This window comes from Nocardia sp. CNY236 (assembly GCF_000482385.1).
Taxonomy (GTDB): domain Bacteria; phylum Actinomycetota; class Actinomycetes; order Mycobacteriales; family Mycobacteriaceae; genus Nocardia.
On the sequence record NZ_AXVD01000003.1, the window covers coordinates 1 to 57,671 of the forward strand.

Sequence of the window (57,671 nt, forward strand, 5' to 3'; positions counted from 1 at the left end):
TTCCTCACCTTCTGCAAGCGTCTGATCAGCGGCTACGACACCAAGATCCACCTGGTCGTGGACCGGCACCCGGTCCACCGCGCCAAGACCACCACAGCGTGGATGCACACCCACCGCGACCGGATCGAACTGCACTACCTCCCGGCATACGCCCCACACCTCAACCCCGACGAACTGGTCAACGCAGACCTCAAACGCGTCCTGGCCGACGAGAACATCCTCAACCCAGAACAAATGGAACTGGCGGTTCGCTCGTTCTTCCGGCGCATCCAGAAACTCCCCGGCCATGTCCGCGGCTACTTCCAAGCCCCACACACCATTTACGCTTCAACCATTTAGTTCCTGGTCAATATGAATAGTTCGCGCATATCCCGAACAGGAAGATGGAACCGAAAAACAACATACCCCAGACTGCTTGGAGTAAGGCGGTGCTGGTCACGACCTCCAACAGAAAGAAGGCCGCGATGACACCGAACTCCACAGCGACGAGCACCAGAGCCTTGCGCCACATACCCAACGCTAGGTAATAGAAGGGGCCGAAAAGGGTGGCCAGGAGATTCCACAACTGGAATGTTTTTTTACCGAACGACAGTTGTCGGAGCGCGGCTCGATGCTCGGCCGTCCTTATCGGACCATATTTGTCGAAGAACTCGAAGCGCTCGCGCCAATTCGGTTTGACTTCGACGTAGCCATTCGGAAAGCTGGTACTCAGATTACTCCTGTCCAGAAGGAAGACTCACGCTACGGCGCGAGCAGCGATCAAGGTTCGTCCTAACCCCTGCCCAGCCCGAGGCCCCGCAGATTTCGTCCAGCAGTGTACGGTAGCCCCTGGAAGTCCGCAAACATTCGGCGAACGACTGCTCGATGCTGGTTCATCCACGTCGGGCACCCCACAGCCGATCCTCGACGGCGTCCGCACCGGCTACGACGGCCCAGTGCTGCTCGCCCAGAACTTCACGATCATCGACGTGACGCCCCAGCAGATCGTCTGTCGTATGGCTGCTTTCGAGCCCGCGCCGTTCCTGATGTCTGATCGGGCATATCACGCCAGCAAGAGCGGCGCCAATCAGGACGCGACGCGATGAACGCGAAGGTCATCACCGGGGCCGACGTGACGAACTGGTGCGTCCAGCGCTGGGCAGCTCTTGGCTGGATGGATTGGACGCCGAAATCCCTTCTGTTTCAGTCATGTTGAAGGACCCTGGTGAGTGTGAACGTGGAGCGCCGGAGCTCGAGCGGTGCGATGTCCGCAGGCTACGGGATAGGGTAGATCTCGCTCCGCCCGGTTCCGGACCCTGCGGACTCACCGGTCGACCGCGAGGAGATCGTCATGTCGATCAGCGAAGCACTGGGTGCCGAACACGAGATCGAACTCGGTGTAGGCCGTATTCGATACCGGAAGTGTGGAAGTGGCCCGCCCGTCGTGTTCGTTCACGGTCTGCTCGCCAACGGTGATCTCTGGCGACATGTCGCCCCTGTGCTCGCCTCGCACGGCTACCGCTGCCTCACCCCGGACTGGCCGCTGGGTTCGCATACCCTCGCTGTTCCGGATCAGGAGCTGACCCACCCGCGGTGGCGCGGCTCATCGCGGAGTTCTTCGAACGACTGGACCTGCGAGACGTCACTGTGGTGGCGAACGATACCGGGGGCGCGCTCACCCAGCTGGTGATGGTGGAGCATGATGAACGTCTCGGGCGTGTCGTCCTCGTCGCCTGCGATGCGTTCGACCACTTTCTGCCCCCTCCCTTCCACCTGTTGCCACGGGTGTTCGCGCTGCCCCCTGCCGCGTGGTGCGTCGCGCGAATTCTCGCGGTACGGTCGCTGCATCGCACCCCGCTGGGATTCGGTTGGATTGCGAAACATCGTTTCCCGCCGGAGATCATGGACAGCTATGTGCGTCCCATCCGCGACGACCCCGCCGTCCGGCACGACTACCGGCGTTTCACCGCTCGATCGACCATCGTTACACCCTCGAGGCTGCGACGCGGCTGTCGGCCTTCACCGAACCGACCCTGTTGGTTTGGGGTTCGGAGGGGAAGCTCTTTGATCGATCAGTACGTCGACAACGCCGGAGCCACCTCCCGTTCGAAGAGTTCGATCCCCGTGGTGTCGTAGGCCGCTTCGGGGAAGTAGAGGATCGCATAGCCGAGGCCGAGATCGCGCAGCCGGATCAGGTTTTCGATGATTCGATCAGGAGTACCGACGGCTGTGGTGCCACGGTAGAGCTGGTCGACATGTGCGCGGGCTCGCTCGGCGCCGATGTGCGGAGTGAGCCGAGCAGCCAGCGCCGATAGCCGTTCGCCGACCTGGGCGTCGGTCGAGCCGATCGCGACGTCGAAGTCGGCCGAGCGCACGATGGCGTCGAAATCGGTGCCCACTTCGGTGCAGTGCGCACGCAAGATCTCGGATTTCCGGGTGAATACCGCTGGGTCGCCGGCGAAGTTGGTGTACTGCGCGTATTTCGCAGCTGTGCGTAAGGTTTTCCTCTCTCCACCTCCCGCGATCCAGATCGGAATCCCGTTGTGCTGCATCGGTTTCGGTCGGACGATGGCCCCGTCGACCTGGTAGTGCTTGCCGTCGAGAGTGGCCGCCCCCGTCGTCCACGCCTGCCGCAGGATGCGCACGCCTTCATCGAGCCGGCCCAGCCGGGTGCCCGCCGACGGGAAGCCGTAGCCGTAGGCGCGCCATTCGTGCTCGTACCAGCCGCCGCCGATACCCATCTCCACCCGACCATTCGAGATCAGGTCGACCGTCGCTGCGATCTTCGCCAGATGGACCGGGTTGCGATAGCTCATTGCGGTACACATTTGTCCGAGCCTGATGCGCGAGGTCGCCACGGCGAACGCCGACATCAGTGTCCAGGCTTCGTGCGTGGCCTCTTCGGTCGGCGCCGGAACCGTGTGGAAGTGGTCGTACACCCACAGTGAGTCCCACGTCTCGTTCGCGTCGGCACGGCGAGCCAGGTCACACATCACCCCCCACTGATCCACAGGGTCGATGCCGAGCAGGTCGAGTCGCCAACCTTGCGGAATGAAGATGCCGAAGCGCACGGATGTCTCCTTCATGCATGTTTCGAACCAGTAGTGACGAACCTACTGGCCGTGGGCGCGGTATGCGGCAGCGCCGCGCAAGCGCCGTGTGCCGCGCAGGTCACACCATGCTCAGGACGAGTCCCGATCGCGAAGCGATGTAAGCTACATGGGGGCGCCGAGCGGCGTCCACTGGATGACGAACGACACGTGCGGATGCCCGAAATCCGCAGCGACGGGAAGGAGGTGGGTTGCAATGCGCAGCGAACCTCCCAGTCGAAGGCCGCGCGGCGCCGCCCCTTCACCTGTCCGGTCGTTGTCACCGCGGTAGGGGTCGGTGCCCCGCGGTGTGAACATCGCACTCATCAACCACTCGTGCTCGTGCTGAGGTTCCCCCATGTCGCACACCGACATCATCGAAGTACGTCCGTCGTTGTCCGAATCCCTGCAGGACATCGTCGAAAGCCGTCACGTCGGCGCCGCGCTCGATTGGCTCGGCGCGCACCCGCCGCACGTCATCGCCGACCAACTCGCACGAATGGACGCGGTTCGAGCCGGGATGGCGTTCCGGTTGCTGGACAAAGATCTCGCACTGGCGGTCTTCGAGGAACTCGACCCGGTGGACCAGCAGCAAATCCTGCAAGGTTTGCGTGATCGCAGCTTCCGCGAACTGATCGAGGGCATGGCGCCCGACGATCGAGCGCGCATGCTTCGGGAAGCACCGGCAAAGGTCGCGAAGAAGGCGCTGGCCGGGCTGAGCTCGCGGGAGCGGCGGTTGACCGCCAGCCTGCTCGGATACCCGGAGGGGTCGGCCGGACAGTTCATGACGCCCGAGGTCGTGGCCCTGCCGCGGGAGCTGACCGTGGCGGAGGCATTGGGCACGGTGCGCACCAAGGGCGGTAATGCCGAGACGGTGTACACGCTGCCAGTGGTCGACTCCGGTAGGCGTCTGACCGGCATTGTCGAATTGCGCGAATTGGTGCTCAGCACGCCGGACACCATGGTGTCGGAGCTGGTCGCGACCCAACCCGCGTTCGCGCGCGCCACCGACTCCGCGGAGGAGGCCGCCCGGCTGATGCGCGAGACCAACGACATCAACCTACCGGTGGTGGACAGCGAGGACCGTCTCGTCGGGCTGCTCACCATCGACGACGCAGTCGAGGTGATCGAGGCCGCCGACAGCGAAGACGTCGCGCGACAAGCCGGCTCGGCGCCCTGGGAGGGGCACTACATGGCTGCCGGAGTGTTCCAGTTGGCCCGCTACCGGGCGCTGTGGCTGCTGCTGTTGTTGGTTGCGGCGAGCTTGACGGTTACCGTCACGGACTTCTTCCAAGGCACCTTGCAGCAGGCCGCACACCTGGCGCTGTTCATTCCCCTGCTGATCGGCGCGGGCGGTAATGCAGGCGCGCAAGCCGCTACCGCCTGTGTCCGCGCGCTGGCCGTCGGCGAGGTCAGGGCGTCGGATCTGTTTCGGGTGATCTGGCGGGAATGTCGGGTCGGGATGGTGCTGGGTTCCTTGCTCGCCGGCGCAGGATTGGCGATCGGCGCGGTGTTCGTCGGCCCGCGGATGGCCGTGGTCGTCGGCAGCACGTTGGTGCTCATCTGCGGCTGGGCCGCCACGATCGGCGGCACCATGCCGCTGCTGGCGAAGAAGCTACGGATCGACCCTGCGGTGGTTTCCGCCCCGATGGTCACCACACTGGTGGACGCCACCGGGTTGATCATCTACTTCACCACGGCCAAGCTCGTCCTGGGAATCTGAGGTCCGCGGCTCAGAACTCCCAGTCTTCGTCCTCGGTATTGACCGCCTTGCCGATGACGTAGCTCGAGCCCGATCCCGAGAAGAAGTCGTGGTTCTCGTCGGCGTTGGGCGACAGGGCCGAGAGGATCGCCGGATTGACGTCGGTGTCGTCCTTCGGGAACAACCCTTCGTAGCCGAGGTTCATCAGTGCCTTGTTCGCGTTGTAGCGCAGGAACTTCTTGACGTCCTCGGTGAGGCCGACCTCGTCGTAGAGGTCCTGGGTGTATTCGACCTCGTTGTCATAGAGTTCGAACAGGAGTTCGAATGTGTAGTTCTTCAGCTCCTCGCGCTCGGCCGGGGAGACCAGTTCCAAGCCCTTCTGGTACTTGTAGCCGATGTAGTAGCCATGGACCGCTTCATCTCGAATGATCAGCCGAATCATGTCGGCGGTATTGGTGAGTTTGGCCCGCGACGACCAGTGCATCGGCAGATAGAAACCGGAGTAGAACAGGAAACTCTCCAGCAGCGTGGAGGCGACCTTGCGCTGGAGCGGGTTGTCGCCGTTGTAGTACCCCAGCACGATTTCGGCTTTGCGCTGCAGGTTGCGATTCTCCTCCGACCAGCGGAACGCTTCATCGATTTCGCGGGTCGAGCACAGTGTGGAGAAGATCGAGCTGTAGCTCTTGGCGTGTACCGACTCCATGAACGCGATATTCGTCAGCACCGCCTCTTCGTGCGCGGTCAATGCGTCCGGGATCAAGCTCACCGCGCCGACAGTGCCCTGGATGGTGTCCAGCAAGGTAAGACCGGTGAACACGCGCATGGTCAACTGCTTCTCGGCGGCGGTCAAGGTGTTCCACGAGGGGATGTCGTTGGAGACCGGGACCTTCTCCGGCAGCCAGAAATTGCCGGTCAGCCTGTCCCAGACCTCGGCATCCTTCTCGTCGGGCACCCGGTTCCAGTTGATCGCCGATACCCGATCGATCAGTTTCATCCTGCGTCCACGCCTTTCTCGAGCCTGTCGTCGCTACAGAATTCCTCCCCCTGAACACTACTCCTTGGGGGTGACATGTCCATGAAGCACAACACCTTGTGTCACGGCAGCATATATTGCGCCGGTGCACTCAGCGCCGGCTCGCACGACGGTAGCCGATGGTGGCCGCAACAGCGAACACCATGATCGGGCCGAGTGCCCGGGTCGTGGCGAGCTGCAGGGGGCGGGCCAGGAGATCGTCCACGGCGAGCGCCCGCCTGCCTCGACGGCGACACCTGTGTAGCTCACCCACGTGATGACCGATACCGCTGTGGCCGTGTCGGTTGCGAGTAGCGGCAGATACACTGCGCCCGGCGCAGCGGCTGTCGCTACCTCTATCCAGATGAACCTGTGGCGGAATCGATGGTCGTGTGGATCGGTTGCGCACGACTGCAAACGTGAGTGCCCCGTCGAGGCCTGACAACAGATCGGGTCCGTTGTCGATGAGAACGTGGACAACGGCGGAGACCGGGGCGTCGACGAAAGGAGGCCCGGCGGTGTCGCCACTCAGGGTTGCCGTAGTGGGATACGGATTGGCAGGGGCAGTGTTCCACGCACCCTTGATCGCGGTCGAGCCGCGCATGCGAGTCGCCGCAGTGGTGACCTCGTCTGCCGAGCGCGCAGAGCGAGCGATCCGGGAACACCCCGGTGCACGGGTGTTGTCGACCGTCACCCAGTTGTTCGACGATCCTTCCGAGATCGACTTGGTGGTGATCGCCACGCCCAACCGCAGTCACGCACCGCTGGCCATGTCGGCGATCGAAGCCGGCCTGCCGGTAGTGGTGGACAAGCCCTTCACGGTCACCGTGGCCGAGGCCGAGCAGGTCGTCGCTGCGGCCGAGAAGGCACAAGTCCCGCTGTCGGTGTTCCAGAACCGGCGCTGGGACAGCGACTTTCGTACCGTCGAATCGCTGATCGCCGCCAACCGCTTGGGGCACGTACACCGGTTCGAGTCCCGGATCGAACGATGGCGACCCGAACCAAAAGGAGGTTGGCGTGAACTCGGTGACGAGACCGATGGCGCCGGCTATCTCTATGACCTTGGCAGTCACCTCATCGACCAAGCTCTCACGCTTTTCGGTCCGGTAGCCGAGATCTATTGCGAACTCGACCGCCGCCGCACCGGGGTACGAGCTGACGACGACGCGTTTCTCGCCTTGACGCACGCCAACGGCGTCCGCTCACACCTATGGATGAATGCCGTTGCTGCGCAGCATGGTCCCAGGTTCCGTGTCCTGGGTTCCGACAATGCCTATGTCGTCTACGGTACCGACCCGCAGGAAGCGCAACTACGGGCAGGACGCCGTCCGGACCACGAACATTGGGGCACAGTCCATCCCGAGGATTGGGGCGAACTCGGTATCGAGTCCGATGCCCGCCGCGTTCGTTCTCTGCCGGGTGACTACCGCTGCTACTACCGTGCGATGGCCGATACGCTGCTCGTCGGAACCCCAGTTCCCGTCGACGCTCGCGACGCGCTCGAAACGATGAAGATCCTGGAACACGCGCGTCTCGCTCACGCCCAGACCCATCCCGAACCCGCATTCGGCCGGATGTAGTGTCCAGGCCGACTGGGCGGTGTGCGGTGGTCGCGAATCTCCATGTATGCGAGGCCGGTAGGCCCATGTCCGTGTCGCGGCTAAGAGGTGAGTGTGCGGATCAGCACGTCGAAAGTCGGTGCGTCAGGCCATGATGGGGTGAGCTCGCCTCGTCTCGACCAACCCCACCGAAGGTAGGCGCGGTAAGCGCGGGGATTGTCGGGCTCGACAAGCAACGTTGCGCGTTCTTCGGTTCGGCCCGCGAGGAGTTCGTCGTGGAGTGCATGGGCGATGCCCTGCCCTGCGCGATCCTCATCGATCATGATCTCGCTGAGAGCGAAGGTCCGAGCACCATCTTCGCGGACGAATTCACCATGCTCGGTGCCATCTTCGTCGGGGACGAGTCCACCCCACCATGCAGTGCTCGGTCCCAGCGGCCAGCCCCACGTCTGACCGACCGCGAGGCGGTCGATGGTCGCGACAACGAGTTCGAAGCCGTTGGAACGTCGGGGGTCGGTGTAGGCGTCGAATCGCTTCATGAACTCGGCAGGTTGGTCGAAGGGATCACCGGATGCGATTGCAGCACGGTAGGAGCGGCGGTACACGTCCTCGACGAGTGCTCGTTGCTCGCGGGCGCCGTAGGCGTCGTAACGGTTGAACTGCAGATCGGTCATGCTGTCGATGCCTTCGTGTCGAGCTGGTCGTAGCGCCCGGCGAATCCGTCATCCGCACCAGCGAGTTGGCGGATCGGTGCCATGGTCCGCAGGGTCCGCGTCGACCCGCCCGAGGTCTCCAGGGCGGCGAGAACGGGTTCGGCTTCGACGGTCGCACCGCGGAGGTCTCCGACGCTAGCACGAACTCGGGCACACGCTGATGCCGTCGGACCCCTGGTCGAAGCCGGGTTCACCGGTCAGCGCCGGCTGGCACGACGGTAGCCGATGGTGGCCGGAACAGCGAACACCACGATAGCGCCGAGTGACCAGGCCGTGGCGAGCTGCAGTGGGCGGGCCAGGGGGCCGCCCACTGCAAGCGCCCGCATGGCCTCGACGCCAACCGACATGGGTTGATTGCCGACAATCGGATGCAGCCACCCCGGAAAGGCGGCCAGCGGAACGAAGCCGGTGCTGAAGAACATCATCAACGACGTCACGATCATGGTCGCTTCGACCAACGTCGCTTTTGCGGTGAACACGGCGACTGCTGTGACGACGGTGGCGAAAGCCAGCCCGACCAGCAATGGGATGAGCAGGAACGTAGTCGTCGCCGCCAGGCCCTGCTGGAAGCGGAAACCGAGTAGATAGCCGACCGATACGACCGCGAACGTCCCCACCACGATGCGACAGCCCTCGGCGAGGACACGGGAGATCAGGCCGGAAGCGCGGTGCACCGGTAGTACCCAGAAGCGGGCCAACAGGCCCGCATCCCGCTCGCGACCGAGCAAGACGCCGCTGGCAACTGCGCCGGACAATGCGGCTACCAACGTGACCATGGGCACCGATCCGGACAACGCGCTCTCACCGGTGAACGTCGCGATCTGTCCGCCGATCACTGTGTCGAGCATGATCAACAACAGGCACGGGATGATCAGCGTCTCCAGCAGGGTCAGCGGGCTGCGGACCCAGCGGATCAGCAACCGCTGCGTCTGTAGCAGCGACTGGCGCACCAGCGCCGGCATCGAGCTCTCGGTGCCGGTGTGGGATTCCCGTGACAGGATCGCCGACAGTGTCATCACTGCCTCCTCGACGCCAGCCGGACCGTCATCGGCACGCAGACGGCCAGGATGCCCAGCGTCCAGACCACCGGCGGCGCCACCAGCGACCACTTCACCGACTCCACACCGGAGGTCGTGTCGCCGGCGAATGCGCGCAGCGCGATCGCCCACTGCGAAACCGGTTGATTGCGCACGAAGGGTTGGACCCACGGCGGAAACTGATCTGCCGGCGCGAGTCCGGTCGACAGCAGTCCGAAGATCAGCGGCGGCAGTACCAGCGCCTGTGCGGTCCCCTCCGGACTGCGTGACATCGTCCCGATCACATCTCCGCTCAGAATCAGCGCGATCCCGATCAGCAGCGAGAACAACAGGAAGCCCATCGTGTGCACCAGATCGAGATGGAAGCGGAATCCGATGACGTGCCCGCAGACCAGTGCGGTGAGCAGCGCGATGGTCAGGCGGAAGACGTTGCCCGACACGCGTGCGGCCACCGGGACCAGCGGACCGATCGGCATCGCCCCGAATCGCCGGTCGAGTCCGCTGACCGAATCGGTAGCAGCCCGGAATGCCGCGGACACCGCTGTGAACGCGGCGGCTTGCAGAATCACCAGCGGCATCATGAACTGTGCGTAACTGCTGAATCCCGTGCCGATGAAGGTCATGATGGTTTTCAGCGGCAGGTAGAAACTCACGGTGAACACCGCGGGCGCCAGCACCGAGGTCAGAACCTCGCCGGTGCGCAGTGAGGGCACGATCAGCCGTGTGGTCAGCACCCACCACTGCTGTGGTGGCCTGGGTGTGGCACGGGTCGGGCTGAGCCATAGTGCGGCGGTCACGACACGACCTCCGGTTGCACGGCCTCCGGCGTTGTCGCCAAATGCCCGGTCAGCTGGAGGAAGACGTCATCGAGCGAGGGTCGGCGCAGCGCGATGTCCACCAGTTCCATACCAGCGCTGTCGAGGCGGCGCAGTGCTTCGGCGAGTGTCCTGGCTCCATCGGGTGCCGGAATGGTGATCCGATCGGACTCGGTGGTGAGTGTGGCCCGGTTCTCCGGCGGCAGAAGCGAATCCAGCGCTGCGGCGATGGCCGGCATATCCTTCAGCTCCAAAGGAACCACCTCGCAGTAGCTCCCGCCGGTACGTGCCTTCAGTTCGTCGGCAGTGCCGCGCGCGATCACCACTCCGTGATCGATGACGATGATTCGGTCGCTGAGTGCATCCGCCTCCTCGAGATATTGTGTCGTGAGCAGAGTGGTGATCCCCGCTTTCTTGAATCCGGCCACCACATCCCACACCCCTTGCCTGCTCCGCGGATCCAAACCGGTGGTTGGTTCGTCCAGGAACACCACGTCCGGCCGGACGACGAGTCCACATGCGATGTCGATCCGCCGGCGCATGCCACCGGAGTAGGTGCCCACTCGTCGTCCGGCGGCGCGTTCGAGATCGAATTCCCCGAGCAGTTCATGCGCCCGGATGCGAGCTTCCCGTTTGCGCAGGCCCATCAGCCTGGCGAACATCACCAGATTCTCGTAGCCGCTGAGCATGTCGTCGAGCGCGGCGTGTTGTCCGGTCAGCATGATGCGCCGGCGCACCGCCGCGGGGTCGGCGACCACATCGTGTCCCGCCACCAGAGCTCGGCCGTGATCCGGTCGGATCAGAGTGGCCAGAATATCGACCGTCGTGGTCTTGCCCGCGCCGTTCGGTCCGAGAACGCCGAGCACCTCACCGGGCTCGGCCGAGAAGTCGACCCCACGCAAAGCCTGGACTGCGCCGAACGACTTCTCGAGCCGCTCGACGACAACTCCTCGATCAGAGTTCATCCTCGGCCTTCCGGCTGTGTTTCCGTAGCCCTTCGGCTGTGTGTGTCTGTAGCCCTTCGGCTGTGTGTGTCTGTAGCCCTTCGGCTGTGTGTGTCTGTAGCCCTTCGGCTGGGTGCGCTCGTCAAATGTTCGTCGAGGACGTGCGCGACGAGGGGCAGTGCATGCGGCGCAGTCATCTCGTCGTGCGTGACGTCGATGTCGTGCCGGTGGATTCGGCCGGTCACATAGGGTTGCCAGCCGGCGGGGCCGAAGATGTCGGAGGTGTCGACGGTCGCGCCGACATACACGATGTCGCCGTCGAAGACCGGGCGATGGTAGCCGGTTCTGGTGCGCGCGGCGGCGTTGTAGGACTGGGCCATGCGCGCCAACGTGGCGGCGTCGATCAGCGAGACGCCGCCGAGTCGGTCGCGGATCAGCTCCGCTGCCTGGTGCGCGCTCGCGTCGGCGGGCACGTCGTGGATGCCGAAGACCGAGCCGAACGCATCGACGAACGATCCCGCGGTGAGCGGCTCGATACTGTCACCGTCGATGTCCGCGGTGTCGGCGTCCAAGAGCGCGACCATACCGACATCCGCGCCGTCGGCGTGCAGCTTGGCTGCCATCGCATGGGCGATCAGGCCGCCGAACGACCATCCGACGAGATGGTAGGGGCCTTCGGGCTGTCGGGCGCGAATCTCGCGAACGTAGCGGTCGGCGAACTCTTCGATCGAATGTGGGGGAGGTTCGTGGCCGCCGAGATCGGGGGCCTGCAGGCCATAGATCGGGCGGCCGAGTGCCAGCATGTCGGCCAATCCGAGGTAGCACCACGACAGCCCGGACGATGGGTGGATGCAGAACAGTGCGGGGTCGTCGCCGTCGAGACGGATCGGTAGCACAACGTCCAGTCCGAGCCCGCCGGTGGGTGCGGCCGGGGCGGTGGCTGCCGCCTCGTGTTCGGCAGCGGTTCGTGCCGCCGGTGACTGTGCGAAGCGGGTTGCCGCATCCAGCGCCGCGAGCCACGAATCGGCCAGTTCGCCGACCTCGTCATGGGTGAGCAGGGTCGAGGGGAAGCCGAAACTCGCCGTCAGCCGGTCCTCGATCACCATGGCGTGCACATCGACGACCGATTGCATGGGCACGTCCGGAGCTTCGGCAACATACACCTCGCCCAGCTCCTCGGTGGGCAACCAGCCGAGGTTCTCCAGGCCCGCGGGGATCTCGCCGGCGGAATACCTGCCGAGGTAGTTGAAGCCGACCTGTCCGGGCAGCTGCGTCGGAAGTTGCTGCGCCGTCGTGGAGTCGAGGTAGCGCAGCAGGCCGAAGCCGATCCCTTTGTCCGGCACCGACAGCAGTTGGTGCTTCACCGTTCTGATCGCCGAGCCCAGCGCCGGCCCGCCATCCAGCGCCTCGTCGATGTCGATCCCGGTCAGATCGAGTCGCACCGGGTAGATGCTGGTGAACCAACCGATGGTGCGGGTCAGGTCGGCACCCGGCACGATTTCTGCTTGGCGGCCATGGCCTTCCAGTCGCAGCAGGATCGTCGGGCCATCTGCCCGCCAGTGCATCAGTGCCATGGCGAGTGTGGTCAGCAGCGTGTCGTCGACACTCCCACGGAACAGTCCGGGAAGGGTGGTGAGCACGGCGCGGGTGACCTCTGCGGATGCCGTCCGCTCGACCGTGCGCAGCGTTGCGGCACGGTCGACCTCCGGGTCCAGCGCCCGATATCCGAGGAGTGGGTCCGGTCCGGCGAGAATACTTCGCCAGTAGGCCAACTCGGCGATCCGGTGTTCGGCGCGTGCTTCGTCGGCCAAGGCGTGAGCCCAGCGCCGCATCGAGGTCCCGGTCTCGGCGAGCATCGGGGATTCGCCGGCCGACACCTGGGCCCAGGCGGTTATCAGGTCGGGAATCAGGATGCGCCAGGACACACCGTCGATCACCAGGTGGTGCGCTATCACGATCAGCCATCCGGCGCAGGCGGCGCGTATCCCGGCGTCGTGCGCGGGGTCGATCCAGATGAATTGCAGTACAACGCCTTCGGCCGGATCGAGTCGGTCGGCCGCAACGTCCATCTCGGTCATGGCGAATTCGTGCAGTTCGATCCGATCGACGGCGTCGAACTCGATCCGGTGCACCAGCGCGGCGACGTCGATCGAGCCGGGCGGGGCCACCGATAGTCGCGCGCTGCCATCGGTATCGGCGATCAGCCGGGCGCGCAGCATGTCGTGGTGGTCCACGACCGTGGTGAGCACGGCAATCAGTTGTGATCGCTCGATCCCGACCGGCAGTTCCAGTACCGCGGTTTGGGCGAAGCGGTGGTAGTTTCCGCCGCGCTCGAGCATGTAGTGCCCGATCGGTGGCAGCGGCAGCTCCCCGAGACCACCGCCGGGCAATTCGTCCAGGGTCGGCGCCGTGTCTGCCATCTCGACCGCCGCGGCAAGCGCCGAAATCGTGCGATGCTCGAATACCTGCAGGGGGGTGCAGGCGATCCCCTGCTGCTTGGCCCGAGACACGAGTTGAATCGCCGAGATACTGTCGCCGCCGAGGGCGAAGAACGAGTCATCGGCGCCCACGTGCGGTGCTGCGAGCAGGTCGCCGACGAGCGCAGCCAACCGCTGCTCGGTCGGGGTGGACGGCGCGCGGTACTCGGCGCGGTCGGCCGTGAATTCCGGCACGGGAAGTGCGGCACGGTCGAGCTTGCCCACCGCCGACAGTGGGATCTCGTCCAGCACGACGAATGCCGCGGGTGTCATGTGGCTGGGCAGCATGTCCGCGGCGAACGCGCGCACGGCCGCCACGTCGATCTCGGCCCCCGGTGCGCGGACGAGATAGGCGGCCAGTGCGGTGGTCCCGGTGGGGCCGGGTAGCCCCAGCGTCACCGCGACGTCCACCCCCTCGGCGCGGCCGAGCACCGCGTCGATCTCGCCGAGCTCGATACGTTGCCCGCGCACCTTGACCTGGAAGTCGGTGCGGCCCACGTACTCCAGTTCCACTGCCGAGTCGATGCGAATCCAGCGCACCAGGTCGCCGGTGCGGTACATCCGTTCGCCGTGTGCAGTGAACGGGTCGGCGACGAATCGTGCGGCAGTAGCACCCGCTCGAGCTCGGTATCCGCGCGCCAGCGCGGGCCCGGCCAGGTACAGCTCGCCCACCACGCCCACGGGGACCGGGTGCAGCCGATCATCGAGAACCGCGACTGCCGCACCGTGTACCGGTGTGCCGATCGTGATCGATGCATTCAGCGTCAGCGGCCCCGACCCCGTTGCCCAGATGGTGAATTCGGTCGGACCGTAGAGATTGACCAGGGTCCTTCCCCGAGCCCACCGGTTGACCAGTTCGGCGCCGATCGCTTCGCCGGCGACTGCCAGCACCCGCACGGAGACCGCCGCCGGGTCGAGGGTGGCCAGTGCGGAGGGGGTGATCACCATGTGGGTGACCTGGTGGGCGGCGATCAGGTCGGCGAGCACGCTGCCGCCGAAAACCCCCGGTGGCGCGACTACCGCAGCGCCTCCGGAACCGAACGCCATGAGTGCTTCGAACACCGCGGCATCGAAACTCGGGGAGGCCACCTGCAGCACTCGGGAGTGCTCGTTCAGGCCGAGGGTTTCCCGTTGTGTCGCGACGAGATCGGCGATGCCACGGTGGGACACTGCGACGCCCTTCGGTGTTCCGGTGGAGCCGGAGGTGTAGATCATCCATGCGGTGTTGTCGAGCCGGATGGGACCGGTTAGGTCGGAATCCTGCACGGGGTGATCGCTCGCGGCGCCCGAGCGTTCGATGGTGCCGGGATCGTCGAGCACCAGCCAGTGCATGCTGTCGGGCAGCAACGGCCGGAATGCGGCGAGGGTCAGGCCCACTGTGGCGCCGGAGTCGGTGAGCAGATGGTCGATGCGCTCGATCGGGTGTCGCGGATCGACGGGTACGAATGCCGCGCCGATCTTTGCGGCGGCCCATATGCCGGTGAGCAGCTCCACAGAGCGTGCAAGGCCGAGTGCCACAACGGTTTCCGTGCCTGCGCCGGACTCGAGCAGCAGGTGAGCCAAGCGGTTGGCGCTGGCGTCGAGCTCCCGGTAGGTCGTGACGTGCTCGCCCGCCACGACCGCGGGCCGATCCGGGTATCGTTGCACAGTCTGCGACAGCAGGCCGCGGAGTGTGATCTCGGTGGCGGTCGTGCTGGCGGTACGTGCTGGTGACAGCTGCGCACGCTCGGCGTCGTCGAGGATGTCGATATCGGCGATGCCGATCTCGGGTCGGTCGAGGACCGTCGTGAGTACCTGGCGCCACCGCGCGGCGAACGTGGCCATCGTCGTCTCGTCGAAGAGGTCGGTGGCATAGGTCAGTACCGCATCGATGCCCGTCGGTCCGCGCTCGTCGAAGCGTTCGCGCAGATCCAGGGTCAGATCCATCTGCGAGGCGTTGCGCTCGAAATCCTGCACCTCGATCCGCAAGCCGGGAAGTTCCATTGCTGGTTCCACGAAATTCTGTAGCGACAGCGACACCTGGAACAGCGGATGGTGCGCAGTGGACCGATCGGGGTCCAACACCTGGACCAAGCGTTCGAAAGGAACGTCTGCGTGGGTGAAGGCAGCCAGATCCGCCGACCGCAGGACGTCCAGGAAGGCAGCGAAGTCCGATCCGGGATCGACCCGGGCGCGCAGCGCCAACGTATTGACGAACATACCGACCACCTGGTCGAGTTTCTGCTCGCCGCGGCCCGCGATCGGCGTGCCGATCAGCACGTCGTCGGTGCCGCCCAGCCGAGCGAGCAGAATCGCGAGCGCGGCATGCACGACCATGAACGGGCTGACCCGGCGGGCGGCGGATAGCGTCGTCAAGGCACTGTGGGTCTGGGCTCCGATCGAGAACGCGAACTCGGCGCTGCGCATCGTCTGTACCGCGGGACGCGGACGATCGGCAGGCAACTCCAGCAGATCGGGCGCATCTGCCAGCGTGTCTCGCCAGAACCGGATCTGTCGAGCCGCAGTCGAATCGGGGTCGGAATCGTCACCGAGCACCTCGCGATGCCAGAGTGCGAAGTCGGCATATTGCACCGGCAGTGGAGTCTGCGTCGGGGCCTGCCCACGCACCCGTGCCGAATAGGCGGCAACCAGGTCCGCGGCCAGCGGCGCCATCGATGCCCCATCGGCGCTGATGTGGTGTACCACCAGGACGACGACGTGCACCGGTGGGGATGTAGCCGCCTGCGGCTCGGACCCGACTGCGGCGCAAGGCAATTGCGGCTCGGGAGTAGCAGCGGGCTCTCCAGCTTCACGCAGTCGGAACAGACCGACGCGCAGTGGCGGATGCGTGGCGAGGTCGAATCCGGTGCGGGCCACAGCTGCTATGGCCGCACGCAGCGGCGCTCCGTCGTCGGTGGTGACCAATGGGACAGTGGGCGAGGCGACCTCGGTGTCGACCACGAGCTGTCGGGGGCCCTCGGGATCGGCAGGATACACCGTGCGCAGGCTTTCGTGCCGTTCGACCACGTCGGCGACCGCGGTACGCAGCGCTGCGACATCCAGGTCACCGATGAGCCGCAACGCCACCGCAATGTTGTAGGCGGGTGAGGCCGGATCCATGCGGTCGAGTACCCACATCCGTTGTTGCGCGGGCGACAACGGAATGCGATCCGGTCGAATTCTCGGGGCGAGGACGAACTGCCCGGCTGCTCCGACCGTGGGTACCACTCGGCCCGACAAGTGGGCCACTGTCGGCGCGTCGAACAGATCACGCAACGCGATACGCGAACCGAGCGCCGCATTCACCCGAGCCACCACTGTGGTTGCGCTCAGTGAGTTGCCCCCGAGCTCGAAGAACGACTCGTCCACACCCACCTGTTCGCGACCGAGCACCTCACCGAACACTGCGGCCACCGCCGCTTCCGTCGGCGTGCGTGGTGCGAGGTAGCGGCGGCGCGTGTCGGTGAATTCGGGCATTGGAAGGGCCGCCCGGTCGAGTTTGCCGACCGGGGTGAGCGGAATCTCCTCCAGTACCACCAGATGGTCGGGTACCATGTATCCGGGCAGTTCGGCGGCCACGCGTGCCCGTAACCGGTCGACCTGCAGTGTCGCTGCGTCCATGGGCAGCACATACGACACCAGCACGGTCGTCCCGGTGGGTCCCGTGCGGCCGATGGTCACCGCGTAGTCGACCGCGTCGTCGCCGGTGAGCACTGCGTCGATCTCGGCGAGTTCGATACGCAGGCCGCGGATCTTGACCTGGAAGTCGCTGCGGCCCAAATATTCCAGTTCGTAGCCATCGCCGGGTCCGTGCACCCAGCGCACTACGTCTCCGGTGCGGTACATCCGTTCGCCCGGGGCGCCGAAGGGGTTGGCCACGAATCGGCTCGCGGTCAGCTCGAAGCGGTTGAAGTAGCCGCGCGCCAGTGCAGGACCGGACAGATACAACTCGCCGGGCACACCGACCGGCACTGCGCGCATCCAGGTGTCCAACACCGTGGCGGCCGCGCCTCGGATCGGTCCACCGATCGTGATCGGCGCGCCGGCGACGAGTTCACTGGGGCCGGTTGCCCAGATGCTGAACTCGGTGGGGCCGTACAGATTCACCATGCGGCGGCCCGGCGCCCATCGCTGGATCGACTCCGGCGACGCGGCCTCGCCGGCGACCGCGAGTACTCGCAGATGCTCCAGCCCGGCGGGTTCCATGGTGGCCAATGCCGACGGCGTGATCACCGCATGGGTGACACGCTGGCTGCGCAGCAGGCGTTCGAGTTCTGCGCCACCGTAGACGTCCGGCGGCGACACCACCAGTCTGCCGCCAGTGCCATGAGCGAGTAGCAGTTCGAACACCGAGGCGTCGAAGCTGGGCGAGGCCACTTGTAGGGCACAGGTGGTTCGGTCCGAGCCGAGCGTCTGTTGCTGTGCGTAGACGAGATTCGCGATGCCGCGGTGGCTGAGCAGTACGGCTTTCGGCTTGCCGGTCGAACCGGAGGTGTAGATCAGGTAGGCCGTCTGGTCGACGTCGATGGGTCCGCCGCGCTCGTCGTCGGTGATCGGGGCGTCCGAGACCGTCATCACCCGGCGAATGGTGTTCAGATCGTCGAGCAACAGCCAATCGATCGTGCCGGGCAAGGTTTCGCCGATGGCGGTGACGGTGACCCCGATCGGCGCCTCGGAGTCGGCGAGCATGTGTTCGATGCGGTCGACCGGGTGGTTCGGGTCCATGGGAACGAACGCCGCGCCGGTCTTGGCCAGTGCCCACACCGCGACCACCGATTCCAGCGATCGGGGGAGTGCGAGTACGACGAACACCTCGGGTCCGACGCCCCGGCGCAGAAGCACCCGGGCGAAGCGGTTGGACCACGCGTCGAGGTCGCCATAGGACATGGTGAGTTCCCCGGCGGTGACCGCGATCGCGTCCCGGTCGATCCGGGCCGCCGCGGTGAGCAGGTCGGCGAGCGTCGCCGACGGTACCGATCGCGGACCTCGCACCGGAAGCAATGCGGCGCGTTCGGCTTCGGCGCAATGGTGAAGGCGGCCTACCTGTAGGCGCGGACTATGGGCGAGCCGAGTGAGCAGCCGGACGAAGCGATCCAGCATGGATTGCGCGGCCGGAGCCGCAAGGAGGTCGGCGAGGTATTTCAGCGTGATTCGCAGCACGTCTCGACCGTCGGGGTCGTGTACGGGGATCACCATCACGTTGAACGGGTACGGAGTTGCATCGGTTCCGGTTACGTCGAGTACCCGCATCCCCGCGATATCGGGTGACCGTGACAATGTCTCGCGGTCGACCGGATAGGACTCGAACACCGTGAGCGTGTCGAACAATTCGGGCAGACCGACCGCCTGATGAATGGCGGCCAGGCCGACATGCTGATGATCCATCAGCCGTGTCTGCTCGTCCTGCAGGCGCGAGAGCAGATCGGCCACCGTCTCGGCCGGGTCGAGCCGCACCCGAACCGGCAGGGTGTTGATGAACAGCCCGACCATGTCCTCCACCCCGGCGAGTTCCGGTGGTCTTCCGGAAACGGTTGCGCCGAAGACCACGTCGGTACGGCCGGTGAGTATGCCCAGCAGCAGCGCCCACGCCGCCTGCACCAAGGTGTTCACTGTGGCATTCGAGTCGCGACCGGCCTGCTCCAGCTGGGCTACGGTGGTGTGGGACAGGTCGGTGGAGACCGTGGCGGCGTCGGTGGGGGAGACTCCGGCGAGCGTGGGCGCCATGCGGGTGGGTGAGTCGACTCCGGCCAACGACGCAGTCCACATGGCCAGGGATTCGGTGTCGTCTTTGTCGTGTAGCCAGGCAAGGAACTCGCGGTAGGAATGCGCCGGTGGCAGTACCGAGGGGTCACCGTCGGTCACGTAGAGGGTGAGCAGCTCGCGAACCAGTAACGGCGTCGACCAGCCGTCCAGCACCACATGGTGGTTGGTCAGCAGGAAACGATAGGTGTCGTAACTGGTTCGGACGAGGGTGCACCGCAGGAGCGGGGGACGGGTGAGATCGAATCGAGTGCGTGCGTCCAGGGCGATCAGGCGGTCGATCTCACCGGCGCGCTTGTCGTCGGTGTCGATATCGGTCAGGTCGGCTTCGTGCCACTCGACATCGGCATCGGCCACGACGAGTTGGCGCGGCCCGTCTTCGGTTTCGACGAAGGCGACGCGCACGTTGTCGTGCCGCGCCACGAGTGCTTGCACGGCACGGCGCAGGCGGGCAGGGTCGACGGTTCCCGCCAAGGTGAGCAGCGTTTGCACCGTGTATCCGTCGGCGGTGTCGCAGTCGTACACCGCGTGGAACAGCAGCCCGTTTTGCAGTGGCGACAGCGGCCACACCTCGGTGAGGTTCGGGTAGGTCCGCTCCCAGGAGTCGATGCGTTCCTGGGTGACAGGGACCAGATCGAAATCCGAGGGTGTATGGCCGCCGGCGTTCGCGGACTCGGCGTGCGCGGCCAGGGAGCTCAGCGCGCTCGCCCACAGCGCCGCGAGGTCGCCGATGTCGGCCTCGGTGAGCAGGCGAGAGGCGTAGGCCCACGTCACCTCCAAGCCGGCACTGGTGTGGATAGCGTTGATATCCACGGTTGCCGCCAGTGGCGCGTGCTCGTCGTGGGTCACGGCGAATCGGCGCGGCAGCCACGGCTGTGCCGCGCCGGTGGTCGTGCGGCCGAGATAGTTGAAGCTGATCTGCGGGGCGGGTGCCTGGGCGAGCGTCGCCGCGCAATCCTCGGTCTGGTAGCGCAGCATGCCGAAGCCGATGCCCTTGTCCGGCAATGCCCGGATCTGTTCCTTGGCGACTTTGATCGCCGCGCCGGCCGCCGGCCCTCCGGCGAAGGCGTCCGGCACATCGATATCGCTCAGATCGATCGCGACCGGATAGACACTGGTGAACCAGCCCACTGTGCGTGCGAGGTCCGCGCCGGGAAGCACAGCGTCCGAGCGGCCGTGGCCTTCCACGCTGAACAACGCGGACGTTCGGCCCCGCCAGCGGGCGACCGCGAGCGCGAGCCCGGCGAGCAGCACCTCGTCGGCGCCGCAGTGGAAGCGGTCGGGTGCGGTGGACAGCACCGAATGTGCGATCGATGGTGGAATCACCGTGGCCAGGTGCGCCATGGTGGAAACCAGGTCGACGGCCGGGTCCATCGGCGCCGAACCGAGTACGGGATCGGATGTGGCGAGAATGCGTTGCCACAGCGGTAATTCCCCGGATCGAGTGGCCGCGTGCTCGGGTAGCGCGTGCGCCCACCGCCGAAACGAGGTTCCGACCGGCGCGGGAACGCCGCCCGCCGCAGCGGTGGCCAGATCGGCCAGCAGGGTCCGCCAGGACACGCCATCGGTGGCGAGATGGTGCACCACCAGCCACAGCAGCGGTGCAGCGTCCACGCGTTCGATCCATACGAAACGCACGACCGCGCCGGAATTCGGGTCCAGACGGTCGGCGGCGCGCTGCAATGCGCGTTCACAGCACTGTTCCAGATCCGTTTCGGCAGCGAGGACATCCAGTCTGTCCTGCGCGGCTGTCGAACCGGGTTCGGCGACCACCCAACTCCACCCGCCGGCACTGCGACGCAGTGTCGAACGCAGCAGGTCGTGGGTGTCGAGCAGCGTTTGCAACGCGCCGACCAGCTGGGCGCGCCCGACTCCCATGGGCAGGTCGATCAGCACAGCCTGAGCGAACCGCCGCCAGGTGTCGCCCTGCTGCACCATTGCGTGCACGATCGGCGTGAGCGCCACCTCACCGACCCCGCCGCCGGGAAGTTCGCGCACTTGCTCGGTCGGTATGTCGGCGGCGATCGCCGCGAGCGCGGCGACGGTTTTGCGTTCGAAGACGTCTCGCGTGCCGAACACGAGGCCCGCGGCCTTCGCGCGGGACACCAGCTGGATCGACACGATGCTGTCGCCGCCGAGCGCGAAGAAACTGTCGTCGACGCCGACCGAGTCCAGACCCAGCACCTGGGCGAACAGCGCGGCGAGCGTCTTTTCCCGCGTCGTGGCGGGTGGTCTGTGCGCTGTGGCTCGTGCGCCGAACTGCGGCCGTGGCAGCGCCTTGCGGTCGACCTTGCCCAGTGGCGTCAATGGAAGGTTGTCCAACACCATCACCACTGCGGGGACCATGTAGGGCGGAAGCGATTCGCCGGCAGCGGCGCGCAGCGCCTCGGGATGCGGGCGCGCTGGTGGTTTGGGAAGGACGTACGACACCAACGCTGTGGCTCCCGACCCGGTGTCGACGCCGACAGTGAGCGCGAAGGCGACGTCGGGATGCCGCTGCAGGGCGGCATCGATCTCGCCGAGTTCGATACGTAGCCCGCGCAGCTTCACCTGGAAGTCGTTGCGGCCCTGGTACTCCAGTTCGATCCGGCCGTCGCGGTGCACCCAGCGCGCCAGGTCGCCGGTGCGGTACATGCGACGGCCCGCCACGGAGGGGTCGGCGACGAATCGGTCGGCGGTGAGTCCGCTGCGCTGGTGGTAGCCTCGCGCCACGCCGGGGCCCGCGAGATACAGCTCGCCGCTACAGCCAGCTGGCAGCGGTCGTAGCCACGGGTCGAGGACCATGGCCGACACCCCACGGGTGGGGCTGCCGATGGTGACTCGATCGGTTGGCGCCAGCGGGGCGCTCAGCGTGACGGTGACCGTGGTTTCGGTGGGTCCGTAGCCGTTCAACAGAGTGCGTCCGGACCAGGTCGAGACCAGCTCGGGCGGGCAAGCGTCGCCACCGACGATCACGGTGCGCAGTTCGGGCAGCGTCGCTGGATCGAGCGTGCCCGCGATCGCCGGGGTGACATCGAGGTGGGTCACGCGATGGGTGCGCAGCACCCGCGCCAGGTCCTCGCCTGCATACGCGGAGGGGGGCACCACGACCAGACGTGCACCCAGGGCGAGCGCTACCAGAATTTCCTCGATGGAGATGTCGAAGCTGGGCGACACCGTATGGGCCACGACCGACCGCGCGTCCACGCCGAATTCGGCGCCGGAACTCGCGACCAGGTTCGCCAGTCCGCGGTGGGTGACGAGCACTCCCTTGGGTAGTCCGGTGGAACCGGAGGTGTAGATGATATATGCGGCTTGATCGGGGTGTGGTGTAGCTGTGCGCTCGCGCTCACGCAGCGCGCTGGCTTCCGCCGCGGCCACGGCGCGTTCGGTGGCGTCGTCGTCGAGAATCCGCCAGGTCACGACGTCGGGCAACGATTTTCGGGCCGCGGCGACCGTGACACCGAGGACCACGCCGCTGTCGGCGACCATGTGCTCGATCCGGTCCGGCGGATAGCTCGGATCGACCGGTACGAAGGCTGCGCCGGTCTTGGCCACTGCGACCGTCGCCAGGACCGACTGGATCGAGCGAGGAATCGCGATCGCCACCGTGCGTTCGGGTCCAGCGCCGGCGGCGATCAGCACTCGGGCCAGACGGTTGGTGAACGCGTCCATCTGGTGGTAGGTCAGTGTGGTCGCTCCGTCGACCAGGGCGGTGTTGCGCGGATCGCGGGCCGCGCCTTCGGCGAGGAGAGCGGGCAACGTCTGCGGCATGACACCGCGGGGTCCGTACGCGGGAGCGTATGTGGCGCGTTCGGTGTTTGCGAGCACCGAGATCGTGGCCAAAGGCGCGTCCGGTCCCGCGATGAGGAAGCGATGGACGAACGCCAGGAACCGTTGGCGGTGGATGGCCAGGTCGGCGTCGCTGTAGAGATCGTCGTTGGCTTGGAAGTCGATGTGCGTGCTCTCCCCACCGACGCCCGGATACAGGTTGACCGACAGGTCGGTGATCAACCCGCTGGTCAGTACGTGCAACCGACCGGTGACCGGACCGATCTGGATCCGGGTATCGACCATCATGAGGTTCACCACCGGCCCGAACGATCCTTCTTCGTCCATCGGTCGGCCGAGGTCGCGCAGGATGTCTTCTTGACGGTAGCGCTGTCGTCGCAGGGCCCCGGTCAGCTCGCCTCGAGCGATGCGAATCAGGTCGCCGACCGTCGTGCTCGGCGTCAGGCGGAGGCGCAGTGGCACCAAGTTGGCGATCATGCCGCCCGAGCGCCGCAATGTGGCCGTGGTGCGTGCCGACACCGGAAGGCTCAGCACGACTTCCGGCGCTGCGGTCATCGCGCCGAGGTAGGCGCCGAAGGCGGCGACCATGGTCGCCGCGACCCCGGAGACCACCTGCTCGGCAACATGCTGCAGCAGCCGACCGGTGTCTTCGGACAACACACCTGCTGCTCGGGTCGGATGTCCGCTCATGCTCGCGACTCGTCCTGCCAAGCTCACCGGGTCGGCCATACCGTCCAGATGCGCAAGCCAGTATGCGCGGTCGCTGTCGAACCGTTTCGAACTGCGGTAGGCCAGATCCGCCTCGACGATCGCGCGCAGGTCCTCTGCGGTTGCCGGCGCTGGAGCGCGGTCTTCGATGAGGGCGCTGTAGATCTCGCAGGTGCGTTGCACCATGGTCAGCGCGCCCATACCGTCGAGCACGATGTGGTGGATTCGCGAATACCAGAACCAGCGGTTCGTGTCGAGACGCAGCACGGCGCTACACACCAGCCGGTCGCGGGTCAGGTCCATCGGCGCCTCGTACTCCGCGCGCATCCAGGCGTGCGCGGCCGCTTCTGGATCGGGTTCGGTCCGCAGGTCGACGATGTGCAGGTCGTCGTCGAGTGTGGTGTCGACGAGTTGGAACGGATGGCCGTCCACCTCGATCAACCGCAGATAGCCGGTACCGAACTCGCGCCCGGCTTGCCGTGCTGCCCGAGCCAGCACCGTGGGGTCGATCGGCCCGTTCAGTTCGATGTACTGGGCGATGGACAGGGGGGTGGCGCCGGCGACCTGCTGGGCGAACCACATTCCGCGTTGAGCTGCCGACAGGGAGAAAGCCCCGTCGGGGAGGACGGTACCGGTATCGGTGGCCGTACCAGAAGGCTGTTGCATGAGGTGTCCTACATTGCGACTGCGTCGGGGATGTCGTCGCAAACCGACTGTCCACAGCTATCGCGGTAGTACTGACCTACCTGCCGCCGCACAACACGCTATATGTCAATTCTGGACCGAAACTGCTGCGTTGTGGAGGTATCGCGCAGAAGACCTCGGTGATCGGTACGGTGGCCGCGCCGATCTCATGGACTCTTCCCCGTGACCTGGGTCCGCGACAGCACCCCCAGCGTTGGTCGGCGCCCTCCCTGGGTGCGGGAATCCGCACCCAGGTGTCGTGCGCTCAGTCGGTCACATATCCCGCTCAGTCGTTGACGTATTTCGCTCAGTCGGTCACATATCCATTGAGCGTTGTGCGCAAATCGGTGAGCAGTGCTCGCGCGGCAGTGAGGCCGTCGCCGTGCCAGACGGTGTCGTCGACGACGAATACTCGGTGATCGGCGGCAGCGCCGAGTTCCTGCCATTCGTCGGTGCGCATCACGGCCTCGCCGCGCAGACTCCCATCGGGGCCGGCGAGAACCACATAGATCACATCGCCTTCGGCTTTCGTGGCGAACTCGTGCACCGGTACGTCGAACGACGTGCCTCGCTGCGCAGTCGGCCGCTGCACGCCGACGTCACCGAGCACGTGGCCGGAGAAACTGTCGCTGCCCTGCACCCGATTGTCCTCAGCGGTGAATCGGATGACCGAGGCCTGAGTTTGCTCGGCCGCGAGCGTGATGCCGGTCTCGTCGGCCTCGGAGCGATAGTTTCGCAGTGCTTCTTCCGCAGCGCGGGAGCGCCCCATCCCGGCTGCGTACGTGGTGAATTTCGACTGCCAGTCGGGTGCGCCGACCAGGACAGTGGGCGCGATGGCTGCCAGGTCGGTGAAGTTCGCTGCGCCGGTAGAGTTTTCGCCCAGAATGAGATCCGGCCGCAGTTCGGCGATGCGGGCCGGATCGGGCTGTGTCGTCGGCCCGATGCCCGGAATGCGCAGCACGCCGTTTCCGAGGTAGGCCGGGTACGGGCTCGGCCCGTCGACGGTCGCCGCGCCGACCACCCGCTCCCACAGGCCGAGGGCGCACGCGGCGTCCAGTGCGGAGGTGGTCAATGCGACGATGCGTTGCGGGTCGGCCGGCACCTGAGTGACACCCGCGTCGTGGGTGACGCTGTGGGTGGCGACGTCGGCCGCGTCGGGTGCGCTCGGCAGCGGGCATGCCCGAGTCGTGTCGCGCTGCAGACCGACGACGCCCGCACCCGCGATGTTCGTCGTGGTTCGCACGATCGAAGCGGAGTCGTCCTCGGTTGTCGCGCACCCGGCGGCGATCAGCACGGCACACCCGAGCGCCAGCGCCCGCAGCCGGCGACGGATCGGGCGAATTCGAGTGCGCTGCTGCATCGCGTCGCTCACCGGCATGCGAGTGAGGGTACAGGTGGGCGACTCGACGGCCCGGTCCGTGTCGGGGGCGCCACGCCGTCCGGCAACGGTGGGGCAGATCGGCACCGGAGTCCCGGTCGCGGCATGCGGCGTGCCGGTCGGTGGCCGGATGCGGGGGAAACCACGGAAATACGACAGAGAGTAGGACCCCTTCGGCCCGCTGTGACGGCACGGTCTACGATTCGAAGAGCGCAGCGAACTGTCGTCTGTTCCCAGTGTGGGCATGGATGCGATCAGCGGAGCCTGCGGAGCGACCTAAGGCACCTTTAGGAGGATCAGTGACTGCTGTAGAGCCCCAGCCAGTCCCTCAATTGGAAGCGACTCGGCCATATCCGGCTCGGACCGGGCCGAAGGGCTCATTCATCTACAAGATGGTGACCACCACCGACCCCAAGGTCTTGGGGGTCATGTACCTGACAACGTCGATGAGCTTCTTCCTCATCGGTGGCTTGATGGCTCTGCTGATGCGCGGCGAACTGGCGCGGCCCGGTCTGCAGTTCCTGTCGAACGAGCAGTTCAACCAGCTGTTCACCATGCACGGCACGATCATGCTGCTGTTCTATGCGACCGCAGTGGTGTTCGGTTTCGCCAACCTCATCCTCCCGCTGCAGATCGGCGCTCCCGATGTGGCGTTCCCACGCTTGAACTCGTTGAGCTACTGGCTCTATGCGTTCGGCGCCACCATGGCGACCGCGGGTTTCGTCACTCCGGGCGGCGCCGCCGACTTCGGCTGGACCGCCTACGTGCCGCTGACCGACATCGTGCACTCTCCCGGTGTCGGTACCGACCTGTGGATCCTGGGTCTCGGCGTGTCGGGTCTTGGCACCATCCTCGGCGGCGTGAACATGCTGACCACCGTGGTCTGCCTGCGTGCGCCCGGCATGACGATGTTCCGGATGCCGATCTTCACCTGGAATATCACCGTTACCAGCGTGCTGGTGGTGATGGTCTTCCCGATCCTGACGGCCGCTGCGTTCGGCCTGGCCTTCGACCGCCACCTCGGCGGCCACATCTTCGACCCGGCGACCGGCGGCATCTTGCTGTTCCAGCACCTGTTCTGGTTCTTCGGTCATCCCGAGGTGTACATCATCGCGCTGCCGTTCTTCGGCATCGTGTCGGAGATCTTCCCGGTCTTCTCCCGTAAGCCGATCTTCGGCTACACCACGCTGGTCTACGCGACTCTCGGTATCGCAGCGTTGTCGGTCGCGGTGTGGGCACACCACATGTACGCCACCGGTGCGGTGCTGTTGCCGTTCTTCTCGCTGATGACCTTCCTCATCGCGGTTCCCACCGGTGTGAAATTCTTCAACTGGATCGGCACGATGTGGCGCGGTCAGCTGACGTTCGAGTCACCGATGCTGTTCTCGGTCGGGTTCATCGTCACCTTCCTGTTCGGTGGTTTGTCCGGCGTCATTCTCGCCAGCCCCCCGCTGGACTTCCACGTCACCGAGTCGTACTTCGTGGTCGCCCACTTCCACTACGTGCTGTTCGGCACCATCGTGTTCGCGACCTTCGCCGGTATCTACTTCTGGTTCCCGAAGATGACCGGGCGGATGATGGACGAGCGCTTGGCCAAGTGGCACTTCTGGACCACGCTGATCGGCTTCCACAGCACGTTCCTGGTGCAGCACTGGCTGGGTAACGAGGGCATGCCGCGTCGCTACGCCGACTACCTGCCGAGCGACGGCTTCACCACGCTGAACACGATCTCGACGATCGGTTCCTTCGTGCTCGGCGCGTCGATGCTGCCGTTCCTGTGGAATGTGTTCAAGAGCTACCGCTACGGCGAAGTCGTGACCGTCGACGACCCGTGGGGTTACGGCAACTCGCTGGAGTGGGCCACCAGCTGCCCGCCACCGCGGCACAATTTCTATGAGCTGCCACGCATTCGTTCCGAGCGGCCCGCCTTCGAGTTGCACTACCCGCACATGGTTGAGCGGATGCGGGCCGAGGCGCATGTGGGTTGGGGCTCCAGCCGGCATGTGGCCGAGGTCCATGAGGCAGCCGGATCCAAGAAGTAGGCCGGACCCAAGAAGTAAGCGTGGTCCTCGCCGCGGGGTGGTGACCGGACCGGTTTCCGCCGCGCCGTAGGATTCGCGACACGAGTTGTGCACCCGTTGGTCACCAGCGGGTGCACACTCGTCTGTGAAGACAGTACGTCCCGCAGGGGTGCCGAGGAGGTATCACTCAGCGGGGGCGAACACCGAACTTGGAGCGCAACAGTTGGCCGACACCACCGTTCTCGTCACCGTCACCGGGCCCGATCGTCCCGGCGTGACCTCCGTGCTGCTCGCAGCGCTGTCGCGGCACAAGGTGTCCCTCTTGGATGTCGAACAGGTCGTGATCCGCGGCAGATTGACCCTCGGTGTCCTGGTCACCTGCCCGAACGATCCGGAGGAGTTGCAGGACGAACTGGAAGAGGCGATGAATACCGTCGGCATGCACGTCGACGTCGAGGTCGACGCGGCGATCGGCAAGCCGCCGATCTCCACGCACGCGGTGGTGATCCTGGGCGCCCCGGTCACCGCGCACGCATTCAGCGTGGTGTCGCGGCAGCTGGCTGCTCTCGGGGTCAATATCGACGCTATTCGTGGTATCGCCGACTACCCGGTGACCGGCATGGAACTGATGGTCACCGCCGCCGAGCCCTCGGGGGACATGGATTCGCGGCTGCATTCGGCGTTGGCCGACGTCGCGGTGAGCGAGCAGGTGGATATCGCGGTGGAACGCGCTGGACTGTCCAGACGGGCCAAGCGCCTGATCGTGTTCGATGTCGATTCGACCTTGATCCAGGGGGAGGTGATCGAGATGCTCGCCGCATACGCCGGCGTCGAGGACGAGGTTCGCGGGGTGACCGAGGCCGCCATGCGTGGGGAGATCGATTTCGCGGAATCCTTACGACAGCGGGTGGCGACCCTGGCCGGCCTCGACGAGTCGGTGATCGCGGCAGTGGCTCAGCGGATCGAGCTGACCCCCGGCGCCCGTACCACTGTGCGGACCCTGCACAGGCTCGGTTTCCGCTGCGGCGTGGTGTCGGGCGGGTTCCATCAGGTGATCGAACCGCTGGCCGACGATCTGGGATTGGATTTCGTGCATGCGAACACGCTGGAGATCGTCGACGGGAAGCTGACCGGTCGTGTCGTGGGCGAGATCGTCGATCGGGCGGCGAAGGCCACCGCGCTGCGCCAGTTCGCGGTCGAAGCCGGGGTATCGATGGGACAGACCGTCGCAGTCGGCGACGGCGCAAACGATATCGACATGCTCAGTGCCGCTGGCTTGGGCATCGCCTTCAATGCCAAGCCGGCACTGCGAGAGGTCGCCGACGCCGCGCTGTCGCATCCCTATCTGGATGCAGTGCTGTTCATTCTCGGGGTGACCCGGCGTGAAGTGGAAGCCGCCGACGCCAAAGACGGCGTGGGGCGGCGCGTCCCACTGGGCTGAGTGGTGTGATGACCAGCTCTGTGGGGCGCAACGGACTGTCGAGCACTGGCGGAGACCGCGACGGCGATGGAGTCGACGACCACGCTGCGGCACATCCAGCCGTTGCGGCATCGACCCTGGCCGGGTTCGACGCCCGGCATGCGGAGTTGTCTCGAGGCTACGGTGGCGCCCGCGATCCCGACGACCCGGACTTGGTGCAGGCGATGCAGATGGTGCTCCATCTGCCCAAGGACGATCCACCACCGCGCAGCGCACTACTCGCGGCCGCGGCGTCGGCTGTCGTAGCGCTGTGCTTGGACGAGCGGGTAGGGGCAGGCGGGGTCTGGCGCGAGCGCTATCTCGCGTGGCGGCGTTCGCGCATTCGTAAGGTCGCGCGACGAGCTCGGGGCGTGAAGTGGCAGGCGAGCCACGCGGTGGATGGCGTCACCATGGAGGTCGGCAATGCCCAGGCCCGAGCATTGGTTCCAGGGCCGGTGGGCCAGGTGGATCCGCTGATCAAGCGGCTGCAGATCGGCGGCACCGATCTCGAGCACGACGATCCCGGTCCTGCGGACCCGGGGGTACCGGTGCTGTGGGTGAACAGCACCCTGGGGATGACGCTGGGGAAGTCGGCCGCGCAGGTGGGCCACGCGAGCATGTTGCTGGCTGGTGCACTATCGGTCGAGCGGGCACGCAGGTGGGCGGGAATCGGATTCCGCTGCGCGGTCCGCGAAGCCGACTTCAGGCAGTGGTCGGTTTTGGTCGGACAGGTCGCCGACGGTGCCGCGGTTGCCGTTCGAGATGCCGGATTCACCGAGGTGGCTCCGGATTCGCTGACCGTGATCGCGGTGCCTGCCCAAGCGTGGTGACCAGGCGTACCGCACGTCCACGGTCGCGTCGACTTCGGAGGCGCGGCGGCTTCGGGAGCGGGTCGAGCGCCCGAACTCGGGATGCCTCCTGTGTTGACGTGTGCCCCTACGGGTGAGCCAAGATGGAGCGCGTGCCGCAACCGGATCCCGATTTGCTCATCGATTTCACCGACGTGACCGTTCGACGCTCGGGCCACACGCTGGTCGGCCCAGTCACCTGGCAGGTCGAGCTCGACGAACGTTGGGTCGTGCTCGGACCCAACGGTGCGGGCAAGACTTCGCTACTGCGGATGGCTGCCGCCGAGATGCATCCCACCGCTGGCATCGCCCACCTACTCGGGGAGCGGGTCGGCAAAGTGGATGTCAGCGAGCTGCGTCCGCGCATCGGCTTGTCCTCGGCCGCGGTGGCCAGCCGGGTTCCGCTCGACGAGAAAGTCGCCGACCTGGTGGTCTCCGCGGGATACGCGGTGCTGGGTCGCTGGCGGGAGCGCTATGACGATGTGGATACCGATCGCGCGATCGACATGCTGGAAAGCCTTGGCGCCGAGCATCTGTCCGAGCGCACGTATGGGACGTTGTCGGAGGGCGAGCGCAAGCGGGTGCTCATCGCGCGCGCGCTGATGACCGATCCGGAGCTGTTGCTGCTCGACGAGCCCGCAGCGGGTTTGGATCTGGGCGGTCGGGAGGAACTGGTGGAGCGGCTCGGCGATCTCGCCGCCGACCCCAATGCGCCCGCGATCGTCCTCGTCACGCACCATGTCGAGGAGATTCCACCCGGATTCACCCACGGGCTGCTGCTGGACGAAGGCGAGGTGGTCGCTGGCGGACTGCTGTCGGATGTGCTCACTGCGGACAACCTCAGCGATGCCTTTCGACAGTCCATCGCGCTCCAACGGGTGGACGGCCGGTACTTCGCCCGCCGAGCCCGCCGCGCGGGCCGGCATCGCACCCGCTGAGCCCGCCGCGCGGGCCGGCATGGCACCCGCTGAGCCCGCCGCGCGGCCGGCATCGCACCCGCTGAGCCGTCGGACGTTCCGGCGCCTACCAAGCACGCGTTAGGGTGCAAGGGTGAGTGACACAGAAGCACAGCATGCGGCTGCGCCGCACCCGCCGGCCCCCAAGGACGCGTCGACGGTGATGCTCGTGCGCGACGGCGCGAACGGCCCGGAGATCTTCTTGCAGCGGCGGTCGGGTGCGATGGCCTTCGCGGCGGGAATGACCGTGTTTCCCGGCGGTGGCGTCGACCCGTCCGATGGCACCGCCGAGATCGCGTGGGCCGGTCCCGAGCCCGCGTGGTGGGCCCAACGATTCGCGACCACCGAGCCCAGGGCCAAGGCACTGGTGTGTGCCGCGGTACGCGAGACATTCGAGGAATGTGGCGTGCTCTTGGCCGGCCCCACCGCTGAGGGCGTGGTCTCCGACAGCGTCGGTCATCGAGCTGTTCGCGACCGTCTGGAACGCAGGGAACTGTCCTTGGCGGCGTTCCTCGCCGAGCAGCAGTTGGTGTTGCGCGCCGACCTGTTGCGGCCGTGGGCGAATTGGATCACCCCGGTGATCGAGTCGCGCCGCTACGACACACGGTTCTTCGTCGCCGTGGTCCCGGAGGGACAACGTGCGGATGGCGCCACGTCGGAGGCGGTGGAGGTGCGCTGGCGTACTCCCGCCGAGGCGCTGGCGCGCTGGCGTTCCGGTACGGACGTCCTGCTGCCACCGACCTGGGCTCAATTGGTCGCGCTCGGCGAGTTCGGCTCCACGGCCGATATTCTGGCCGCGCAGCGGGTGATCGACCCGATTCTGCCGGTATTGGCCGAGGCCGATGGCAAGCAGCTGCTGTCCTTCCCGGACAACGAGCGGTACTTCGCCGATCTTCCGGATATCGGCCGGCTCCAGGGTTCTGTGGGCACCTGAACGGTTGCGAGGCAGCGCGGTAGCGTGGCCTTCCATGGCTGAATTCGTGACCTTGGAGTTGCCCGAGGGTCAGGCCGCGCGGCGCGTGGCAGTCCTTCGGATCGCCCGCCCGCCGATGAACTTGCTGAACGTGCAGCTGGCGCGTGAACTGGCCGAGGCGGCGGAGGCGGTCGCGGGAGATCCGGGCGTCGCCGCGCTGGTCGTGTACGGCGACGAGCGGGTGTTTTCGGCAGGCGACGACCTGACCGAGCTGTCCCGATTCGGTGCCGATCACGCCGGTGCAGTGGCCGCCGATCTGCAGCGCGCCCTCGGATGCCTGGCACGCACCCCGCAACCCACCGTCGCTGCGATCAGCGGCTACTGCCTCGGCGGCGGGCTCGAATTGGCCCTGGGCGCCGATCGGCGGATCGTCGGCGACAATGTCAAGCTCGGGTTGCCGCAGATCAAGGCAGGTTTGATTCCGCTGGCGGGCATCCGACGGCTGTCATTGCTGATCGGTGCCGGGCCAGCCAAGGATCTCGTCTACACCGGCCGCTTCGTCGAACCGGACGAGGCCCGCGCGCTGGGCTTGGTCGACGAGGTCGTTGCGCCGGACGATGTGTACGCAGCCGCCATGCGCTGGGCACACCAGTTCGTGGACGGACCGGCGCGGGCACTGTCGGCGGCGAAGGCCGTCTTCGAAGCAGGTCCGCACGGTCTCGATCGCGCACGGACCGAGTGGGCGGCGCTGTTTCTGACCGAGGATCGCCTGATCGGAACGGGTTCCTATCTCGCCGATGGACCGGGGTCGGCGGAATTCCTGGGGCGATAGCGCGCGTCAGCTGGGGATTTGGGTAGGCTGCCGACCATGACGGTATGCCCCGACGACCCCGCGCCGAACCCGCACGCCACCGCGGCAGAGGTCGAAGCAGCGCTCAACGACACGAAGCTGGCCCAAGTGCTCTATCACGATTGGGAAGCCGAGACCTACGACGACAAATGGTCGATTTCGTTTGACGAACGCTGTATCGAATATGCTCGCGGGCGTTTCGACGTCGCCGTCGGTTCTGCCCCGCTGCCGTATGGTCGGGCCCTGGAACTGGGTTGTGGTACCGGCTTCTTCCTGCTGAATCTGATGCAGGCGGGCATCGCCACGTCGGGTTCGGTCACCGACCTGTCACCGGGCATGGTGCAGGTGGCGTTGCGCAACGCGCACAATCTCGGGCTCGATGTGGACGGCCGGGTGGCGGACGCGGAGACCATACCGTACGAGGACGACACCTTCGACCTGGTGGTCGGCCACGCGGTGTTGCACCACATCCCCGATGTCGAACTGGCTCTGAAAGAGTGTCTGCGCGTGCTCAAGCCCGGTGGACGTTTCGTGTTCGCCGGCGAGCCGACCACCGCCGGCAACTTCTATGCGCGGTGGCTGGGCCGGTTCACCTGGAAGGCCACCACCACCATCACCAAACTGCCGATGCTGAGCAGCTGGCGGCGCCCACAAGAGGAATTGGACGAGTCCTCGCGCGCCGCCGCACTGGAGGCGGTGGTCGACCTGCACACCTTCGACCCACGTGGCCTGGAGGCGATGGCTCGGTCCGCGGGCGCCGCCGACGTGGTTGCCACCACCGAGGAACTCGCCGCAGCGTTGTGGGGCTGGCCGGTGCGCACCTTCGAGGCGGCCGTACCGGCCGAGAAGCTCACCATCGGCTATCGGATGGCTATGTATCGCGCCTGGTTGGGGTTGAGCTGGGTGGACGAAAACGTCCTGCGCCGCGTGGTGCCGCGTCGGTTCTTCTACAATGCCCTGATCACCGGGGTGAAGCCCGGGTCGTCCGCCAGGTAGTGGGCTACGGCTTCAGTCGTCGAGACGTCGCGTATCTCGGTAGCGCCGCGGGCCGCGGCGCGCTGGCCGAGGTCGACCGGTTGGCACTGACCCCGCAGACCTATGTACGCGACCTGGAGCGAGTGCGACGCGACCACGCGCATCCGGCAGCCCTGGTGGAAACCGTGCAACTGCGGCGTCGAGCCGTCACCAAACTGAGCGAGGCGCGGCACTGGCTGCTCACCGACGATGCCCTGCAGCAGGCAACGCCGTCGCTGGTTGCGCGGCACCGAGCCGCCCGACTGGCCGGGCGAGCGGTACACGATGTGACCTGCTCGGTCGGGGCGGAGTTGGCGGCATTGGCGCCGGTGTGCCCTGCCGTGCTCGGCAGTGACGTCGACGACGTCCGGTTGGCGATGGCCGCGCACAACCTTGCCGAGCACGCGAATGTCCTACCGATCGAGGCGGATGCGTTGGTGCCGGTCAGCGCGGGCACCGTCGTGATCGCCGATCCCGCCCGTCGCGCAGATGGCCGCCGCACCCGGGATCCGGCGAAACTGCGACCGCCATTGCCGGATCTGCTCGCCGCGTACCCGGGTCGCGATCTGGCCGTGAAGTGTGCTCCTGGACTGGACTTCGATCGGCTCGGCTGGTCCGGTGAGATCGAGGTCGTCTCACTCGATGGAGTGGTGCGCGAAGCGTGTCTGTGGACCTGCGGGCTGGCCGAGCACGGCGTCACCCGACGCGCGACCATTCTGTCTTCGACCCGCAGGCCGGTCACCCTCACCGATGCCGATCCACAGGACATTCCGCGGCGTGCCCCGGGCGCGTGGATCCTCGACCCCGATGGTGCGGTCGTGCGTGCCGGACTCGTTCGTCACTACGCTGCGCGACACGGCCTGTGGCAACTCGACCCACGCATCGCCTATCTGACCGGAGACGAACTCCCCGCTGGGACGCGTGGTTTCCGCATCGTGGAGCGGTTCGACTATCGGGAAAAGAGCGTGCGCGCCGAGTTGCGTCGCCGCGATTGCGGGCCGCTGGAGATTCTCGTCCGTGGCGTCGATGTGGATCCCGACCGGCTACGCCGTAGCGTGAAACCGGTTGGTTCCCAGCCGTTCACTCTGGTGCTCACGCGTATCGGGTCCACCCCGACCGCATTTCTGTGTACCGCGGTGGATTCGCGAGTACTGTAGCGGCAGCTATTCCGGTGTGAAGGTGAATATTTCACCGATGCGAGTGGCGACCACGACCTCGCCCTCGGCGCCGACCGATGTCCCGGTGGTGGCGCCCTGCGCCCCGGGCAGGACATCGGAATCGATGGTAGCCCCGGATTCGATATCGAAGGTGACCAGGTTGAGGCCATCGCCGATTGCCGCAGTGGTGTAGCCGGTATTGCCCGCAGTCTGCACCGGGGTGCCGCGCAGCGCGAGATCCTTGCGTTCCCAGGCGGTCTCGGCGACATCGCCGGCGTCGCGCAGCGCCAGGAGATATCCGTCGTCACCGGCGGGGATGATCAGTCCGTCTTCGGATACCGAGATGCCGCCGCGCGGGGTCCAATCCAACTGGTGTACCCACTTGACCCGACCCTCTGCGGTATCGAGCGCGATCAACCGGCCGGTGTTGTCCCCGACGAAGACGGTGTCGCCGTCGGCGGACAGGGTGGGGCTCGTCGCGCTGCCACGCTCCAGCAGCCGTACTTGCCAGTCCCGGTGCACTTTTCCGTCGACGTAGCGCAGGGCCGCGAGGGCAGCGGCCGGCTCGCCCGGCTGCCACACCGTGACGTAGAAGCGACCGTTGGAGGTGTCGACCGGGGAGACGTTCGCAACCGGGCACTGCGGGCCGCCGGTGCCACAGTGGTCGAGCCCCTGCCCGGGCGCGGGCCAGGGCAGGCTCGGGTGGGCGAGGAAATCGGGTTCGCCGAGCAGTTGCACCGTCGGGACGACACGGGCGCCGGTCTGGCGCGACAGGACATCGACCTGACCGGATTGGGTGATCGTCAGCAGGTTTCCATCGCCGGTGAACTGCACCGATACCGGCGTCCCGGCGACCGTGGTGCGCCAGCGCGGTTGGCCCATGTCGTTGAACGAGTTCACGTGGCTGTCGTCGCCGACGTACACATTGGTCATCCCGTCGACCGCCGCCGCGGCCGATATGGCGTTCGGTCCGAGCTTGTTGCAGAAGCGTTTGCGCCCGGTGGCCATCTGGAAGGAGAAGATCGAGCAGTTCGGCAGGCGGGTGGTGACGAAGATCTGTCCCTCCGGCCCGAGCGTGATCGGTTCGGCGATCGGTCCGCCGATCGGACGAGACCAACTCAGCGTGAGCCGCCGCGCTCCGGTGACCGGGCTGGTGCCGCTGTTTCGGCCATCGTGATGCGCCGCGGGCCAGCCGGCGCCGGAACCGGCCGTGATGTCGTCGACGTCGGTGCCGCACCCGGTGACGGCCAGCGCCCCCACCAGCGCCAGCACCGCCGTGGCGCGTTTCGGCAACGGTCCCCGCGCGGAAGTCGGTCCCAGGGAAGTAGCCAGTACGCCGCTTCGCACCTACCGCACTCCTGTCATCGTTGGCTCGCACGAGACACAAAGGTGGCGGACCACTGTTCCGGAAGATCTTCGCCCGACGGTCCGCCGTCGCCGTCGCCGGCGCACGAGCCACTGTACGGGAGGCCCGTTGGGGGACGAACGAGTCCCGCCGGTCGTCGCGGGTGCTCATAGGTGGCGCTACGCTGTAGTGCGTCGCACCGAGGCCGGTGAACGCCGTTTGGACCACGACAGGAGAGAGCGTTCGTGACGAGCATGTGGGGCGCGCCGCTGCGCTCACGCTGGCGGGCAGTGCGCCGCCGCGATCCGCAGCAGGCGCGGTTTCTGACGCTGTCCTCCTTACGCTGGGTGCTCGCTCACCGGGCATACACACCGTGGTATCTGACGCGGTACTACCGACTGCTCAAATTCCGCTTGGCCAACCCACACATCGTGCTGCGTGGCATGGTGTTCCTCGGTCGCCGGGTGGAGATTCACGCGACGCCGCAGATGGGCCGGATGGAAATCGGCCGGTGGGTACACATCGGTGACGGCAATGCGATCCGCTGTCACGAAGGGTCGCTGCGCATCGGCGACAAAGTGGTGTTCGGCAAGGACAATGTGGTCAATACCTATCTCGATATCGAAATCGGGGACTCGACCTTGGTCGCCGACTGGTGCTACATCTGCGATTTCGACCACAAGATGGACGACATCACGGTACCGATCAAGGATCAGGGCATTGCGAAAAGCCCGGTCCGTATCGGTCCGGACACCTGGATCGCGGCGAAGGTGACCGTGTTGCGCGAGACTCGGATCGGGCGCGGCTGTGTGCTGGGTGCGCATGCCGTGGTCAAGGGTGAGATTCCCGATTACTGCATCGCGGTCGGCGCCCCGGCCAAGGTGGTCAAGAATCGGAAAGAGGTGTGGGAAGCAGGCGCGCAGCAGCGGGCCGAGTACCTGGCGGCGCTCGAGGATATCGAGCGCAAGAAGAACGGCGCCACGCAGACCGCCTAGCCAGCTGGGACCAGTTGCTCATTCATCGTGGCTTCGCTGCCCTGGCCCGCTGCGCCGCATTGAACCGAGCACGTGGTGTCGTGGCCGGGTCCTACGCGTTGCAGGCCGCGATAGCCGCGACCCACGCCCCAGTGTTCGTGGCGACCTGCTCTCCCGGCTCGGCCGCGACGCCGAGGCCCGCGTCGAGTTCGAACACGCGGCCCGACTCACCACCAACCGCGCCGAACGGGCGCTGCTCCTCGACCGCGCCGCGCGAGCGGGCTTCAATTGAACAGTGTGCACGACACCTGCTCCGCGCCTGACTCCACACCTACGATCACCACCGCGGCCAGCGCCGATCGCACCGCATCCAAAGGGAACCGCAATGTACTATTTCGGATCGCGTTCGGGCAGTGGCCGTTCGACGATGGTGGGACGCCCCAGCGGATTGCGCACCCGCCGTTTGGCCGCCTGATATACCTGGGCTGTTTCGGCGGCTACCACCTCCCACGCGAAGTCGGCGGTGAGCCGCTCGCGCGCGGTGTAGGCCCGCTGTTGCGTGGCGTCGGGATCGTCGAGGGTGGCACGGACCGCCTCGACCAGGCCATGGACGTCCGCGGGTGCAAACGAAGCCCCGGTCACGCCATCGATGACGGCTTCGCCCAGGCCGCCGGCATTCGACGTGACCAATGGAGTGCCTGCTGCCGCCGCTTCCAGGGCGACGATACCGAACGGCTCGTATCGGCTGGGCAGGACGATCGCGTCCGCGCCGTGTAACCAGCCCAGCAGCTCCTCGTGCGCAAGTTGACCGGTGAATGCCACCGCGCGCGCAACGCGATGTATTCGAGCGCGTTCACGCAGCCATTCGAACTGGGTGCCGACCCCGGCGACGGTCAAGGTGGTACCCGGGTGGGCGCGTCGGATGCGCGGCAGCGCGGCGATCGCATCCTGCACGCCCTTCTCGTATTCCAGCCGGCCGACGTACAACAGCCGGGGCGGGCCACTGCGTGGCCCCCGTGGGCGAAAGGCCCAAGCGCCCACGTCGATTCCGTTGCGGATCACTGTGGTGGGGATTCGCTCCGCGCCATAGAGCCGCTCGACTTCGTCGCGCATGGATGCCGAGCAGGTGATCAGCGCATCGGATTCGTTCGCCAGCCACCATTCGACGGAATGTACCTGCTTGTTGATCTTGCCGGCGACCCAGCCACTGTGGCGCCCCGCCTCGGTGGCGTGGATCGTCGATACCAAGGGCACGTCGTAGTATTCCGCCAGCGCAATGCCGGGGTGGGCGACCAGCCAGTCGTGTGCGTGCACCACATCGGGTACCCAGCCGTCGCCGACACCCGGTTTGCCGAGGGCGATGCCGGCGCGCACCATGGCATGGCCCATCGCCAGTGTCCAGGCGAGCATATCCGTGTCGAAGTCGAAGATCGGGGGATCTTCCGCAACGGCCACCACCAGAACTCCCTCGGCGACGAAAGAATGCGAGGGGTGCGTGGAGGAGTCGGTGCCCGAGGGACGTCGAGACAGCACCACCACCTCGTGACCCGCTGTAGCGAGTTCGACAGCGAGATGGTGCACATGCCGCCCGAGCCCGCCGACCACGACCGGCGGGTACTCCCACGACACCATCAATATCTTCATGCAAGTCCTCCTGCGGCGGATCCCGGGTCCGCCGGGGCGAGGCCGAGGTCCGCGGTGGCGGGGCCCGATCCCGGCGCGGCCGTGGATGCTGTCCCGGTAGCGCTGGTCACGGACCCCACGGAGGTCAGTCGTCGCGCGTCCACGCCGGGGAAGAGTCCGTCAGCCGACCCCCATCCTGCCGCCAATTGCCGTGCTTTGGCGACCTGGCCTGCCGCGACCGCCGCGGCGATCTCCCGCACCGCGTGGGCGTGTTGGTGTGCGCGGTCGCGCGCGTAGCCCGCCGCCGAGTCCTTGCTGACCATGAACGCCCAGTCGCTGGACACGGTCAAGATCGCCTCTCGCACCAGCTGGTCGGCGACATGGTCGCGCCCATGGGGGGCGTGGCAGTGCGCAGCCAGCATCGCGTCCACGGTGTCCAGCGTGAGTTGCCCGATGTCGGCATTGAGTTCGACCAAGTCGCGCACCTGCTCGCCGGCCCATACCCGCCAGTCCTTGCCCGAGCCCCAGGACGAGTCGGCCAAGGACACAGGTTTGCCCAGGTAGCCCCGCGCACGCGCGTCGGACAGTGTGCCAACGGTGATACCCGCCTCCGGTAGCGCGCGCAGCACGCGTGCCAGCCATTGCGGTCCCTCGTGCCACCAATGGCCGAACAATTCGGTGTCGAATGCGGCGACAACCAGTGCTGGTCGTCCGATGCGTGCGGATTCGGTGAGTAGTCGCTCGCGCACGGTGTGCACGAAGTCGTCCACATGACTTCCGATGGCCATGGCGGCCGACTCGGGATCGTAGGGAGCTTTGTCCGGCCCGGCGATGGTCTTGCCGGTGACCCGTGCGGGTTTGAGACCAGTCGCATGATCGTAGTGATGAAAATCACGATACGCGCTGTGGCCCGGATAGCCCGATTTCGGCGACCAGACTCGGTAACTCACCGTGAGATCGCGCCCGAAGGCGACCACATCGGAGTCGTGCACCGGGTGACCGAGTGTGGTGTCGCCCCGCAATGCGGGGCCATCGACCATGAAATGCGTCACACCTGCATCCGCGTAGTCGGCCTCCATGCCGAGCGAGAAGCCGCACTCCGGAGCCCAGATGCCAGTGGGTGTATGGCGCCATCGATGTTGGGCATCGGCCAGGCCCTCGGTCAGTTGAAATCGCCTCAGTCGGCGATCCAGCAGCGGTTGGAAGGGGTGGGCCAGGGGTCCGCCGAGTAGTTCGATCGTCTCGGCGTCGATGAGTTCCCGCCAGACCGGCGACGCGCCATGTCGCCATCGCAGCTCGAATTCACTCAGTGCCGCGGTGGCCAGCCGATGCTCACGGCTGCCGAGGGCCACATCACCTGCCATTGCGGCCTCGTCGGCGCGTAGTTGCCAATTGCCCAGCCAGTGATGCATGCCGGCCAGGCAGTGCGGGTCGTCGAGCTGGGCGGCCAGCACCGGGGTGATGCCGAGGCTGAGTAGATGTGAACGGCCTTCGGCCGCAAGAGTTCTCAGAACCTCCACCACTGGGAGATACGACGCGGCCCATGACTGATAGAGCCATTCCTCACCCACCGGCCAGCGGCCGTGATGCGCCAGCCATGGCAGGTGAGAATGCAGTACCAATGTGAACTGGCCGGGCACCGAGCCCGGAGACTGTGTGCGGGTCACCGTATCGCGTGCGATCGGGGCTTCACCGCGATGGCGACCAGATCCAGGCTCGCGTCGATATCTGTGGCAGCCAGCGTGAAGTCCTCGACCGAGACATGGGCGACGTCGGCGGTCAGCTCCGGTGGCCACGGTTGTCCGGCCAGCGCTCGGTCGATCTGCGCAGCGATGAACGATCCGCCGTACTTGGCGTCCAATGCTTTCAAGCCCGGTCCGTGGTGGACGCCGATGAGTGTGGTGACCTCGAAGCCGACATCGGTCAGTAGCCCGCTCAATTCGGTCGCGTTCAATTCCCTGGTGTGGAACGGGTTGAGCGGGGTGTCGCTGCCGGGAGAGAACGTGATCCGATTGGGCGTACTGAGCAGCAACTCACCGCCGGGGCGCAACACGCGAAGGCACTCCTGGAGGAACTGGGACTGGTCCCAAAGATGCTCGATGACTTGGAAGTTCACCACGATATCGACCGACGCGTCGTCCAGCGGCAGTGTGGCGAGGTTGCCGTGGATCATCTCCACGCGTGGGTAGCGGGCGCGCACATGTTCGACAGCTGCGATGTCGTAGTCCACACCGATCACCTTGGCGGCGACGTCGGCGATCATGTCGGCGCCGTAGCCTTCTCCGGCGCCGGCTTCGAGGACGGTCTTTCCGGCGCAGCGCGCCAGCAGGCTGGCATAGGCGATCTCGTGCCTGCGGAACCAGTAGTTCTCCTCCGGGATGCCGGGGACCGTACGCTCACCGGTCAACGGCAGTGGTTCGCCGGCGCCAGTGGTCCGCTCGGGGTCCGCAGGGGATCTTCCCGGGTCGCTCATGGCGACGGGGGTCACAGCCTCGCTCATCGCTCCGACGTTACTGCCAGGGCGTCGACGTGGGATATTCGCATCCGGTAGACTAAGTTACCCATCAGTAACTTAGCATGGGGTAATGTCGTCAGCCTGAGCCACTCACCTGGACGTGCGGCCGAGTTCGTGCGACCACCATGACCGTGTAACCAGAACAGGAGGTCGACGAAGACCGATGCCGAACATCGTCGTACTCATCAAGCAGGTACCCGATACCTGGTCCGAGCGTAAACTCACCGATGGTGACTTCACCCTGGATCGTGAGGCTGCCGACGCCGTGCTCGACGAGATCAACGAGCGCGCCGTCGAAGAGGCGCTGCTGATCAAGGAAGCTCAGGGCGGTGAGGTCACGGTGCTGGCTGCTGGCCCGGACCGTGCGGCCGAAGCCATTCGCAAGGCGCTGTCCATGGGCGCGGACAAGGCGATCCACATCAACGATCCGGCGATCCACGGCTCCGACGCGGTGCAGACCGCGTGGGTGCTGGCCAGTGCGCTCGGTCAGGTCGAAGGCGTCGAGTTGGTCATTGCGGGCAACGAGGCGACCGATGGCCGTGCTGGTGCGGTTCCGGCGATCATCGCCGAGTACCTGGGACTGCCGCAGCTGACGCACCTGCGCAAGCTGACCGTCGACGGCGACAAGATCACTGGTGAGCGGGAGACCGACGACGGCGTGTGCAAGCTGGAGGCCACCTTGCCGGCCATCGTGAGCGTCACCGAGAAGATCAACGAACCGCGCTTCCCGTCGTTCAAGGGCATCATGGCTGCGAAGAAGAAGGAAGTGCAGCGGTTCACCCTGGCCGACCTCGGCGTCGACGCCTCGACCGTGGGTGTGGCGAACGCCGGCACCACCGTCACCGCATCCACCCCGAAGCCGCCACGCACCGCGGGCGAGAAGATCGCGGACGAAGGCGATGGCGGTACCAAGATCGCTCAGTACCTGATCGGCCAGAAGGTCATCTGATCCCGGCACGCTGATTCGGGGATACCCGTACCCGGCGGTGGGGCGCGCAGCTGCGCGATCACCATTCGCCTCACACGCCCGGATCGAGACTTTTAGGAGAGAACCCACATGGCAGAAGTACTCGTGCTCGTCGAGCACGCCGATGGTGCGATCAAGAAAGTCAGCACCGAATTGCTCACTGCGGCGCGCGCGCTCGGCGAGCCCGCGGCCGTCGTGCTCGGCACGGCGGGCACCGGCGAGAAGCTCGCCGACTCGCTGGCCGCCGCCGGCGCCGAGAAGATCTACATCGCCGAGTCCGACGACGTGGACAACTACCTGGTGACCCCGAAGGTGGACGTCTTGGCCGGACTGACCGAGTCGGCGTCGCCGGCCGCGGTCATTGTCGCCGCCACCGCCGAAGGCAAAGAGGTGTCGGGTCGCCTGGCCGCCCGCATCGGCTCCGGTCTGCTGGTCGACGTGGTCGACGTGAAGGCCGACGGCAGCGCGGTGCACTCCATTTTCGGTGGCGCATTCACCGTCGACGCCACGGCCACTGGTGACGTGCCGGTGATTTCGATCCGTCCGGGCGCGATCGAGGCCGGCGCGCAGGCCGGCGCCGGTGAACAGGTCGCCGTGGACGTGCCCGCGCAGGAAGACGGCGTGGTCAAGGTGCTCTCGCGCGAGCCGGTCGTGGCCGGTGACCGTCCGGAGCTCACCGAGGCCGCCATCGTGGTCTCCGGCGGCCGCGGCGTCGGCTCCGCCGACAACTTCGCAGTGGTCGAGGCGCTGGCCGATTCGCTCGGCGCAGCGGTGGGCGCTTCGCGTGCCGCGGTCGACTCGGGCTACTACCCGGGCCAGTTCCAGGTCGGCCAGACCGGCAAGACCGTCTCACCGCAGCTGTACATCGCTCTGGGCATCTCCGGCGCCATCCAGCACCGCGCGGGTATGCAGACTTCCAAGACCATCGTTGCGGTCAACAAGGACGAAGAGGCGCCGATCTTCGAGATCGCGGACTACGGCATCGTGGGCGACCTGTTCAATGTCGCGCCGCAGCTGACCGAAGCGGTGAAGACCCACAAGGGCTGACACGCTGGCGTCGACCACACCTGGTGGCCCCGACCGGATACGGTCGGGGCCACTGCTGTTTCGACCGGCCGATCGTCACCGCGTCCGGAGGTGGCGTAGCGTCTCGATGATCGCTGTGGGTTCACCAGCAGGAAGCAACGGCAACCGGACATGCGGGGTCGCTATCCGGCCCTGGGCATGCAGGACGGCTTTGATCACCGTGGGGTTGGGTTCGGACATGAGCGCGCATGCAGGTGCGACGAGGTCGTTGCCGAGAAGGCGTGCCTGCGTCGTACTTCCGTCGCGCCACAACCGGAACAGTTCGACGTACTCGGGCGTGCACACATTCGCGGTCGCCGCGATCGCGCCCGCCGCGCCCATCGCCAGCAACGGCGAGATCAGCGTGTCTTCACCCGCGAGCACCGAAAACGACTCGTCGGACTCCGCGAACAGCCGTGCGGTGTCGGTGTCCACCGAACCGACCGCCTGCTTGACTGCGACGACGCGGGGATGCTGCGCCAAGCGCACGATGGACTGCCATCCCAGGTGTTGGCCGGTGCGGTAAGGAACGTTGTACAAGACCAGCGGTAGCGGGCTGGCTTCGGCGATGTATTCGAAGTGCGCGACGACTCCCGCCTCAGACGGGCGTGTGTAGTAGGGAACGACCACCAATACGCCTGCGACATAGGTGTTCTCGCTCAGCTCCTCCACCGCCCGCCGCGTGCCGGCGGTGTCGTTGGAGCCGGTTCCGACGAGCAGCGGGACGTCGTGCTCGCGGCATACTCGACCACAGATCCGTACGACCTCTCGCCGCTCCGCCGGGCTCCGCGGTGTCGCAACAGCTCACCGCACTCGAGCGCGAGACCGGTCGGTCCCTGTTGACCCGGACGGGCCGTCGGGTGAGTCTGACGCCGGCGGGGATTGTGCTGGTAGAACACGCCGAGGCCGTGCTCGCCGATCTGGAACGTGCGGAAGCCGCGCTCGCCGCGACGGACGAGGGACCGTCGGGGTCGGTGCGTCTGGGCGCGTTTCCGACCGCACTACGGATGGTCGTGCTTCCCGCGATGGTGCGGATCGCCCGAGCCGAACGGGACATGGAGTTGACGGTCACCGAGGTCGATCCGGCGGAAGTGCCGGATCTGCTTCGGGCAGGCCAACTGGACATTGCGCTGGTTCATGAATACGACAACGTCCCGTCCGCCATGGGGTCGGGAATCGAACTCGAACCGCTTCTCGACGAAGTCGTCTATCTGGCATCGCCCACCGCGCCGAACCTGCCCGACAACGAGCTCATCCACAATCACTGCCGAAGCAACTGGATCGTCGGCAAACCCGGCACGCTCTGCCACACGATGACCGTGCGCACCTGCCAGTCCCATGGCTTCGAACCGCGCATCGCCCACCGAGTCGATGACTTCGCGATGGTATTGCGGCTGGTCGCAGCGGGAGCCGGTGTGGCGTTGGTTCCGCGGTTCGGGACGATCGAGGTCCCAGAGGGGGTCGTGCTCACTGCCTTGCCGATCAGCAGGCGGACTCGGATCGCCTATCGGCGCGGCAGTCGGTCCCGGCCCGCATTCGCCGCGGTGAGCGCAGAACTCCATCGCGCGGCCAGGTCCTTCCGCGGCAGCTGACCGGCGGGTGGGACGTTCGGGCTTGTGAACCAAGGGGTTGTGCTAACGCGGCCGCTGTCCTGCGGGTCGGTTCCGGTCGTTTCGAGCCGGCAGCGCGGCGGCCACTATCGCGACCGCGACCATCACCGCAGCGATCGCGTAGAAGGCGCGGTTGTAGGCCTCGAGCAGCATCGGCGCGTCGGTGCCGTGGGCGGCGGCGACGGTCACCAGGATCGCCAGACCCAGGGCGCCGCCGACCTGTTTGGTCGTGTTCATCAATCCCGAGGCTGCTCCCGCGTCGCCGGTCGGAACCCCGGAGGTGACAGCCGCGGTGATCGGGGTGTTCAACAGGCCAGTGCCGATGCTGAAAACGATCGCCGGGCCCAGGATCCCGGTGAGGTAGTCGTCGTGCTCGCCGAGCTGGGCTTGCCAGCAGAACCCGGCCGCGGCCAGCAACGAACCTGTCGCGATCAACACCCGCCCCTCGACGCGGCGCATCAACCACGGCGTCACTCGCGCAGCGACCACGATGGTCACGATCGTGTGTGGCAGGAACGCCAGCCCCGTCTGAACGGGACTGTAGCCGAGCCCGGTCTGCATCGACAGCGTCAGGAAGAACCACATCGGGTTCAAACTGGCACCGGCCAGCAACATCGCCACATTGCCCACCGACACCGAACGGATCGCGAACAGGCGCAGCGGAATCAGCGGCGAGTCCGCGTTGCGTTTCTCGGCGACACCGAAGACGACCAGCAGGATCGCCCCAATGCCGATACCGAGGACTGCAGAGGTCGAAGCCCATCCCACCTCCGCGGCGCGGGAGATGCCGAACGCCAGAGTCGCCAACCCGCCTGTGGCCAGTACAGCGCCGACGATGTCCACGCGCGGGCGGTCGTTTTCGGGTCGGTCGGCGTGCACGAACCGCATCGTCGCCAGCACGGCGGCAACCGCGATGGGAACATTGAGCAGCAGTGTGGCACGCCAGGACAGATATTCGGTCAGCACTCCGCCGACGAGGTTACCCGCCGTGCCTCCCGCCACGCCGACTGCGGTCCAGGTGGCCAGAGCTCGCACTCGGGCCGGACCTTCCGGGAAAGCCGTGGTCACCAGCGTCAGTGTCGCCGGAGCCAGCACCGCGGCGCCCAATCCTTGTAGTGCGCGCGCGCCGACCAGCAGGGGGCCGGAGGTCGCCAGGCCGCAGGCCAGACTCGCTGCGGCGAACAGCGCCAACCCGCTCATGAAGACCCGGCGGTGGCCGTACAGGTCGGCCAGTCGCCCACCTAGCAGCAGGAATCCGGCGAACACCAGGGCATAGGCGTTGACCACCCATTGTTGGCCCGACTCACCGAAATGCAGTGCGTCCCGAATCGAAGGCAACGCCACGTTCACCACCGAGATATCGAGAACCACCATGAACTGCGCCGCACACGCCACTGTCAGAACAATGTACGCGGTCACGGTGCTGTGCTGGGGTGTGCCGCGGTCGATCTCGACTCGTCGTCGTGTCACGCACCCTCCCGTAGAGACTGGCATTTCACATGTTGGCGGCCGCCGGGCACTAGAGACCGATTTGTGTGAGGGGAGTACGACGTGCACCATTCTGCTTCGAGATTCAGCACCGCCACTTCATCGAGCTGGAACAGCGTCAGCCCATGCCCGAGCTGTGTGGTCAGGAAGCCATGACCGGGAGGGCTGCCGAGGAGTTCGAATCCTTTTGGATATCTTTGGAAGTCGTGCAGCCTTGACGTAGTGCACAAGGTCATCGACGAGCTGGAACGCGGTCACCCGGCGGTGACCGCGCAGCGAGGCTCTTTCAGCGATGACGTTGTATGCCTGGCGCACTCGGTGGCGAATCAGGATTCGCCTGCACCGCGGCCCTGCAGAATTTGCGGCAGTGTTGGAAGCTGGTGATCAGGCGGAACGCATCTGCTACCTGCTCGAGCCGGGGGAGTGTCGGTCCACTTCTACCGCATAGGCACCACGGAACCGAGACCTCTACCAGACGTCGGAGACCTTGGAGCAACTGACATGTTGGGTCACCAACCCGGTGTTGCGGACAGAGAAGTCGGTGCGGACCACGCCCGCACCGGTGTGCGGGTTGAAGGTGATAGAGGCGCCTTTGCCCAGAATAAAACCTACCGATCGGCTTTGGGTTTCCGAACCCGAGGCGCCGGTCGTGAGATTGGTCCAGTTGAGTGTGACCTGGGTTTCATAGTCACCCCAGAGGCTTCCGCCCGATTTGATATTGACGAACGGAGCACCTGGATCGGATTGAGATTGAGAGACCAGGACCGCGCCCGCATACGGGAAGTCGATGATATTCGGGCTCATGCCTCGGCAAGAGCCTTCGGCTGAACTCTGAGCCATTGCCGTACCAGTACCGGTCAGGGTGGCGGCAGTCAGTACAGCGGCGGTCACGGCGAGTCTGCCGGTTATCGTTTTTCTGGTAGGCTTCACGCCCGCAAGGGTATCAGTCTGCGCCACTAGGGGAGTCCAGATCGGCAGTCGTCTGGTGGCGAGCGCAGTCCGAGATTGCGGTGCAGGCGGGAGTGTCGCGGCCGACGGTGGATGTGTGGCTGGCTTGGTATGCGGCCGAGGGCATCGCCGGGCTGCTGGACCGTAGGCGCGGCGCGGGCCGTGAGCAGATGCCCGGCCGGATTCGGGTGCGGATCCTGGCAGCGACGTCGGCACCGGCGAGGTCTTCGGCGACTGCCGGCCCACCCGCGCCGGCGCGGAATTCCTCGCGTTCCTCGAACGAGCGGTGAAAAAACAATGCCAAGTATGCAAAACAGGATTGCGAGACACTAGAGGATTTGCCACGTGAGCGGCATGTCCCGACGGAGTGCATCGATTCGTCGCAGGATCTCGGCCTCGGTAGCCGATCCAGGTTCGGACTTGCGCGCATTCGTTGTAATCATTTTCAGCTCCCTGAGGTCTCTGAGCCATTCGTATCCGTCCCACTCTCGGATGTCGAAGCCGTACAGAGAACTGAATTGCTCGAACTCATCGGCGGCATGACCGAATCGGCGGCAGTGGACTTCGACTGTCACGAGATCCCACTCGGGAGGCCCGATTGCTGCGGTATCCCAATCACAGAGAACTGCTCGCTGAGACCGATTATCCCACAATGCGTTACGGTGCTGTGCATCACCATGAATCACCGCTGTATCGAGCGCGTATCGAATGTCACCTGACTGCTGGGCGAGCTCTTCTTGCCGGGCAAGCAGCACACGGCGGTCTTCAGGTGTGAGGATCGTGCTGGTCTGTATGGCCTGGGAGATCGAGGAAAGTGCCTTGCGGATCTGCCGATCCGGCAAGGCGGCCGTCGGTCTCGTAGGACATGAGTGCAGTTTGGTCAGCGGTTCGGCAAGTTCGATCGCACTCGTAATTCCGCGTTCCTGCTCGAGGTATTGCCAAAAGGTTACCGGGCAGCCGCCAACTGTGAGCGGTTGTTCGACATCGATGAGCGATACCGTGGGTACAGCATGGTCTTCTAGCCAGTGCACGAGGTCGACGATGTCGATGCTTCCCGAGCGATCAGGTCGGCCGATCTTCACCACAACTGGCCGGCTGGTCAACGCGTACACGGCATTGGTGTGATGGCGCAGGAGCACGGCGCCGCTTGCGTCGAATCCTGCTTCGCGGCAACAGGCATCGAGGATCCGAAGTGTTCGATCGGGCGTGAATGTCGATTCGGTGAGTGTCGTGATGGTTGGCGGTGAGGTCATGCCGTTGTCTCGGTGTGAATCAATTCGCGAAGCGATTTGGCAGATGGCAGTGCGCGATGTTCTGCGGGCAACGCTTTCACGAGGTCGAGTGCGCGAGTAGAAATGATCCGTGTGCGATGTTCGACAGGCAAGCCGTTGAGTACATGTTCAGCGAGCTGGCATCCGTCAGCCGCCGAGCCGCTCATCGCGTAGCCCAAGGCGGCGTCGAGTTGTATCAGCGCCGGATCGATCACTACGGGGGTCGATCTGTAGAGGGATAGTGCCTCGTCTTGGGCACGGCGTGCACGGGTGGTTTGCCGCAGATACGTAAGTGTTCCAGACAAATAGAGAAGCATCCGCTTTGCAGTGAACTTGAATGCCTCGTCCCCACTGTTGTTCGGTAGAGCATCTGTGAGCTGCCGAGCCTTGTTCATGGCCTGCTCGGCACCATGATGGTCACCAAGTCTGGCCAGTGCTCGAGCTTCAGCTGCGGCGGCAAGGGCGGAGGCATCGCAAGCTTTGCTGGGTGCCAGATCCTGTGCCGCCCGTGCCAGCACGATCGTTTTGGTGAGGCCGCCATAGTAGTAGTGCAGCATCGAATGCTGGGCGCGTGCAGTGGCCTGCAGTTGCCGGTTGAGACTATCGTCTGCCGCGGCTGTGGCGGTGCCATACCAGTAGTTTGCGCGGCCGATCTCGCCGAGCTTCATGAGCGCGTCCGCAGTGAGCAGACCGAGAGCGGCAGACGATTCCGAGAGGCGGGCCTGGAGGCTCGCGGGTTGCCGCTCAACAGCGATTGTTTGAACTTCCAGCAGGTCGGGCGCGATTGCCGCAAGTGCGGTTGCCGGCGGAGTGGTGGTGTAGCTCTGGATCCGATCCGCCACCCGCTCCCACATCAGGTCTACCCTGGCTGACGTCACGGTGCACTTCGACAGGGTCTGATCGACGACGAGGCGGATGCGGTCGAAGGCAGTCACCAAATCAGATTGGTGGCATGGCACTGGTAGCAGCCGGTTCTCGGCAGCGGTCTGTCGTGAGTACGAACCGAGACCTGGTTCGTGTCGTTGCGATCCGACTCCTGCGAGTGCCCGTTCGAACCGGGCACGGATCTCCGGCGTCGCGGCGGTCAATGTGTTATCGAGTAGTTCCCGACTCGTTGGACGCAGTCGCGCTTCGGCGCCCTGAATCTCCCAATTCGTTACGGTGCGTGTAGAGATCTTCAGTGTGGTCGCGAACTTTTCGACGCTGAGCAACATGGCTTGGCGCAGCGCTTTCGATTCGATACCCGTCCAGCGGTAGACAATCATCGTCCCAGCCTCAGCCCCCTATCCGGTTACCGAACAAAACTACACCGGTTCAACCGGATCTGTGTCCCATGGACCGAAGAAGATGTGGCCAAATTGCATGGAAATTGCGCCGATAGGTTCTGGTTGCTTCCTGTTGCCCGGGAGACGCTGAAAAGCACCCAGGCCGCGGGCGACTCGTAGCGCTGGTGGCCGACTACACGCACCGTGCACGAGGAGTATTGCGATGACCTGCGCTCTACCATTGTCGCCGAAGGCAAGTCCCCGGCCGAATGAGCCCGATGTGCACATACGATTCGTCTACGCCGGCACGTCGGGCGACGTGGTCTTCGACCGGAGTGCTTGCCAGTCGGCCGCGCTGGGCCTACTCGAGGGCTGGCGGCATAGCCACTGTCCAAGGTTGTCGATTGTCGTCGTGCACGACGGCCGCACCGACTTCCCGCGAGTGAACTGCGAGTTGCTTTGGGCATCACCGTAATTCCGGTCGAGTCGAGAGCGGACACCACGTTCAACCCGCTCACTGTCGCTGGATGTGCCCGAAGCGAGCATGCCCGTGCACGGGTGCTTCGAGAACCGAACAGAAACGACTTCTCCAGACGATTGCCTCGCACTGGGCATCCGTCGTCGATCTCAACAACCTGGTGAGGATTGTCATGGAAACTGGTGAGACCGTTCCAGGACCGATATTGCCGAACACGCGTGACCTTGTTGCTGCGATCCAGGGCCACGTTCCTGCCCAGCATCCCGCACGCGGAATCTTGCGGTCGATCCGCCTGCTGGCCAGTGTGTCACCTGAACCCCTCGGCGCCGGCACGATCGCACCCGAATACGGGCGCAATGAGCGCGTTGAGTCCGCGCTGGACTCGATCGAGGATCGACTGTTCGGTGACCTGTACGCGTTGATCGAGCGCGCTGTGGGTGGTCCTGATATCACCAGTGCGATGGTCGATCTCGTCGATCGTTGGATATGGTTCCAACGCCACCGCAGCGATTCATGGATCGGCGCTGCTCGTGCGCTCGCTGAAGCCCGAATCGCCTACACCGCACAGCGAAGGGCATCACGCGGGCACACCTGGAGCGCCCGAGTGTCATCGATTCCGACACCTACCGCCGCGGAGTTGCAGGCGATGTTCGACACCCCGCCACGATGAACGCTGGAAAGGAATTTTCACCAATGGGAATCCGTGCCGCCGACAAGAGCATCGCCAGGTCGTACGACACCCATCGCGGACGAGTATGCGATGCGCTTCCGCGGCGAATTGGACGGCAAGCCCTGGATCGGTCTGTGCTGCGGGGTTTTGCCGAGCTCATCGGAGGGGGTCATGCTCCCGAGTCTGCGGTGCGGTCGCGTCAGGGGTACCTGATCGCCCAGCGAGTCGGGTAGCTAGGGGTGAGCCCGGTCGGTACGAGTGATCTGACCGTGAGACAGGTGTATGATACGCGTATATCATACACCTGATATACGCGTATCATCATTCGTTGGGCATCGGCATGGATACGAAAGGCGGGTGGTGTGTGTGCCACGGGTGGTCGATCACGAAGTACGGCGGCGAGAGATCACCAACGCAGTACGCAAAGTGATGGCCCGTGGCGGATTGGACGCCGCGACGTTTCAGTCCGTTGCGGCGGAGGCCGGGGTCTCGGTCCGATTGGTGCAGTACTACTTCGGCACGAAACGCGAGTTTCTCCTAGCGACTCACCGGGCGGTTCTGGACGATGCCGCGGCACGATTCGGCCAACAGGTGGCCGCTCTCGGTGAGGACGCAGCGCCCCGCGATGCTCTACGCATCATCCTGACCGAACTTCTGCCCTTGGACGACGTACGCCGCCAGGATGCGATCGTGCTGGATGCCTTCTACGCCGCCGCCCTCACCGGTGGTGACGCTTTCGGCATGACCGATAGCAGAGGTGGCCTGCGAGCCCTCGTCGATGTCGTGGCCGACAACCTCCGGCGGGCCCGCCGGACCGGTGCATCGGCCACCGCGCCGGCCGTCGATCTCGACGCGGAACTGGTCGCGCTCACTGTTGTCGGTCTCACCCAGGCCGCGTTGGACCCGGTCGTCGCGGAAACCGCTCCCGCCCTGGTGGAGCGCCTGCTCGATCGTATGCTGGGCCCAGTCTCGGAAGGCCCGGTTGCGAAGAGTTGACCGGTTGGCCTCGAACCCGGCGCCACTCGCGTGATCCGGTCGCAAAGCCGATGTGCCCTGCTCGGCATAGTGCGCGACAAGCCTGACCGCATCGTCCATCGTGCCGTAGATGTGAACGTTTCCCCTAACCATGACCATCAGTAGTGCTGTCTACCCGAGCTCGGCCGGGCCGGCGTATTCCACGATCACGGCCGCGTCTCGACCACGTTTCCGGGGTCTGGTTCCTAGGCTCGGACAATGACCGTCACGCGTTCGATCCTGCTGTTCGTGCTGGCCGCGGTCGCCGAGATCGGCGGCGCCTGGTTGGTCTGGCAAGGGGTGCGTGAGCACCGCGGCTGGACCTGGATCGGAGCCGGGGTCGTCGCCCTCGGGCTCTACGGATTCGTTGCCACGCTGCAACCCGACGCCCACTTCGGACGTATTCTCGCTGCTTACGGAGGCGTCTTCGTCGCCGGATCGCTTGCGTGGGGAATGGCCTTCGACGGATTCCGACCCGACCGATGGGATATCACCGGCGCGGTCGTTTGCTCGATCGGTGTCGCTGTCATCATGTACGCCCCACGGGCCGGCTGACTCGACACCGGAGCGACGAGTCGATCCGTGCGGCCGGTGAAACACATCAAAAATGGCCTACGGCAACAGATTTCGATACGCTGATTCCGACGCTCTGGCTCCGCTGGGTATCGAGGTACCGCGAGCCACCTGGTTCGGCGGGAGGATGACTGTCTTGACTCGAGGCTCGGAGATATTCCGTTGGTGGGTTCGGCAGGCCAACACGGTGATCATCGGCTTACAGAGGTTGGGAATCGCGTTCGGTCCGCAGTATCTGATCACCGTGCCGGGGCGCAAGACCGGTCGACCGAGGACCGCGGCGATCGCGGTCGTTCCCATTGCGGGGCAACGCTACGTGGTGCAGGCATATCCCAAGGCAGCATGGGTGGCCAACGTTCGAGCCGCCGAACAGGTGACGCTGTCGCGAGGTCGCCGCTCGTCGGTCGTGAAGATGGTGGAGTTGCCGGTTGCGGAGCGCCGCCCGCTGCTGCGTGATTGCATCGCCGATAGCCCACGTGTCGGTAAGTTGTTCACCACCAGCGGTTTGGTGGACGACGGCAGTCCTGATGGAGTTGCCGCGGCGGCCGACCGTATCGCGGTGTTCCGTGTCGAACCTACGTGATGCGAGGGTGACGGCGTCTTCGGCAGGGTGCCGTTCCAACGCTACGACGAGGTCGCACGCGTGCGCCGCAGCTTCAGCTGCCATGCAGTTCGGTGAGCAGGGTGGTCAGAATCGGTGAGCGCCGGGCATCGGTGCGCAGGACCGCCGACACCGGGACGCGTAGTTTGTGTTCGGCCAGGGGTAGTACCACCAATCCCTCCGTGGGGCTCTCGGCATAGAGCACGGTCCATGCGTCGGGGCGGTTGATCAGTTCCATCGTCGCGGTGTGGTCCGGAGGGATGGGCGGGCCCAGCGTGGGGCCGGCGGGTAGCTCGGCGAAGGCGTTGCGAATCACGTTGTGCAACAACACCTGGTCCTGTTCGGGCGGCAGCAGAAGCGGATGCGAGCTCAGGTCGGCCAACGTCACGACGTCGCGAGTCGCCAGCGGATGGGCGCTGGAGGTGGCGATCACCAGATCCTCGACCCAGAGTTGTTCCACCGCGAGGCCCGGTTGATCGACCCTGCCGCGGATCAGCGCGAGATCGCAATCCCCCTCGGCCACCGCGGTGATGCGCTGGCGGAATGGTTTGATCACGAACTCGATCTCCGCCTCCGGGTGTGCGGCGCGCGCGCCTGCGATGGATGACAGCGAGCGGGTGGCGAAGGACATGTTCGCGGCCAGCCGAATGCGCGGTCCCACCGCGCGCACGGCGGCGCGGATCGCCGATTCGAGACTCAGCATCTGCTTAGCGAGCGGAAGTAGCCGCGCGGTCGCGTCGGTCGGCACAACCGAGCGGGTCGAGCGTTCGAACAGTTGTACGCCAAGGTCGCGCTCGAGCCGGGAGATCTGGTGGCTGATCGCGGACTGCGAGATGAAGCATCGCGCGGCGGCGCCGCTGAAGCTGAGCTCCTCGCACACCGCGACGAAGTAGGTGAGCTGCCGAAGTTCCACCGCATCTCCTATTTATTACGGATCAAGATAAGAGTCATCTCAATTATGCGCCCTGACGCCTGAAATATCTGCGTTCCGAATCACGGTTCGTAATGGGAGAAGGAGGATGTCATGCAAGAGGTGGATGCGGGTATCGAAACCGCAGGGGTGGTCGTTGTCGGTTCGGGGTTCGGTGGGCTTGCCGCCGCCAAGCAACTGGCCAAGTCGGGAGTGGACTACGTGCTGATCTCCAGCACCCCGGAGCATCTGTTCCAGCCATTGTTGTATCAGGTAGCGACCGGTGTGCTCACCTCGGAGGAGATCGCCCCTCCCGTCGCAGGGATCCTGCGCCGCCATCGTACGGCGGATGTGCGCCTGGGCACGGTGATCGCGATCGACCCGGATCAGGCCATCGTCACCTACCAACACGACGGCGCACTGCGTCGGATCCGCTACGGCTCGCTGATCGCCGCGACCGGGGCGAACCAGTCGTATTTCGGTCGGGACGAATTCGCCGAGTACACGTTCTCCCTGAAGACCATCGACGATGCGCGGCGGCTGCGTGCACAGATCGAGCGGGTGTTCGCCCAGGCCGCGAATGCCGACCAGGAGACCAGGCGCCGGCTGCTGAGCTTCGTCGTGGTCGGCGCCGGCGCGACCGGCGTCGAAGTGGCCGGTCAATTGAAGGAGCTGGCCAAGCGGTACTACCACCAGGAGGTCGCGGTCACGCTCGTCGAAGGCGCCGGCGAAGTGCTCCCGCCCTTCGGCGGTGACCTGTCGGAATATGCGAAGCAGTCCCTGACCCGCAGCGGCGTCGACGTGCGACTGGGCACCTTTGTGACCGACATCGAGTCCGGCAAGGTCACAGTGCGTGGCTCCGATGGCGTCGAGCAGGCGATCGCGGCCGAGACCGTGGTCTGGTCGGCAGGTGTGCAAGCAGGAGGGTTCGCCCGGATCCTGGCCGAAGCCACCGGTGTCGCGACCGACCGGGCCGGTCGACTGCTGATCAATCCCGACCTGACCGTCGGCGGGTATGCCGACATCTACGCGATCGGCGATATGACCTCGCTCAACGGCTACCCCGGTCAATCACCGGTGGCGATGCAGGAAGGCCGGCACGCCGCCGACATCATCGCCCGCAAGAAGCAGCCCGGCACCGCCTTCGTCTACTGGGACAAAGGCAGCATGGCGGTGATCAGCCGGTACAGCGCGGTGGCGAAACTCAACGACCGCATCGCCTTCCGCGGCGTGATCGCTTGGTTCCTCTGGCTCGCGGTACACCTGGTCTACCTGGTCGGCTTCCGCAATCGTTTCGCCGCGGTCGCATCGTGGTTGATCGCTTTCGTGGGTACCGGACGTCCTGGCTTCACCGAGCAGGGCACTGCTCCCGCCACGGAACCCGTCTCGGAACGCCGGGCCGCCTAGAGGAGACGACGCGGTGAACGCTCGGTGTGACGGCCGTCTCGTTCACCGAACCGGCATCGGTGGGACACTTCGAGGTCGCCACGGCGCCGTATCGACCTGGCTTCATCACGGGTATGACTCTTTCGTCCGTGCTGACGGCCCCGGGTCGATCGCCGGCTTCTAGGCAGGAACAGGCGCGGTATTCGCTGGTGGTGTCCTCCGACGCCGAACACCGAATCGCCGCTCAGCGACTGCGCTACCGCGTCTTCGCCGGGGAACCCGGCTTCCGAATCCCGGACAACGGAACCGGTCTGGACGCCGATCGGTTCGACAGTCATTGTGATCACCTGCTCGTACGGGACGACGCCAGCGGTGAGTTCGTCGGCTGCTACCGGATGCTGCCGCCGGAGAAAACCGCCGCAGCGGGCGGGTACTACACGGCGACGGAATTCGACCTCACCCACATGGACCCGCAGGGAATGCGGATCGTGGAGATGGGGCGCGCATGCGTGGCGCCCGCGCACCGCAATGGATCGGTGCTCACGCTCATGTGGGCGGGCATCCTGCACTACATCCAACTCACCGGCTACGAATGGGTGATGGGGTGTGTGTCGGTGCCGATGCAGGACACTCCGGCAGACCCGCCGGGAGTGAATGTGCGCGGCGTGCGTGACATGCTTCTCGGCCGGCACGCGTGTGCACCAGAACGCCAGGCGCACCCGTACTGCCCTGTGGTCGTCGACGGCAAGACCTTGGATGATCTGCCGCCGCCACGCCGTCCGAAGCTGCCCCCACTGGTCCGGGGATACCTGCGGCTGGGCGCGACGATCTGTGGTGAGCCCGCACACGACCCCGATTTCGCCGTCGCGGACTTCGTCGCACTGCTCGGTTTGGACACCATCGACACCCGCTATCTCGACCGACTACGTAATGCCGCGGCCACATTCGATCAGAAGTGAGGCCGTGACCGACGGCGCCCCTCACCTGGCTCATCCGTGGATGCCTTCCAGTACTTGCGGACCCGGGTGCCTGGATACGGGCCGCCCGGCCGGCGCCAGCCGAGTGGCAGCCCGACTGGTCGGGGTCGCCGGAGTGCTGCTCAGCTTTCCGGTCGCGCAGGTGGTGACTCCACGTGGCAAGCGTGCACCGATGCAACGCCGCTATGCACGCCTGCTGCTGGGTTGCCTCGGAATGCGCCTGCGCGTCATCGACAATCGTGCTGGCGATGGAGCGGACGCCGTGCCGGTCGGCTTCGGCACGCCCGGTCGTGGCGCGTTGGTGGCAACGCGCCATATCGGTTGGACCGACATCGTTGCTCTGGTCGCCGTGCAACCGATCGGTTTCGTCGCGCGCGCAGACCTGGTGGAATGGCCGCTGTTGGGCTCCCTCGCCCGACTGATGCGGGTCGTCCCGATCCACCGGGAACGCTTGCGTGCGCTACCCGGCGCGGTGGCTGCAGTGGGCGACCGATTGGCCGCAGGCGAGTGCGTCGGAATCTTTCCCGAGGGCACTACCTGGTGCGGTCGTGGGTCCGGCAGCCTGCGTCCGGCGCTGTTCCAGGCGGCCGTGGACACGGGCAGCGTCGTGCAACCTGTCAGGTTGCGGTATCTGGACGAGAACGAGGCCGTGTGCACCGTCCCCGCATTCGTGGGCGTCGACAGCATTGTGTCGTCGGCCTGGCGAGTTCTACGCTCGCGCGGCATGCTCGCCGAGGTGGTGCTCGAACAAGCCCTTCAGCCCGGATCCGATCGCCGCGCGTTGGCCGGTCGGTGTGAGGCCGTGTTGCGTGACCCTGCACCACCGCGGCTGCGCGCACGATGTGCGCGCGAGCGGCTCTCGCTACCGGCGGAATATCGACCGGGTTACTTTCGACGGGCCGTTCTATTCGGGCAAACACAGGATGCAGGGTATGAACGTTCAGGTCATCGCCACTAGCGACGGCGAATCACCGCCCTCGAACCCACGGCCGCGGGGTGATCAGTAGTTTTCACATTCCGCCGACACCGAGGCCGACCATCCCCGCGCGGGACCGACCCACATCACCACCTGTAGTCCCAGCCCGATAGCGGACCACCTCCGCGAGCGCGGGGCCGACAGACTATCAGCGGACGCTGGCTTAGGGTCCATAGGCCATCCCCGCGCG

At 65.8% G+C, this 57,671-nt stretch carries 45 protein-coding genes and 2 pseudogenes; 26 read left to right on the plus strand and 21 right to left on the minus strand.

The window, feature by feature from the left end:
• The coding region (locus K940_RS0103350) for a transposase (RefSeq protein ID WP_028476366.1) at nt 1–339 on the plus strand (339 nt) is incomplete at its 5' end.
• Between the two features lie 7 nt (nt 340–346).
• Here the strand turns inward: K940_RS0103350 and K940_RS26780 are convergent.
• Nucleotides 347–727 carry a DUF2628 domain-containing protein gene (locus K940_RS26780; RefSeq protein WP_081706129.1) on the minus strand — a complete coding sequence of 127 codons (381 nt, stop codon included), beginning with the start codon at nt 725–727 and terminating at the stop codon, nt 347–349.
• A gap of 208 nt (nt 728–935) precedes the next feature.
• Between K940_RS26780 and K940_RS32185 the strand changes: the two genes are divergently transcribed.
• Nucleotides 936–1,085 (plus strand): hypothetical protein, encoded by a 150-nt coding sequence (locus K940_RS32185; RefSeq protein ID WP_155980729.1) that lies wholly within the window; start codon nt 936–938, stop codon nt 1,083–1,085.
• A 218-nt stretch (nt 1,086–1,303) separates the two neighbouring features.
• Here K940_RS32185 and K940_RS33425 read toward each other — a convergent pair whose 3' ends face one another.
• Nucleotides 1,304–1,468 (minus strand): hypothetical protein, encoded by a 165-nt coding sequence (locus K940_RS33425; RefSeq protein WP_231390225.1) that lies wholly within the window; start codon nt 1,466–1,468, stop codon nt 1,304–1,306.
• Here K940_RS33425 and K940_RS34070 point away from each other — a divergent pair.
• Complete coding sequence (locus K940_RS34070; protein ID WP_369797463.1) at nt 1,424–1,669, plus strand: alpha/beta fold hydrolase; 246 nt, start codon at nt 1,424–1,426, stop codon at nt 1,667–1,669. The genes K940_RS33425 and K940_RS34070 overlap by 45 nt on opposite strands.
• 382 nt (nt 1,670–2,051) lie before the next feature.
• Here the strand turns inward: K940_RS34070 and K940_RS0103375 are convergent, their stop codons facing one another.
• Both K940_RS0103375 and K940_RS0103380 read right to left on the minus strand, forming a co-directional pair.
• On the minus strand, nt 2,052–3,050 hold the full coding sequence (locus K940_RS0103375) for an LLM class F420-dependent oxidoreductase (protein WP_028476369.1): 999 nt from the start codon (nt 3,048–3,050) through the stop codon (nt 2,052–2,054).
• 144 nt (nt 3,051–3,194) lie between these two features.
• Nucleotides 3,195–3,428, minus strand: coding sequence for a hypothetical protein (locus K940_RS0103380; protein WP_028476370.1), 234 nt, complete (start codon nt 3,426–3,428; stop codon nt 3,195–3,197).
• On the opposite strand from K940_RS0103380, the gene mgtE reads away from it, so the two are divergent.
• Nucleotides 3,427–4,791: a magnesium transporter gene (mgtE, locus tag K940_RS0103385; protein ID WP_036527409.1), complete on the plus strand. Its 1,365-nt coding sequence runs from the start codon at nt 3,427–3,429 to the stop codon at nt 4,789–4,791. The genes K940_RS0103380 and mgtE overlap by 2 nt on opposite strands.
• A 10-nt stretch (nt 4,792–4,801) precedes the next feature.
• Here the strand turns inward: mgtE and nrdF are convergent, their stop codons facing one another.
• Nucleotides 4,802–5,764, minus strand: coding sequence for a class 1b ribonucleoside-diphosphate reductase subunit beta (nrdF, locus tag K940_RS0103390; RefSeq protein ID WP_028476372.1), 963 nt, complete (start codon nt 5,762–5,764; stop codon nt 4,802–4,804).
• Between the two features lie 536 nt (nt 5,765–6,300).
• Here nrdF and K940_RS0103400 point away from each other — a divergent pair.
• Nucleotides 6,301–7,362, plus strand: a complete 1,062-nt coding sequence (locus K940_RS0103400) for a Gfo/Idh/MocA family oxidoreductase (RefSeq protein WP_028476373.1) — start codon at nt 6,301–6,303, stop codon at nt 7,360–7,362.
• An 80-nt stretch (nt 7,363–7,442) separates the two neighbouring features.
• Here the strand turns inward: K940_RS0103400 and K940_RS0103405 are convergent, their stop codons facing one another.
• The 6 genes from K940_RS0103405 to K940_RS0103435 all read right to left on the minus strand — a co-directional run bounded on the left by K940_RS0103405 (nt 7,443) and on the right by K940_RS0103435 (nt 25,607).
• Nucleotides 7,443–8,015, minus strand: a complete 573-nt coding sequence (locus tag K940_RS0103405) for an N-acetyltransferase (RefSeq protein WP_028476374.1) — start codon at nt 8,013–8,015, stop codon at nt 7,443–7,445.
• 236 nt (nt 8,016–8,251) lie between these two features.
• On the minus strand, nt 8,252–9,070 hold the full coding sequence (locus tag K940_RS0103415) for an ABC transporter permease (protein ID WP_036527410.1): 819 nt from the start codon (nt 9,068–9,070) through the stop codon (nt 8,252–8,254).
• On the minus strand, nt 9,070–9,888 hold the full coding sequence (locus K940_RS0103420; RefSeq protein ID WP_028476377.1) for an antibiotic transporter: 819 nt from the start codon (nt 9,886–9,888) through the stop codon (nt 9,070–9,072). The genes K940_RS0103415 and K940_RS0103420 overlap by 1 nt, the downstream gene beginning before the upstream one ends.
• Nucleotides 9,885–10,871 carry an ATP-binding cassette domain-containing protein gene (locus tag K940_RS0103425; protein ID WP_028476378.1) on the minus strand — a complete coding sequence of 329 codons (987 nt, stop codon included), beginning with the start codon at nt 10,869–10,871 and terminating at the stop codon, nt 9,885–9,887. The genes K940_RS0103420 and K940_RS0103425 overlap by 4 nt, the downstream gene beginning before the upstream one ends.
• Complete coding sequence (locus tag K940_RS26785) at nt 10,868–24,211, minus strand: non-ribosomal peptide synthetase (RefSeq protein ID WP_081706131.1); 13,344 nt, start codon at nt 24,209–24,211, stop codon at nt 10,868–10,870. Before K940_RS26785 ends, K940_RS0103425 begins: the two co-directional genes overlap by 4 nt.
• A 325-nt stretch (nt 24,212–24,536) precedes the next feature.
• A complete protein-coding gene (locus K940_RS0103435; protein ID WP_081706150.1) occupies nt 24,537–25,607 on the minus strand; it encodes an iron-siderophore ABC transporter substrate-binding protein in 1,071 nt (356 codons plus the stop codon).
• Between the two features lie 299 nt (nt 25,608–25,906).
• Between K940_RS0103435 and ctaD the strand changes: the two genes are divergently transcribed.
• From ctaD to K940_RS0103475, 8 genes are all read left to right on the plus strand, one after another.
• Nucleotides 25,907–27,649 (plus strand): cytochrome c oxidase subunit I, encoded by a 1,743-nt coding sequence (gene ctaD, locus K940_RS0103440; RefSeq protein ID WP_081706132.1) that lies wholly within the window; start codon nt 25,907–25,909, stop codon nt 27,647–27,649.
• Between the two features lie 202 nt (nt 27,650–27,851).
• Nucleotides 27,852–29,069 carry a phosphoserine phosphatase SerB gene (gene serB / locus K940_RS0103445; RefSeq protein ID WP_028476381.1) on the plus strand — a complete coding sequence of 406 codons (1,218 nt, stop codon included), beginning with the start codon at nt 27,852–27,854 and terminating at the stop codon, nt 29,067–29,069.
• 8 nt (nt 29,070–29,077) lie between these two features.
• Nucleotides 29,078–29,917 (plus strand): aminoacyl-tRNA hydrolase, encoded by an 840-nt coding sequence (locus K940_RS0103450; RefSeq protein ID WP_081706151.1) that lies wholly within the window; start codon nt 29,078–29,080, stop codon nt 29,915–29,917.
• 122 nt (nt 29,918–30,039) lie between these two features.
• Complete coding sequence (locus K940_RS0103455; protein ID WP_028476383.1) at nt 30,040–30,873, plus strand: ABC transporter ATP-binding protein; 834 nt, start codon at nt 30,040–30,042, stop codon at nt 30,871–30,873.
• A 181-nt stretch (nt 30,874–31,054) separates the two neighbouring features.
• Nucleotides 31,055–31,825, plus strand: a complete 771-nt coding sequence (locus tag K940_RS0103460) for an NUDIX hydrolase (RefSeq protein ID WP_051406843.1) — start codon at nt 31,055–31,057, stop codon at nt 31,823–31,825.
• Between the two features lie 34 nt (nt 31,826–31,859).
• Nucleotides 31,860–32,636 (plus strand): enoyl-CoA hydratase-related protein, encoded by a 777-nt coding sequence (locus K940_RS0103465; RefSeq protein ID WP_028476385.1) that lies wholly within the window; start codon nt 31,860–31,862, stop codon nt 32,634–32,636.
• 36 nt (nt 32,637–32,672) lie between these two features.
• The gene (locus K940_RS0103470) at nt 32,673–33,650 is read left to right on the plus strand and encodes a class I SAM-dependent methyltransferase (RefSeq protein WP_028476386.1); all 978 of its coding nucleotides are present in this window, start codon (nt 32,673–32,675) and stop codon (nt 33,648–33,650) included.
• Nucleotides 33,650–34,825 carry a hypothetical protein gene (locus tag K940_RS0103475; RefSeq protein ID WP_028476387.1) on the plus strand — a complete coding sequence of 392 codons (1,176 nt, stop codon included), beginning with the start codon at nt 33,650–33,652 and terminating at the stop codon, nt 34,823–34,825. Before K940_RS0103470 ends, K940_RS0103475 begins: the two co-directional genes overlap by 1 nt.
• 6 nt (nt 34,826–34,831) lie before the next feature.
• Here the strand turns inward: K940_RS0103475 and K940_RS0103480 are convergent, their stop codons facing one another.
• Complete coding sequence (locus K940_RS0103480) at nt 34,832–36,172, minus strand: PQQ-binding-like beta-propeller repeat protein (RefSeq protein ID WP_369797455.1); 1,341 nt, start codon at nt 36,170–36,172, stop codon at nt 34,832–34,834.
• Between the two features lie 252 nt (nt 36,173–36,424).
• Between K940_RS0103480 and K940_RS0103485 the strand changes: the two genes are divergently transcribed.
• Entirely contained in the window at nt 36,425–37,165 is a 741-nt protein-coding gene (locus tag K940_RS0103485) for an acyltransferase (RefSeq protein WP_036527412.1), read from the plus strand.
• A 369-nt stretch (nt 37,166–37,534) separates the two neighbouring features.
• Here K940_RS0103485 and K940_RS0103500 read toward each other — a convergent pair whose 3' ends face one another.
• Genes K940_RS0103500 through K940_RS26795 form a run of 3 tightly spaced genes read right to left on the minus strand, consistent with a single transcriptional unit; the run spans nt 37,535 to nt 41,240 of the window.
• Complete coding sequence (locus K940_RS0103500; RefSeq protein WP_028476390.1) at nt 37,535–38,788, minus strand: glycosyltransferase family 4 protein; 1,254 nt, start codon at nt 38,786–38,788, stop codon at nt 37,535–37,537.
• Entirely contained in the window at nt 38,785–40,434 is a 1,650-nt protein-coding gene (locus K940_RS26790; protein ID WP_231390227.1) for a glycoside hydrolase family 57 protein, read from the minus strand. Before K940_RS26790 ends, K940_RS0103500 begins: the two co-directional genes overlap by 4 nt.
• Nucleotides 40,431–41,240 carry a bifunctional 2-polyprenyl-6-hydroxyphenol methylase/3-demethylubiquinol 3-O-methyltransferase UbiG gene (locus tag K940_RS26795; protein WP_051406871.1) on the minus strand — a complete coding sequence of 270 codons (810 nt, stop codon included), beginning with the start codon at nt 41,238–41,240 and terminating at the stop codon, nt 40,431–40,433. The genes K940_RS26790 and K940_RS26795 overlap by 4 nt, the downstream gene beginning before the upstream one ends.
• A gap of 205 nt (nt 41,241–41,445) precedes the next feature.
• Between K940_RS26795 and K940_RS0103515 the strand changes: the two genes are divergently transcribed.
• Together K940_RS0103515 and K940_RS0103520 are read left to right on the plus strand one after the other, a co-directional pair.
• Nucleotides 41,446–42,231 carry an electron transfer flavoprotein subunit beta/FixA family protein gene (locus K940_RS0103515; RefSeq protein WP_028476391.1) on the plus strand — a complete coding sequence of 262 codons (786 nt, stop codon included), beginning with the start codon at nt 41,446–41,448 and terminating at the stop codon, nt 42,229–42,231.
• Between the two features lie 108 nt (nt 42,232–42,339).
• Complete coding sequence (locus K940_RS0103520) at nt 42,340–43,296, plus strand: electron transfer flavoprotein subunit alpha/FixB family protein (protein WP_028476392.1); 957 nt, start codon at nt 42,340–42,342, stop codon at nt 43,294–43,296.
• Between the two features lie 75 nt (nt 43,297–43,371).
• Here K940_RS0103520 and K940_RS26800 read toward each other — a convergent pair whose 3' ends face one another.
• Nucleotides 43,372–44,070: a dihydrodipicolinate synthase family protein gene (locus K940_RS26800; protein WP_081706133.1), complete on the minus strand. Its 699-nt coding sequence runs from the start codon at nt 44,068–44,070 to the stop codon at nt 43,372–43,374.
• A 35-nt stretch (nt 44,071–44,105) separates the two neighbouring features.
• On the opposite strand from K940_RS26800, the gene K940_RS26805 reads away from it, so the two are divergent.
• Nucleotides 44,106–44,906, plus strand: a complete 801-nt coding sequence (locus K940_RS26805; protein ID WP_231390228.1) for a LysR family transcriptional regulator — start codon at nt 44,106–44,108, stop codon at nt 44,904–44,906.
• 42 nt (nt 44,907–44,948) lie between these two features.
• On the opposite strand, the gene K940_RS0103535 is transcribed toward K940_RS26805, so the two are convergent.
• Complete coding sequence (locus K940_RS0103535; protein ID WP_081706134.1) at nt 44,949–46,394, minus strand: MFS transporter; 1,446 nt, start codon at nt 46,392–46,394, stop codon at nt 44,949–44,951.
• 486 nt (nt 46,395–46,880) lie between these two features.
• A complete protein-coding gene (locus K940_RS26810) occupies nt 46,881–47,342 on the minus strand; it encodes a hypothetical protein (protein ID WP_196812090.1) in 462 nt (153 codons plus the stop codon).
• A gap of 107 nt (nt 47,343–47,449) precedes the next feature.
• Between K940_RS26810 and K940_RS34075 the strand changes: the two genes are divergently transcribed.
• Complete coding sequence (locus K940_RS34075; RefSeq protein ID WP_369797464.1) at nt 47,450–47,650, plus strand: hypothetical protein; 201 nt, start codon at nt 47,450–47,452, stop codon at nt 47,648–47,650.
• Nucleotides 47,651–47,689: 39 nt separating this feature from the next.
• Here K940_RS34075 and K940_RS26820 read toward each other — a convergent pair whose 3' ends face one another.
• Together K940_RS26820 and K940_RS26825 are read right to left on the minus strand one after the other, a co-directional pair.
• A complete protein-coding gene (locus K940_RS26820) occupies nt 47,690–48,472 on the minus strand; it encodes a phosphotransferase family protein (RefSeq protein ID WP_196812092.1) in 783 nt (260 codons plus the stop codon).
• A 137-nt stretch (nt 48,473–48,609) separates the two neighbouring features.
• Nucleotides 48,610–49,566: an XRE family transcriptional regulator gene (locus K940_RS26825; protein ID WP_155980734.1), complete on the minus strand. Its 957-nt coding sequence runs from the start codon at nt 49,564–49,566 to the stop codon at nt 48,610–48,612.
• Between the two features lie 980 nt (nt 49,567–50,546).
• Here K940_RS26825 and K940_RS0103570 point away from each other — a divergent pair.
• The 4 genes from K940_RS0103570 to K940_RS0103585 all read left to right on the plus strand — a co-directional run bounded on the left by K940_RS0103570 (nt 50,547) and on the right by K940_RS0103585 (nt 53,214).
• The gene (locus K940_RS0103570; RefSeq protein WP_028476395.1) at nt 50,547–51,044 is read left to right on the plus strand and encodes a hypothetical protein; all 498 of its coding nucleotides are present in this window, start codon (nt 50,547–50,549) and stop codon (nt 51,042–51,044) included.
• A gap of 360 nt (nt 51,045–51,404) precedes the next feature.
• Complete coding sequence (locus K940_RS0103575) at nt 51,405–52,040, plus strand: TetR/AcrR family transcriptional regulator (RefSeq protein ID WP_231390230.1); 636 nt, start codon at nt 51,405–51,407, stop codon at nt 52,038–52,040.
• Nucleotides 52,041–52,277: 237 nt separating this feature from the next.
• Nucleotides 52,278–52,613 carry a YnfA family protein gene (locus K940_RS0103580; RefSeq protein ID WP_028476397.1) on the plus strand — a complete coding sequence of 112 codons (336 nt, stop codon included), beginning with the start codon at nt 52,278–52,280 and terminating at the stop codon, nt 52,611–52,613.
• Between the two features lie 154 nt (nt 52,614–52,767).
• Nucleotides 52,768–53,214 (plus strand): nitroreductase family deazaflavin-dependent oxidoreductase, encoded by a 447-nt coding sequence (locus K940_RS0103585; RefSeq protein WP_231390231.1) that lies wholly within the window; start codon nt 52,768–52,770, stop codon nt 53,212–53,214.
• A 73-nt stretch (nt 53,215–53,287) separates the two neighbouring features.
• On the opposite strand, the gene K940_RS0103590 is transcribed toward K940_RS0103585, so the two are convergent.
• Nucleotides 53,288–54,145, minus strand: a complete 858-nt coding sequence (locus K940_RS0103590; RefSeq protein ID WP_028476399.1) for a LysR family transcriptional regulator — start codon at nt 54,143–54,145, stop codon at nt 53,288–53,290.
• Nucleotides 54,146–54,256: 111 nt separating this feature from the next.
• On the opposite strand from K940_RS0103590, the gene K940_RS0103595 reads away from it, so the two are divergent.
• The 4 genes and pseudogenes from K940_RS0103595 to K940_RS33445 all read left to right on the plus strand — a co-directional run.
• Nucleotides 54,257–55,549: an NAD(P)/FAD-dependent oxidoreductase gene (locus K940_RS0103595; protein WP_036527417.1), complete on the plus strand. Its 1,293-nt coding sequence runs from the start codon at nt 54,257–54,259 to the stop codon at nt 55,547–55,549.
• Between the two features lie 113 nt (nt 55,550–55,662).
• Nucleotides 55,663–56,487: a GNAT family N-acetyltransferase gene (locus tag K940_RS0103600; RefSeq protein ID WP_028476401.1), complete on the plus strand. Its 825-nt coding sequence runs from the start codon at nt 55,663–55,665 to the stop codon at nt 56,485–56,487.
• Between the two features lie 232 nt (nt 56,488–56,719).
• Nucleotides 56,720–57,118 (plus strand): annotated as a pseudogene (locus K940_RS33440) (lysophospholipid acyltransferase family protein); the annotation flags it as partial.
• 262 nt (nt 57,119–57,380) lie between these two features.
• Nucleotides 57,381–57,470 (plus strand): annotated as a pseudogene (locus K940_RS33445) (IS5/IS1182 family transposase); the annotation flags it as partial.
• Nucleotides 57,471–57,671: the final 201 nt, after the last annotated feature.

What these genes read in the sequence shown, in the direction of transcription:
- mgtE (WP_036527409.1), top strand. Translation starts at nt 3,427, where the DNA reads ATGTCGCACACCGACATCATCGAAGTACGTCCGTCGTTGTCCGAATCC.
- K940_RS0103520 (WP_028476392.1), top strand. Translation starts at nt 42,340, where the DNA reads ATGGCAGAAGTACTCGTGCTCGTCGAGCACGCCGATGGTGCGATCAAG.
- K940_RS0103515 (WP_028476391.1), top strand. Translation starts at nt 41,446, where the DNA reads ATGCCGAACATCGTCGTACTCATCAAGCAGGTACCCGATACCTGGTCC.
- K940_RS0103465 (WP_028476385.1), top strand. Translation starts at nt 31,860, where the DNA reads ATGGCTGAATTCGTGACCTTGGAGTTGCCCGAGGGTCAGGCCGCGCGG.
- K940_RS0103450 (WP_081706151.1), top strand. Translation starts at nt 29,078, where the DNA reads ATGACCAGCTCTGTGGGGCGCAACGGACTGTCGAGCACTGGCGGAGAC.
- K940_RS0103500 (WP_028476390.1), bottom strand. Translation starts at nt 38,788, where the DNA reads ATGAAGATATTGATGGTGTCGTGGGAGTACCCGCCGGTCGTGGTCGGC.
- K940_RS0103460 (WP_051406843.1), top strand. Translation starts at nt 31,055, where the DNA reads ATGCTCGTGCGCGACGGCGCGAACGGCCCGGAGATCTTCTTGCAGCGG.
- K940_RS0103470 (WP_028476386.1), top strand. Translation starts at nt 32,673, where the DNA reads ATGACGGTATGCCCCGACGACCCCGCGCCGAACCCGCACGCCACCGCG.
- K940_RS0103595 (WP_036527417.1), top strand. Translation starts at nt 54,257, where the DNA reads ATGCAAGAGGTGGATGCGGGTATCGAAACCGCAGGGGTGGTCGTTGTC.
- nrdF (WP_028476372.1), bottom strand. Translation starts at nt 5,764, where the DNA reads ATGAAACTGATCGATCGGGTATCGGCGATCAACTGGAACCGGGTGCCC.
- K940_RS0103580 (WP_028476397.1), top strand. Translation starts at nt 52,278, where the DNA reads ATGACCGTCACGCGTTCGATCCTGCTGTTCGTGCTGGCCGCGGTCGCC.
- K940_RS0103415 (WP_036527410.1), bottom strand. Translation starts at nt 9,070, where the DNA reads ATGACACTGTCGGCGATCCTGTCACGGGAATCCCACACCGGCACCGAG.
- K940_RS0103455 (WP_028476383.1), top strand. Translation starts at nt 30,040, where the DNA reads ATGGAGCGCGTGCCGCAACCGGATCCCGATTTGCTCATCGATTTCACC.
- K940_RS0103570 (WP_028476395.1), top strand. Translation starts at nt 50,547, where the DNA reads ATGGAAACTGGTGAGACCGTTCCAGGACCGATATTGCCGAACACGCGT.
- K940_RS0103405 (WP_028476374.1), bottom strand. Translation starts at nt 8,015, where the DNA reads ATGACCGATCTGCAGTTCAACCGTTACGACGCCTACGGCGCCCGCGAG.
- K940_RS0103380 (WP_028476370.1), bottom strand. Translation starts at nt 3,428, where the DNA reads ATGGGGGAACCTCAGCACGAGCACGAGTGGTTGATGAGTGCGATGTTC.
- K940_RS0103600 (WP_028476401.1), top strand. Translation starts at nt 55,663, where the DNA reads ATGACTCTTTCGTCCGTGCTGACGGCCCCGGGTCGATCGCCGGCTTCT.
- K940_RS0103425 (WP_028476378.1), bottom strand. Translation starts at nt 10,871, where the DNA reads ATGAACTCTGATCGAGGAGTTGTCGTCGAGCGGCTCGAGAAGTCGTTC.
- K940_RS26785 (WP_081706131.1), bottom strand. Translation starts at nt 24,211, where the DNA reads ATGCAACAGCCTTCTGGTACGGCCACCGATACCGGTACCGTCCTCCCC.
- K940_RS33425 (WP_231390225.1), bottom strand. Translation starts at nt 1,468, where the DNA reads ATGTCGCCAGAGATCACCGTTGGCGAGCAGACCGTGAACGAACACGAC.
- K940_RS26795 (WP_051406871.1), bottom strand. Translation starts at nt 41,240, where the DNA reads ATGAGCGACCCGGGAAGATCCCCTGCGGACCCCGAGCGGACCACTGGC.
- K940_RS0103435 (WP_081706150.1), bottom strand. Translation starts at nt 25,607, where the DNA reads ATGCCGGTGAGCGACGCGATGCAGCAGCGCACTCGAATTCGCCCGATC.
- K940_RS0103485 (WP_036527412.1), top strand. Translation starts at nt 36,425, where the DNA reads ATGTGGGGCGCGCCGCTGCGCTCACGCTGGCGGGCAGTGCGCCGCCGC.